The sequence below is a fragment of the Curtobacterium sp. NPDC092190 genome, assembly GCF_044755625.1.
In the GTDB taxonomy this organism is placed as follows: domain Bacteria; phylum Actinomycetota; class Actinomycetes; order Actinomycetales; family Microbacteriaceae; genus Curtobacterium.
This window is the reverse complement of record NZ_JBIVRJ010000002.1, coordinates 654,696-711,484: the sequence shown is the minus strand read 5'-3', so window position 1 is coordinate 711,484 and position 56,789 is coordinate 654,696. Positions and strand designations below refer to the sequence as shown.

Sequence of the window (56,789 nt, the reverse complement as noted above, 5' to 3'; positions counted from 1 at the left end):
CGCGACCGCTCGACTACAATCCGTCGAGGCCGATCATCGATCTGCCCCGTTCCGACCGCTGGCCGGTCCCGGCCAACTCTACGGAATCAGGAGAGCACGTGCGGCGACTCATCGCACAACTCGCACGCTTCGGCGTGGTCGGGGCGATCGGCTTCGTCGTCGACCTGGGGGTCTTCAACGTCCTCCGTGCCACGGTGCTCTCACCGGACGAGGTGCACAGCGGTCCGTTCTGGGCGAAGGTCGTCTCCACGACGGTCGCGATCTTCGTGAACTGGATCGGCAACCGGTACTGGACGTTCCGGCACCAGCGCCGCTCCGTCGCTGCGAAGGAGGGCTTCGAGTTCGTCGTCGTCTCCCTCGGCGGGATGGTCATCTCGCTCGGCTGCCTGGCGGTCTCCCACTACGCGCTCGGCTTCACCTCGGCACTCGCCGACAACATCTCCGGCAACGTGATCGGGCTGGGGCTCGGCACGATCTTCCGCTTCTGGCTCTACAAGGTGTGGGTGTACCACCCCGACCGGGTCGAGCAGGAGTCCGCCCGGCGCGCGGACGCGACGCCGGAGACGGTCCGCGTCCCCGAGGTCTGAGTCCAGCCGCTCCCGCGCCGTCCGTAGGATGGTCCGGTGAGGACGCCCGGACTCCGAGACAGCGCACCGCCCGTCGATCGTCGGGAGCGCGTGGCCGTCGCCGTGGTCACGGTCACGTTCGGGCTCTGGTTGCTCGTGTAGGCGCTGGTCGTCCCCGTGTTCCAGGCTCCTGACGAGACCGCGCACATCGACGCGACGGTGCACCTCGCGACGGGTGCCCCCTGGGTGGCTCCCGGGGAGATGCACGTGCTCAACGCGGTGCAGGCCGCGGCCGCGCAGCAGGCGACCCTGCCCAAGTCCGAGTGGTCGGACTTCGCGGAGCTGCTCGGGGGTGCTCCGGGCGAGTCGAGCACCGTCGACCAGATGACGCAGCACCCGCCCACCGCCTACCTGGTGGGGGCACTGGTCCTGAAGGCCGTCCACTTCGCCGGCCTCCGGTGGGACCACGCCGTCCTCGTGCTGCGCCTCGTCGACGTGGCGTCGGTCACCCTCCTCCCGCTCCTGACCTGGGCCTCGGTCCGGCGTCTGACCCGCTCACCTCGCGCGGGCCTGGTCGGGGCGCTGGCACTGTTCGGCGTCCCGCAGCTGGCCTCGATCGCGTCCTCGGTGTCGAACGACGCACCTGCGATGCTGTTCGCGGCCGTGGTCGCGTGGCTCAGGGTCCGCCTGCTGACCGGCGACCACCGCTGGCGGGCGACGCTCGCCCTCGGTGTCGTGCTCGGCGGCCTCGTGTGGATCAAGGGGACGGACTCCCCGCCGTCCCCTTCGCCGCGCTCGTCGTGCTCGTCGCCGGCAGCGGGGTGCTCCCGCTCCGCACCCGACTCGTCCGGACGGTCGTGACGATGGCCGTCACCGCGGGCATCGGCGCCTGGTGGTGGGTCCACAACGTCCTCGCGTACGGGCGGGTGCAGCCGAACGGGTACACCGCGATGCGTCCGCCCAAGGAGTTCCCTCCCGGCGAGCACCCGACGCTGTCGCACTTCCTCGACGTCAGCTGGGGGACGTTGGCCCGGACCTTCTGGGGCAGCCCCGGCATCAAGGCCCAGGTCTCGATCGGTGACGTGCTCACCAGCGTGCTCACCCTCGTCACGCTCGCCGTCGTCGTGGCATTCGCCTTCCGCAAGGGTCCGGACCGCCGCGCCGTCGTCGTGCTCGCGGTCTTCCCGGCACTGCTCACCGCGATCCAGACGTACACGAGTGCCCACGCCTACCTGACCACGACCGAGGTCGCCGCGACGCAGGGCCGCTACCACTTCCCCGCGATCGTCTGCCTGGTCGCCGTGAGCGCGATCGCGTGGCGGCGGATGGCCGGCGGACCGACTGCGCGGGCCCGGACCGCCGTCGGACTGTCGATCGCGCTGCCGGCGGTCGGGCTCTACGGACTCGGCGTGGTCTCCAGCTGGTTCTGGAACGCCGCGCGGTTCCCCGTCACACCCGCCGGTGTCGAGCGGTACGTGGCGCTCGGTCCGGTCCCGCCGTCGGTCGTCGCTGTCCTCGTCGCGCTCGTGCTCGTCGGTCTCGTCGCGACGGTGACCGCGGTGGTGCGCAGCGCAGCGCTGACGCGAGCACCCGGGGTGGTCACGACCGCCTGACCGCCGGCCGACGTCGGAGCCGGTCGACGGGCCGCCGACCTGCCGGTCAGCGCCCCGGAGCGGGCTCGACCCCGGCCGGGTCGGCCTGGTCCGGTCTCCCCCGCTTCGAGAACCACGTCGGCACAGCGGCGGTGAGCAGGAAGAGGCCGTCGACGGCCAGGCTCCAGACGCGGGTGACGACGACCACGACGAGCGCGATCGGTCCCGGCATCACGAGGCCGAGGAGGAGCGCCTGGACGCCCTCGCGCACACCGAGCCCGCCCGGGGCGAACACGGCGAGCATGCTGATCGCGGAGGCCATGCTGGCCGCCCCGATCACGAACGCCGCGTCCGCGGGACGCAGGGACGGGTAGACGGCGAGCGTGATGAAGTAGTACGCACTCCCCGAGAGCACGGCGCCGGCGACGTAGAGCCCGGCACCGCCGAGCACGGTGCCGAGGCTCGGCGCGACGTCGGCGTCGAGCGGCGGGCGGCGGAGGATCCGCAACGCCGTGCTGATGAGGAAGACGAACACCCTCGGCACGAGGCAGACCACGCAGCCGATGAAGGCGACGACCATGAGCGCGATGATCCAGGGGTCGAGCGTGTGCGTCCGCGGATCGATCAGCAGGAGCACGAGCGCCAGCGCCAACGTCGCGGCGATCTGCAGGGCGCCCTCGAGCAGCCCGCTCACCCCCAGCCGCGCGCGGGAGACGCCGTGCTTCGAGGCGAAGTAGACCTTGCCGATGATCCAGGTCGCGGCTCCCGGGATGTAGCGGCCCATCCACGACTTTGCGTAGACGAAGGTCAGCGCGACACCGCTCCCCCGCAGGCCGGTCGCGCCGAGGCGCCGGAGCAGGAAGAACCAGATGCCGACGCCCCAGTACCGGAAGCCGAGGCTGATGACCGTCGCCACGGCGACCCACCACCAGTTCCAACGGATACCGGCGAGCTGCCCCCAGTCGACGCTGCGGACGTAGAGGAAGAGGAACACCGCGAGCAGGACGTAGAAGGCGATGGGCACCGCCCGTCGCAGGACCCGCTTCGTCGTCGGGCTCACCGCACGCCCTCGGTTCCGCGGGCGAAGTCCGTGTGCAGGGCACCGGTCATGCGCTCCACACCGGCGGAGAGGTCCGCGACCACACGCTCACGGTGCTCGTCGAGGTCCTCGAGCGACGCGACGACGTCGGCGACGAAGGTCGGCTCCAGGGCGTCCTCGATCGGGCGGGCGTACCGCTGCTGGCCGATCTGCTCGAAGAAGAGCCGCCCCTTGTCGACGTAGTACAGCACCGTGGCCGGCACGCCCGCGATCGTCGCCACGATCGCCGAGTGGAGACGGCTCGCGATGAAGAGCCGACTCCGCGACATCAGACCGGCGTACTCGGCGGGCGAGAACTCGTCGGCCTCGACGACGTGCGCTCGGCCGCCGTGGCGCATCTGGGCGATGACCTCGCGCGCGAACGCGGCGTCGCCCTCGGAGGCCTCCATGTGCATGGGGTAGAAGACGACGTCGACGTCCCACCGTTCGACGACCGTGTCGACGAGCTCCGCGAGCGCCGCACGGTAGGTCACGAGGTCGGCGGACTCGACGTGCGACCGACGCAGCGCCTTCGGGATGAAGCGGAACGGGATCCAGCCGCTGCGCTTGTAGTGGAACCAGCGTCGGACGCCGATGCCGACCGACCCGTCGAGCTGCTCCGCCGACAGGCCGGTGGTCCGCTGGAGCCGCGCGAGCACGTCCGCGTCCGGTGCGGTCACGGTGCCGACCACCGCGGGGTCGAAGGAGGCGATGACGGGCGTCCGGACACCCCACGAACGCAGCTTCTCCCGCGACTCCTCGTCGCGGACGATGAAGACCTCGGTGAGGTCCACCGTCGCTCGGATCAGCCGCTTGCTGATACCGGCGGACGTCGGGCCGATGCCCTGGAACGCCCCGACGACGTGCCGGTTGACCGCACGGACGAGCACGAACTTCAGCAGCCAGTAGACCAGGCCGAGCTTGTTCGTGTAGTCCTTGAGGATCTCGCCTCCGCCCCAGAGGACGACGTCCGCGGTCCGGGCAGCCCGGAGCAGGCGGAAGAGGTCGCCGATCCCGGTGCTGTACGGCGACATCGGGAGGAACCGGATGCCGAACCAGGCTCCGTCGCGCTCGGGGTACTGCGACAGCGACACGATCTCGGCGCCCGGCCACCGCCGGCGGGCGAGCTCGATGTTCCCGGCGAGGATCGCCCGGTCCCCTCGGTTGTGGGGCGAATCGCTATTGTGGATGAGTACGCGCACGGGTCTCCTGCTCCGGTCCTGCCGGCCTGCGCAGCGGTCGCACCGCGGGCCCCGAGCAGCGTACCAACCCGCGCGGTGTCCCCGATCGAACGGGACCCGTCCGCCGAACGACCGTCCACCCGGAAGGCGCCCCCTTGCCCGCACCCGTCCACCCCAGCACCGGTCGTCCCCGCCTGCTCGTGCTCGCATCCACCTTCCCCGCCCACCCCGACGACGGCGTCCCCGCCTTCGTGCTGGACCTGGCACGGCAGGAAGCGGTCGAGTTCGACACCGCGGTGCTGACACCGCGGGTCGCCGGGGCCGCCCGCTCGGAGACGATCGACGGCGTCCGGGTGCGTCGGTTCGCCTACTTCCCGCGGCGGTTCGAGGACCTGGCGGACGGCGCGATCCTGGACAACCTCAAGGCCGACCGGAAGCGTCTGCTCCAGGTGCCGGCACTCCTCGCGGCGCAGTTCCTCGCGGTGCGTCGAGCCGTCCGTGCCGCACGTCCCGACGTGATCCACGCGCACTGGGCGATCCCGCAGGGGCTCGTCGCGGCACTGGCCGCGCCCGGGGTGCCCCTCGTCGTCACGACGCACGGCGGCGACGTCTACGCGCTCCGCGCCGCGCCGCTGGTCCGGCTGAAGCGCTGGGTGTTCGGGCGTTCGGCGCACGTGACCACCGTCAACGACGAGATGCGGGCCCGCCTGACGGAGTGGGGTGTCGACCCGGCGCGGTCGAGCGTCGTCCCGATGGGCGTCGACCTCGCGCCCGCGGTCGCGGCCAGGGAGACCACCGTCCGGCGGCCCGGGCACGTGGTGGCCGTCGGCCGGCTGGTGGAGAAGAAGGGCTTCGGGAACCTCGTCGAGGCACTCCGCGGTCTCGAGGGCGTCGACTGGTCGTTGACCGTCGTCGGCGACGGCCCGTGGCGCGAGCGCCTCGAACGACAGGCCGCGGGGCTGCCGGTCACCTTCGTCGGGCAGCGCGGCAAGAGCGAGGTGCTCGCCACCCTGGCGTCCGCCACCGTCGTGGCCCTGCCGTCCGTACCGGCCGCGAACGGCGACCAGGAGGGACTCCCGGTGACGCTCCTCGAGGCGGCGGCGGTCGGCGCGGCGATCGTGGCCAGCGACCTCCCCGGCATCCGGGACGTCGTCCGCGACGACGTCTCGGGTCTGCTCGTGGAGCCCGGCGACGTCGACGCGCTGCGCGCCGCCCTCGAGCGAGCGCTCACGGACGCCGATGCCCGGGAGCGCCACCAGGCCGGAGCGACGGCCGCTGCGGCCGAGTTCGCGACCGATCGCATCGGCTCCCGCTACCGGGACGTCCTCCGCGCGGCCGTCGAGCGCCGCACCCCGCACCGGGACTGAACGCCGCCGGCCGGGTCCTCCCCGTCCGGAGACGACCGACGGCCGCTCCCGGTGAGGGGAACGGCCGTCCGGAGACGGCTGACGGCCGCTCCCGGCGAGGGGAACGGCCGTCCGTCGTCAGCGGGGTCGGAGCGCTAGCGCCCCATGCCCCGGTAGGTGAAGCCCGCTGCGGTCCAGGCCTCGCGGTCGAGGCAGTTGCGCCCGTCGACCACGACCGGCGACGCGACGAGCGAGGCGACCTCGGCCGCGTCGAGCTCACGGAACACCGACCACTCGGTCAGCACGAGCACGATGTCCGCGCCGGTGACCGCCTCGGTCGGCGACCCGACGTACTCGAGCTCCGGGTGCAGCCGACGAGCGGTCTCGATCGCCTCCGGGTCGTACGCCGCCACCGACGCACCGAGCCCGAGCAGGCGTGCCGCGATGTCGAGCGCCGGGGAGTCGCGGACGTCGTCCGAGTTCGGTTTGAAGGCCAGGCCCAGCACGGCGACGCGCTTCCCGGTGATCGTCCCACCGAGCAGCTCCGTGGCGAGGTCGACCACGTGCGCGCGTCGACGGAGGTTGGTGGCGTCCACGTCGGCCAGGAAGGCGAGGGACTCTCCCACGCCCAGCTCGTCGGCGCGGGCCTGGAACGCGCGGATGTCCTTCGGCAGGCAGCCGCCACCGAAGCCGAGACCGGCGTTGAGGAACTTCCGACCGATCCGGTCGTCGTGCCCGATCGCGTCGGCGAGCGCCGTGACGTCGGCGCCGGCGACCTCGGCGATCTCGGCCATCGAGTTGATGAACGAGATCTTCGTCGCGAGGAACGCGTTCGCGCTGATCTTCACGAGCTCCGCCGTGGGCAGGTTCACCACGAGGCGGGGCGTCCCCGCGGCGAGCGCCTGCGCGTAGACCTCGTCGAGCGCCGCGACGGCACGCTCGCCGGCCTCGCCCTCCGGGACGCCGTAGACGAACCGGTCGGGCGAGATGGTGTCCTGCACGGCGAAGCCCTCGCGGAGGAACTCCGGGTTCCACACCAGGGTCGCGCCGGGGACCGCTGCCTCGACCTCGGTGGCCAGGCGCGCGGCGGTGCCGACCGGGACGGTCGACTTGCCCACGACGAACTCACCGGCCGACAGGTGCGGCGTGAGCGAGGCGACGGCGGCGTCGACGTACCGCATGTCCGCGGCACCGGTGGGTCCCTGCGGGGTCCCGACCGCGAGGAAGTGCACGGTGGACCCGGCGACCTCGGCCATGTCGGTGGTGAAGCGGATGCGACCGGACGCCAGGGCCTCGGTCAGGATCTCGGGCAGCCCGGGCTCGAAGAAGGGAGCCTCACCGGCGGCGAGCCGTTCGATCTTCGCGGGGTCGACGTCGACCGCGACGACCTCGTGTCCGAGCTTGGCCATTGAGGCGGCGTGCACGGCACCGAGGTACCCGCAGCCGATGACGGAGATACGCACGGCTCGACGCTACCGGCTAACGAGGAAGACTCCCAACCCGGACGTTCGGCACCTCACCGGCCGGCGTCACCCCAGGTCGGTCGCGAGGGTCCCCCGACGATCTCGTCCCAGTCCGGCTCGCGGTGCCGTCGGCGGGCTTCGTGCGCCTCGACCAGGTCGTGCAGCACGGCCACCACGAGGTCGGCGTGCGGGACGTCGGCGAGCACCACGGGCGTGTCCTCGCCGGGGAAGACGAGCACGTCACCGGACCGCCACACCCCCTGCAGGCCGCGGCGCCGCACCGTGACGTCGTACCCGCGGGAGTGCAGGAGCTCGCGACGGGTCCGGGTGCCGAGACCACGGACCACCACGAGCCGCCGGGTCGTCACCACGTACCGCTCGGACATCCACCGGAGCAGCGGGACGAGGCCGCCGAGCACGACGAGCAGGACCGTCAGTCCGGCGACGACCGCGTTCAGCCACGCGAGCTGTGCGCGGAACACGCCGAAGCCGAAGCCCCCTGCCAGTGCGACGACCACGACGAAGACGGCCGGACGGACGAGTCGGCGCGCGTGCGGCCGCAGCCGCGCGACCACGCGTTCGGGCGGCGGCTCGGCGGTCATGCCGTCATGCATAGCGCAGGTGGGTGAGGTCCCCCACCGCGACGCCCCTGGTTCGGCCGTCCCGATCCCGGATCGTGATGCGACCGTCGTCGTCGATGCCCGTGGCGTCGACCTCGTCGACAGTGCCGTCGGGCAGTTCCAGACGGACCCGGCGACCGATCGTGCCGCACGCTGCGCGGACGCGTGACCGGACGACCCCGGCGGCCGCACCTCCGTCCACCAGCGCACGCACCGCCTCCAGGACGGCCGTCGTCCAGGTGGACAGCACCGCGTCCGCCAGGCCGTCGGCGTCACCGGTCGCGCCGGCGACCGCCAACGACGTCGCGGTCGGCGTCGGCAGGGCGTCCTCCGGGATCGTCAGGTTCACGCCGGCGCCGACGACGACGCTGCCGTCGGCAGCGACCTGGCAGAGGATGCCGCACACCTTGCGTCCGTCGACCAGCACGTCGTTCGGCCACTTCACCAGGACACGCGGCTCCGGCACGGGCGTCGCGGCGTCGGCGTCGGCGGCCGGACGGGAGGCCCTGGTCACCGTGTCGGCGTCGCCCAGCACGGCGGACACCGCGTCGCGCATCGCGGCGCCGGCGACCAGGGGCAGCCACCCGCGGTCGCGGTCGGCCAGGTCGGCGCGGACGAGCAGGCTCACCGCGAGCGTCTGCCCGGTCGGCGCGCTCCATGACCGGTCGAGCCGCCCGCGCCCCGCCGTCTGGTCGAGCGTGACCACGGCGCTGCCGTGCGCCCGACCGGGCGCGACGTCCAGCAGGTCGGCGTTCGTGGAGCCGGTACGCCCGACGGCGTCGAACACCCCACCGGCGGCCTCGACGACGGCACGGGCGCGCGGCAGGACCGGCGGGACGGGTGTGGACATGCACGCAAATCTACGGGCAGGAACCGTGGGGGTCCTCCAACCGGCCCCGCCGTGCCCGCCGGTAGGGTGAGCGGGTGACCACAGGAGACACCCCCGACCTCTCGACCACGGCCGGTCGCCTCGCGGACCTGCGCGAGCGCTACCACGAGGCCGTGACCGCCGCGGGCGAGGCCGCCATCGCGAAGCAGCACGCGAAGGGCAAGGGCACCGCCCGCGAGCGCATCGAGCAGCTCCTCGACGAGAACTCGTTCGTCGAGTTCGACGAGTTCGTCCGCCACCGCACGACGTCGTTCGGCATGGACGCGAAGCGCCCCTACGGCGACGCCGTCGTGACCGGCGTCGGCACGATCCACGGCCGCAACGTCGCGGTCTACGCGCAGGACTTCACCGTCTTCGGTGGCTCCCTCGGCGAGGTCGCCGGCGAGAAGATCGTCAAGGTGATGCAGCACGCACTGAAGACGGGGGTGCCGATCATCGGCATCCTCGACTCGGGCGGTGCCCGGATCCAGGAGGGCGTGGTCGCCCTGGGCAAGTACGGCGAGATCTTCCGCCTGAACACCCAGGCCTCCGGGGTCATCCCGCAGATCTCCATCGTCATGGGTCCGGCAGCCGGTGGTGCGGTGTACTCCCCCGCGCTCACCGACTTCGTCATCATGGTGGACAAGACGAGCCACATGTTCGTCACCGGTCCGGACGTCATCAAGACCGTCACCGGCGAGGACGTCGGCTTCGAGGAGCTCGGCGGCGCACAGACGCACAACGCCGTCTCGGGCGTCGCGCACTACCTGGCCGAGGACGAGACCGACGCGCTCGACTACGCGCGTTCCCTCGTCGGCTTCCTGCCGGACAACAACCTGTCCGACCCGCCGGCCTACGACGTCGCCCCGGAGCTCGAGACGACCGACGCCGACCACGAGCTCGACGTCGTCATCCCCGACTCGACGAACCAGCCGTACGACGTCACCACGATCGTCGAGCACATCGTCGACGACGGTGAGTTCCTCGAGGTCCAGCCGCTCTTCGCCCCGAACATCATGGTCGGCTTCGGCCGCGTCGAGGGTCGCACCGTCGGCATCATCGCGAACCAGCCGCAGGCGATGGCCGGGACGCTGAACATCGACGCCGGCGAGAAGGCGGCCCGCTTCGTGCGGTTCTGCGACGCGTTCGGCATCCCGATCCTGACCCTCGTCGACGTCCCCGGCTACCTGCCCGGCACCGACCAGGAGTGGACCGGCGTGATCCGCCGCGGCGCGAAGCTGCTGTACGCGTACGCCGAGGCGACCGTGCCGCTCGTCACCGTCATCACGCGGAAGGCCTACGGCGGCGCCTACATCGTGATGGGCTCGAAGCAGCTCGGTGCGGACATCAACCTGGCGTGGCCGACCGCCGAGATCGCGGTCATGGGCGGCCAGGGCGCGGTCAACATCCTGTACCGGGCCGAGATCAAGCGCGCGGAGGAGGCGGGCGAGGACGTCGCCGCGGTGCGCACCAGGCTCGCGAACGAGTACACCTACAACGTGGCGTCGCCGTACCTGGCGGCCGAGCGCGGCGAGCTCGACGGCATCATCCAGCCGCACGCGACCCGGGTCTCGGTGATCAAGGCGCTGCGGGCACTGCGCGGGAAGCGCGCGTCGCTGCCGCCGAAGAAGCACGGGAACATCCCGCTCTGATGGGACGACACGCAGCACACCTCCCGGCGGACGCCACGATGCCGGCCGCAGCGGACAGCCCGGTCGGCGCAGACACCACGGTCGGGCCGGACACCACGGTCGGGGCCGACGTCCGGGTCGTCGCGGGCGACCCATCGCCGGAGGAACTGGCGGCCGTCGTCGCCGTGCTCCAGCGGCAGGCCGACGAGGTCGCCGCCACCGGTCGCGCCGAGGTCACCGAGTCGCCACGGACCGGGTGGGACGCGTCCGCCCGTGGCCTCCGCCGGCCGCTCGAGCACGGCTCCGGCGCCTGGGGCCGCTCGTTGCGCTGACCGACGGTCTGCGAGCGGCACGCCGCACGTCCCTCCACGGACCCCCGCCGTTCCCCGGCGGGGGCCTTGCGCATCCGGGGGTACCGGCGGCACGATGTACCCCTCTCGCACCGCGCGACCCGGTCGTCCACCTCGGGTTGCGGGGTGCACTTCCCGGTCGGTCTCCCCTCGGCCGGGGGACACGGCGACCGCGGAACCACCGGGAAGGCGTGGTTTGTCCCCCATAATGACGACTGACACGGCTTCGGGCAGCGGGCATAGTTGTCTGTGTTCGGTGTCCTTCCCAGAAGAACATCGTTGGTCGGTGGCCGACTAGGGTACGACGCCTCCGACCAGCTGCGAGCCAGGGCGACATTCGGGTTGTCGCTCAGGCTCGGGTCGTGAACGGGCCGGCCCCTCGGGACCGGCCCGTTCCCCGTTCCCCGTTCCCGGGTGGCCTTGCGCGCGCGTCTCGCTGCACGGCGGCCGCCGGTGCCTCCTCAGACCGTCGCGCGGCGCGGGATCTCGGTCCAGAGCACCACCGACTCGTCCTCGTCGCCGTCGTCGTCCGATCCGACGCCGAGCGCCGCGGACTCGCTCGCCGCGGTGTCCAGTCGCAGCCCGACGATGGTGACCGCCGCCTCCGACCCCTCGGCCACCGTCCGGACGATGACGTTGTCCGCCTCCCGGGCTCGGCGCAGCGCACCGGCGATCTCGGCGTGCACCCGGCGGAGCTCGTCGATCTCCAGGTCGTCGAGGCCACCGTCGTCGTGCAGCTGCACCGTGGCTCCCCGTCGCCGCAGGCGCATGACCTCGTCACGGACGTCGTCGGACAGCAGCGACCGACCGCGGATCTCGTCGCGGATCGCCTGCTCGAGGTGCAGGCACTCGGCCCGCTCGGCGTCGGTCAGGTCCCCGCCCCGGTCGATCACCTGCTGCAGCATCGGCAGCGCCATCCGGGTGGTCTGGCTCAGGCGGAACTGCCGTTCGAACACGTGGGCGTCCTGCGCGGCCTGCCAGTCCGCGGTCTCCTGCTCGGCACGGATGAAGTCGCGCGTGGTGCGGGTCGCCCGGTCCATCGCGACGGTGAAGCCGGTGGCGACGGCGACCCACGTCAGGTTGCCGACCAGTCCGAGCGCGCCGAAGGCACCCGGTCCTGCCCAGACCACACCGAAGACCGTGACGAAGCCGACGCCGACCCACGCGAAGGCGCGGCGGCCCCGCACGACGAGCACGACCATGAGCGTGCCGACCGCGGCGACCCACCAGGTGATCGAGTCGTCCTTCACCGTCGGGTCGACGACGGGGGCGGCGATGACCGGCATGACCAGCGCGGTGGCGAGTGAGAAGCACGCCGCCCAGACCGGGAGGGTCCGACCGGGCAGGAAGATCGCGACGGCGCTCGCGGCGGCGTAGAGCGCCATGCACGTGAGCACCGGACCGACGTCACGGACGAACGGGAACGACGCCACGCCCAGCACGAGGTGGAAGACGGAGAACAGCGCGGCGAGCCCGATGGCGATCCTCGCCGGCAGCGACACCCTCATGCGGACACCTCCGGGTGCCACTCGAGGCGGACCCGCGTACCCGCCCCGGGGTTGCTCGCGACCACCGCCGTGCCGCCCACGGCCTGCACCCGTTCGATGATCGAGCGGCGGACGCCGAGCCGCGCGGCAGGGACGGCAGCGAGGTCGAACCCGGCGCCGTCGTCACCGACCTCGACGTGCACGGCGCCACCACGCTGCTCGACACGGACCCACCGCTCGACCCCTGCCCCGCCGGCGTGCTGCACGCTGTTGACGCACGCCTGCAACGCCGCGGATGCGAGCGCGTCCGCGATCGTCGCCGGGATGCGCAGCCCGCCGACCGGGGCGTCCCGCAGCCGGACGGGAGCGGCGAGCGCTCCGACGGCGTCGGTGATGCGGACGCGGAGGTCGTGCACCGTCACGGGCGGGGCCGCCCCCGGCAGGTCGGCCGCAGCGGCGCCGAGGTGGTCGATGGCGTTGCGCGCCATGCGGGCGGCGAGGGCCTCCGCCTCGGGCGTGTCCGCGCGTGCGGCCGAGAGCAGCGTGGTCAGGACGCTGTCGTGGACGATCGCGTCGACCTGCACCCGCTCGACCTCGGTCGCGTGCTCGCGGATCGCGAGCGAGTAGCGCCGCACCGCGGTGGCCTGTGCGGCGTCCACCGCAGCGGCGGCCCGACGGAGGAGCACGGCGATGACGAGGACCGCTCCGCTGAGGAGCGCCGAGTACACGCCCTGGAGCACCGCGCTGGCCCCGGCGTCGCCACCGAGCGGCGTGAGGCGCACGACGACGTAGACGGCGGGCACGAGCGCGGTGTAGACGGTCGCACGCCACGGAGCGAAGCCCATCGCCGCCGCCGTCGACCCCACGGTGAGGAACCACCACGGCCAGGGGTACTGACTGTCCGGGATCGGCTCGCGGACGGTGAGCGGCCACGTGACGAGCACGACGAGGAACAGCAGCGCGCACACGATCTGGGCGACCTGCGCGAACCGCTGCGCGAACGCGGACACCCCGACCGCGACGAACGACGCGCCGAGGACCGCCGCGGCGACCGGGCCCCACACGGGATCGAGCCACGGCAGCTGCCGCACGACGGCGGGCGCGTAGACCGCGCCGTACCCGACCGCGGCGACCGCGATGAGGATCGCGAAGAGTCGTTCGACCGATGCCTGCGTCAGCGCGGGTCGCACACCGCGCAGAGGGTCGACGCCGAACGGTGCCGCCTCGGTCGGCGCGACGTCGTCCGTCGCGGAGCCCGACCCGTCGGGCGCCCCGGCCGGCACACCTGCCGACCGTGCCGGTCCGGCCGTGGTGGCCATCGAGGTCAGCGGCCGTCGGCGTCGGGGTCGATGCCCGAGTCGAGCCCGGGCAGGATGCCGTCCTCGACCGCGCGGCGCAGCAGGTCGACCTTCGTCGGCGCCGGACGCCCCACCTCGACGTACTTCACACGGATGCGGTCGAGGTACTCGCGCGCCGTCGAGTACCCGATGCCGAGCTGCTGCGCCGCGAGCTTGAGCGGCAGCCCGGAGGCGTAGAGGTGCAGGATCTCGCGCTCGCGGCGTCCGAGCTGCGCCTTGGCGAAGTCGCGGTCGGCGTCGATGGCGCTCGCCCACTCGAGGTTGTTGAGCACGTCGCCGCGGGCGACGGTCGCCACGGCCGCCATCACGGTCTTGGTCGCGGACGACTTGGGGATGACGCCGGCCGCCCCTGCGGCCAGTGCCTCGCGCACGCTCGCGACGCGGTCGGCGATCGAGTGGACGAGCACCGCGGAGCCGGTGCCCTGCACACCCTTGACGTTCGCGGTCACGGTCGAGCCGTCGCCGAGCGACAGGTCGAGCACGACGACGTCGACCTCACGCCCGCCGAGCTGGGCGACGTACTCGGGCACGCTCGCGGCGGTGAGCACCACCTCGAACCCCTCGTTCTGGCACGCCGCCTGGATGCCGAGCCGCACGGACTCGTGGTCGTCGACGATCGCGACGCGGACGGGCCTGGTGGCCAGTCCGGTCGTCCCGCTGCTGGTGTTCGTGTCTGCTGCCACGGTGACCTCTCGTTCCGATGCGCGCCCGGCCCCTGTCGCCGGGAGCGATCACCGACCAAGGATACCCAGGTCGGACCCAGGCTCCGAGTTGTGGGACACCGCGTCACACTGCGGACCCGGGGTCAGGCGATCGGGACCAGCCGCGCGACCGCCTCGAGGTGGTGGGTGTGCGGGAACAGGTCGAACGCACGCAGCGCCTCGAGCCGGTACCCGAGGTCGGCGAAGGTCGCGACGTCGCGCGCCAGGGCGACCGGGTCGCAGGCGACGTAGACGACCTGCGCGGGCTGGAGCGCGGCGACCTGCACGACGACCTCGCGGCCCGCGCCGGACCGCGGCGGGTCGAGCACGACGGTGCCGGCACGGAAGCGCTGCAGCTCCGGTCGGGACGCGTCGGCGGCCGTCCGGGCGAGCCAACGGTCCACGCGGCCGGTCTCGGCTCGCGCGCCGATCCACTCCGCCAGGTTCTCCTGCGCGTGCTCGGTGGCCCGGGCCGCGCTCTCGACGCTCGTGATGCGGGCCTTCGGGCCGACGACGTCGCCGAGTGCCGCCGCGAGCAGTCCGACGCCGCCGTAGAGGTCGAGGTGCTGCCCCTCCGGGTCGAGCCGGTCACGGTCGACCAGGTCCTGCACGGCCGCGGTGAGCACGGCCGGCGCCTGGCGGTGGACCTGCCAGAAGCCGTTGTCGTCGACGGTGAACGAACGCTCCCCCACGACCTCGGTCACGACGGTGGGCTTCTGCTCGTCGATGACGAGCCTGGCCCCCTCGGCGCCGCTCGGCGCGAGGACGTCGACGACCGACGCGCCCGGCATCGCACCGCGCCCGAGCGGCGCACTCTCCTGCACACGCGCGGAGGCGAGCGGGAGCGAGGCCACCGGCACCACCGTGTGGGAGCGCGAGGCGAACGGGCCCGCTGTACCGTCCTCGTCGACGTGCAGCCGGACGCGCGTGCGCCAGCCGAGGCCGTTCGACTCCTCGTCACCGGGGGCGGCCTCGACGGTGACGTCGTGTCCGAGCACCTCGGTGAGGTCCGTGCGGGCGAACCGCGCGAAGGCGTCGACCAGGACGTCTCGCTTGAGGGTGCGCTGGTGCGGCAGGGCGATGTGCCCGAACTCCGCACCGCCGGCGCGCACGGCGGGGTCGCGGTCGAGGGCGGCCTCGGGCCAGACGTGGTCGACCCGGTGCTCGCTCGGCGTCAGGACGGACACGGTGTCGGCACGCCAGAACGACTTCTTGCGGTCCTCGGTCACGCGCGCGACGACGCGCTCGCCCGGCACCGCGTCCGAGACGAAGACCACACGCCCCTCGTGCCGTGCCACCGAGATGCCGCCGTGGGCGATCCCGGTGACGTCGAGTTCGAGCAGCGTTCCGACGGATTCACCCATGGTTCGATGTTCCCATGCGTCTGTACCTCGCGAGTACCTCCCCCGCCCGCCGTGCGCTCCTGGCGCAGACTGGCATCGAGCCGGTACTCGTCGCGCCGGGCGTGGACGAGGACGCCGCCGTCGCCGCCGCGCGGGCCGCGCTCGGCCGAGAGCTCACCGGTCCGGAGCTCGTCGGGCTCCTCGCGGTCGCCAAGGCGGACGCCGTCGCGGACGCCCGCGTCGCCGGGTCCGCCGTGGACGGCTTCGTGTTCGGCGGCGACTCCGCCTTCGAGGTGGACGGCGTCCTGCACGGCAAGCCCCACGACCCGGAGGTCGCGAAGGAGCGGTGGCGGCAGATGCTCGCCGCGGGCGGCGGCACCCTGTGGAGCGGCCACTGCGTCGTGGACCGGCGCCTCGACCGCGGTCTCGACACGGCCCCGGACGCGACCGGGGACCGGCCTGGAGGCGCGGGGCGGACCGGCACCGTGCCTCCTGTCCGACGGGTGGATGCGGCAGACGGCGGGCCGCTGGGCATCGCCGGTCACCTCGGTGACGTCGCGCCGGGCGGGTCCACGCTGGTCGCCGCCGGCGACCACGTCGTCGCCGTGGACAGCGCCGTGCTGACCTTCGCCGAGGACGTGTCGATCGAGGAGATCGACGCGTACGTGGCGACGGGTGAGCCACTCGAGGTCGCGGGGGCCTTCACGATCGACGGACGGGCCGCGGCGTACATCACGCGCATCGACGGAGCACCGTCGGCCGTGGTCGGGCTGTCGCTGCCGGTCCTGCGGTCGATGCTGCTCCATGGCTTCGGCGTCGCCTGGCACGATCTGTGGGCGCTGTAGACATCCACACTGCTGGACGCCGTTTCTTTGTACGTGCCGGTCAAAACCGGCCGCCGCTGCACGAATACGCTGACGTACCATGCCCCGTATCAGCAAGGTCCTCATCGCGAACCGCGGCGAGATCGCCGTCCGCATCATCCGCGCGGCCCGCGACGCTGGCAAGGCCTCGGTCGCGGTGTACGCCGACCAGGACCGCGACGCCCTCCACGCCCGCCTCGCCGACGAGGCCTACGCGCTGAACGGCACCACGAGCGCGGACACCTACCTCGTGATCGACAAGATCATCTCGGTGGCCCGCCGGTCCGGCGCCGACGCCGTGCACCCCGGGTACGGGTTCCTCGCCGAGAACGCCGACTTCGCCCGTGCCGTCATCGACGCCGGGCTCACCTGGATCGGCCCGTCGCCGGAGTCGATCGAGCAGCTCGGGGACAAGGTCTCCGCGCGCCACGTGGCCGAGAAGGTCGGCGCGCCGCTCGCGCCGGGCACCATCGAGCCCGTCGCGGACGCTGCCGAGGTCATCGCGTTCGCGGACGAGGTCGGTCTGCCGGTCGCCATCAAGGCGGCCTTCGGCGGCGGCGGCCGTGGCCTGAAGGTCGCACGCACGCGCGACGAGGTCGCCTCGCAGTTCGAATCGGCGACGCGCGAGGCCATCGCCGCGTTCGGTCGCGGTGAGTGCTTCGTCGAGAAGTACCTCGACAAGCCGCGCCACGTCGAGACCCAGTGCCTGGCCGACGAGCACGGCAACGTCGTCATCGTCTCCACCCGCGACTGCTCGCTGCAGCGTCGGCACCAGAAGCTCGTCGAGGAGGCCCCGGCGCCGTACCTGACGCCCGAGCAGCAGACGCGCCTGTACGAGTCGTCGAAGGCGATCCTCCGCGAGGTCGGCTACGTCGGTGCCGGCACCTGCGAGTTCCTCATCGGCGCCGACGGCACCGTGTCCTTCCTCGAGGTGAACACGCGCCTGCAGGTCGAGCACTGCGTCTCCGAGGAGGTCACGGGCATCGACCTCGTCCGCGAGCAGTTCCGCATCGCCGAGGGCGGCACGCTGGACTACGCGGACCCGGCACCCCGCGGTCACTCGTTCGAGTTCCGCATCAACGGCGAGGACCCGGGACGGAACTTCTTCCCGGCCCCCGGTCCCGTGCACGCGTTCACCGCACCGTCGGGCCCCGGCGTCCGCGTCGACTCCGGTGTGGTCTCCGGCGACGTCGTCTCCGGCTCGTTCGACTCCATGCTCGCGAAGCTCATCGTCACCGGCGCCACCCGCGAAGAGGCGCTCGAGCGGTCGCGCCGCGCCCTGGCCGAGTTCGAGGTCACCGGACTGCCGACCGTGCTGCCCTTCCACCGTGCGGTCGTGTCGGACCCGGCGTTCGCGACGGACGACGAGACGCCGTTCAGCGTGTACACGCAGTGGATCGAGACGGACTTCCAGAACGACATCCCGGCCTGGAGCGGTTCCCCCGAGGAGCTCCCCGCACCGGCCGCCCGTGAGAGCGTCGTCGTCGAGGTCCAGGGCAAGCGCATCGAGGTCACCATGCCCTCGATCGTCGGCGGTGGCGCTGCCGGCGCCGCCGGTCGGCGTCCGGCCGGTCCCTCCGCTCCCCCGAAGCGCCGGTCGTCCGGCGTGAAGGGCGGGCTCGTGTCCTCGGGCTCGGTGACGTCCCCGATGCAGGCAACCGTCGTGAAGCTCGCGGTCGCCGAGGGTGACACCGTCGTGAAGGGCGACCTGCTCGTCGTCCTCGAGGCCATGAAGATGGAGCAGCCCGTCCAGGCTCCGCGCGACGGGGTCGTGACCGGCTTGAACGCCCCCGTCGGCCGGACGATCTCGTCCGGCCACGTGCTGCTCGAGCTCGCGTAGCGCGCCGCAGGCCGGGCGCCGCGGCCGCGCGCCGCGCGGCGCCCGCCGGCCCCGCACCGCACAACCGAAAGCACCTCGTGCCACGCAGTTCCGTGGCGCGAGGTGCTTTCGGTTGTTTCCGGGCACGTCGCGCCGGCTGCCGTCCGCAGGAGGATCGCTCACCGGACGGTCGTGAAGTGGCCGCGCGCCGTCGGCACCCCGACGCAGCGCAGCACCGAGCGCAGCCGATCCGTGTCGTCGGTCTCGACGACGCTGATCCGGCCGAGCGCTCGGACGTCAGGGTGGCGACGAAGCCGGTCCTCGCGCCGCTTCTCCGCGACGAGCACGTCCTCGGCCGACATGCCCGCGGCACGCATGGACGGGTCGGCGTACTTCACTCGACCGTCGAACTCGAGGACCACGCCCTGGTCGGCGAACCAGAAGTCGACGACGCCGATCGGCCCCGAGCCGTCACGGAACTCCTGCTGCAGCATCGGCCTCGGCGCCCCGACCTCGTCGAGCGCCACGCGGGCGACGGACTCGCCCGGCGACCCGGAGCGCGCGTCTGCGAGATCCAGAGCCCGCTCCGCCCTCGCTCGGAACTGTACGGCGGTGCTCTCGTCCAGTGTCGCGCGGAGTTCATCGAGGCTGGATCCGCGGGCGAGCGCACGGTCCACCGCAGGCACGCTCGTCCGCAGCGGGTACGCCACGGCGAGGTCGACCACCGTGCTCGCCAGGTCGGTCAGGGCTCGCCCGTTCGCCACCATGTACGACGTCCGGAGTGTGCGCCCCGCGCCGGCCCGCTTGTGCACGGAGCGCAGCGACTGAACGGTGGATCGCAGCGGATCGATCACCTCGATCGGGACCGGGAACTCGCCGGGCCAGGGCAGCCCGTGCAACGCCGCGGCTGAGGCGTGCGAGACGACCAGTCGCGGGGCGAGCCGATCGTGCAACGCCTTGATCCGAGCGATGTGCCGCTCCCCCGGGGTCGCCCGTCGCCAGTCGTCCGCGACGACGAACCGGCCCGGGGCCAGTCGTACGAGCTCTCCCCGCAGCGCGCGATCGCGGTGGTCCCGCCCGCGCCGCCCGGTCTCGTCCGCGCCGCCACCGACCAGGATCTCCAACGTCGCCATGTCCTGAGCGTGGCGCGCGCGCAGACCGGTCACGCGCCTCCCGGCCGTGCCTGTGAGCAGCGAGCGCTCGTCCCCGCTCTGTGCAGGAGGACCGGCCGCCCTACGAGGTCCGCACTCGTCCTCGGTCCCGTGGTGCCCGGATGCCTATCGGTGGTGTCAGCTGCTCGTGCACAACGGAAAGCACCTCGCGCCACGTGATTGCGTGGCGTGAGGTGCTTTCGGTTGTGCAGGCAGCGGCGGCATCCGCACAGCGGCGCGGGCGGCGCCGCCAGCGGCGGCGGCGCGGCGGACCAGCGCCGTGCCGCTACGACACGCGGGGCCGCACGTCGGCGGCGAGGGCGTCGACGAGCGCTTGCGCCTCGGCCGGCGAAGCCGCCACCGTGTCGATGTAGACCTTCACCTTGGGCTCGGTGCCGCTCGGGCGGACGATGACCCGCGCGCCGCCCTCGAGGTCGTAGCGCAGGATGTCGGACGGCGGGAAGCCCTCCACGCCGTCCGAGTAGTCCGTCACCCCGGTGACCGTACGGCCGCCGAGCGACGAGGGCGCCGATGACCGCAGCGACGTCATGATCTCCCCGATCCGCGACCGGTCGTCCACGCGGGTCGACACCTGCCCGGAGGCGAACGCCCCGAACTCTGCCGCGAAGGCGTCGAGCTGGTCGGCGACGGTCCTGCCCTCGGCTGCGAACGAGACGGCGAGGTCGAGCATCGCCAGGGCCGCCGAGATGCCGTCCTTGTCGCGGACGACGCCGGGGTCGACGAGGTAGCCGAGCGCCTCCTCGTACCCGAACACCAGGTCGGGCACGCGGGAGACCCACTTGAACCCCGTCAGGGTGTCCCGGTACCCGAGCCCGTACCGCTCCGCGACACGGGCGAGCGCGGGCGAGGACACGATCGACGCCGCGAGCACACCCGTCCCGTCCGACGAGCCCGCGGCCTGCGCCCGCGCCGCCGCACGCCAGCCGAGCAGCCAGCCGACCTCGTTGCCGGACAGGCGACGGAACGAGCCGGCACCGTCGGGGATCGCCAGGGCGAGGCGATCGGCGTCGGGGTCGTTCGCGATGACCAGGTCGGCCCCGACCGCGACACCGCGCGCGATCGACAGGTCCATCGCACCCGGCTCCTCCGGGTTCGGGAACGACACCGTCGGGAATGCGCCGTCCGGCTCGATCTGCTCCGGCACGACGGCGGGCTCGGCGAACCCCGCCGCGGCGAACACGGCTCGCGCGGTCTCCCACCCGACGCCGTGCATCGCCGTGTAGACGACCTTCGGTTGCGCGTCGACCGGGAGGGCCGGGGCCGGCACCGTCGCGGCGGTCGCGTCGACGTAGGCCCGGGCGAGCTCCGGACCGGCGACCGTGTAGTCGGTGGCGCGCGTGAGGTCGCGGACGTCCCCCGCGGCGACCGCGTCGATCGCCGCGGCGATCTCGCCGTCGACCGGCGGGACGATCTGCGAGCCGTCGTCCTCGCCCCCGAGGTACACCTTGTAGCCGTTGTCCCGCGGCGGGTTGTGGCTCGCGGTCACCATGACGCCCGCGCCGACACCGAGGTGGCGCACCGCGAACGCGAGCACCGGCGTCGGGAGCGCGGACGGCAGGAGGGTGACCTCGAGCCCGAGGCCACGCATGACCTCGGCGGAGTCGCGGGCGAAGACGTCGGAGTTGACCCGGCCGTCGTAGCCGATCACGACGCTGCGGTCACGACCGGTGTCGATCAGGAAGCGCGCGAGCCCCGCCGCGGCCTGCGTGACGACGACGCGGTTCATGCGCTGCGGCCCGGCGCCGAGCTCGGCGCGGAGGCCGGCGGTGCCGAACTGCAGGCGACCGGCGAACCGCGAGGCGAGCTCCTCGGCGTCGCCGCGGTCGATCAGCTGCTGGAGTTCCGCACGGGTCTCGTCGTCCGGGTCCTGCTCCACCCACGCGCGGGCGCGGGACAGGACGTCCTCGTCCACGGCGGCGAGGGCACCGCCGTCACCGAGGTCGCCGTCCGCGATGGCGCCGTCCGAGGCGCCCTCGTGCCGGGTCACAGCGCCGCCACCACGCGGGCGAGGAGGTCCGCGATGACCGGCTCGGCCTCGCGCCCGGCCTCGAGCACCTCGGCGTGCGAGAGCGGGGTCTTCTGGATGCCCGCGGCGAGGTTCGTGATGAGCGAGAAGCCGAGGACCTCCATGCCCGCCTGACGGGCGGCGATCGCCTCGAGCGCGGTCGACATGCCGACGATGTGCCCGCCGATGGTCTTCGCCATCTGCACCTCGGCCGGGGTCTCGTAGTGCGGGCCGCGGAACTGCGTGTAGACGCCCTCGTCGAGGGTGGGGTCGATCGACTTCGCGACCTCGCGCAGCCGTGCCGAGTACAGGTCGGTCAGGTCGACGAACGTGGCGCCCTCGAGCGGGCTGTCCGCCGTCAGGTTGATGTGGTCGCTGATGAGGACCGGAGTGCCGGGCGTCCAGTGCTCCTTGATGCCGCCGGCGCCGTTGGTCAGCACCATGACCGACGCCCCGGTCGCCGCGGCGGTGCGGACGCTGTGCACCACGCGACGGACGCCGTGGTTCTCGTAGTAGTGGGTCCGTGCACCGATGACGAGTGCGTGCCGGCCGTCCTGCAGGCGGATCGACCGGACCGTGCCGGAGTGTCCGGGCACCGCAGAGGCGCTGAAGCCGGGGACCTCGGCCGCGGGGATCTCGGACACCGTCTCGCCGATGATGTCGGCGGCCTTGCCCCAGCCGGAGCCCAGGGTCAGGGCGATGTCGTGCCGCTCGATGCCGGACCGGTCGGCGATGACGGCGGCGGCGTCGCGGGCGACCTCGAACGGGTCGGCGGCGGGGTCGTTCAGCGGGTTCTCCGTGCTCATGCCCCAACTCTAGAGGCAGCGTCGGGAGCTGCTCAGTGCTCCCCGAGCGCCCGGTCGACCGCGGCCGTGATCTCGCCCTGGTCGAAGTGGTTCCGGATCACGATGACCTCGGCGTAGGTCTCCCCGATCGCCTCGACGAACTCCTGGCTGGTCAGGATCACGTTGGCGTCCTCGGCCACGGCGCGCACCGAGGCGACGTCCGCCGCGACGACCGACGCCGAGAGCCCGAGCGTGCCGAGGGCCTTCTCCGCGTTCACCTTGAGGATCCCGCTGGACCCGATCCCCGCACCGCAGATCGTCACGATCTTCACACCGACACCCCCATGATCGTCCGGACCTCGTCCGCCGAGCCCGCCGCTGCGAGCCGCGCGGTCACCGTGGCGTCGTTGAACGTGTTCGCGATGTCGCCGATCGACTCGAGGTGCGTCCCGACCTCGGCGACCGCGAGCCCGAGGACGACCGACACCGGGTCGTTGTGCGGGTGCCCGAACGACACCGGTTCGCGCAGGGTCACGACGGCCAGCCCGTCCCGCAGCACCGCCGGTCCCGGCCGGGCGTGCGCGAACGCGAGTCCGGGCGAGATGACGATGTACGGGCCGTGCTCCTCGACCAGCTCGATCATCGCGTCGGTGTACGGCGGCGTCGCCGACCCCGAGGTGACGAGCGCGGCACCGGCGAGCCGGAGCGCGTCGCGCCACGAGGACGCGCTCGCTCCGAGCACGACGGCGTCGTCCGGCAGCGGCGGCAGGGACATCGCTAGGCCTCCTGGTGTCCGGCCGTGATGGTCGCGATGATCTCCTCGCGGTCCTCGAGCGGCAGGAACGAGCCGAGCGCGGCGTTGATCTGGAACGCGGCGAGGTCGTCGAGGTCGTAGCCGAAGGTGCCGGCGAGCAGGGCGAGCTCGCGCGACAGCGACGTGCCGCTCATCAGGCGGTTGTCGGTGTTCACCGTCACGCGGAAGCCGAGCTGGTACAGCACGTCGAACGGGTGGTCGGCGAGGTCGTCGCCCCACGCGGCGATCGCACCGGTCTGCAGGTTGGACTGCGGCGCGACCTCGAGGGGGATCTCGCGGTCGCGGACCCACGACGCGATCTCGCCCAGCGACGCCAGCGTGGAGCCGTCACCGGCGTCCGACAGGGTGATGTCCTCGAAGATCCGGACGCCGTGGCCGAGGCGGAGCGCCCGACCGTCCACCAGCGCGGAGCGGATCGACGCCAGCCCGTCGGCCTCGCCGGCGTGGACCGTCACCGGGAACAGCTCGGATGCCAGGTACTCGAACGCCGCACGGTGGTTCGCGGGCGGGAAGCCTGCCTCGGCCCCCGCGATGTCGAAGCCGACCACGCCGCGGTCCCGGTGCCGGACGGCGAGCTCGGCGATCTCGAGCGACCGGTCCGCATGACGCATCGCGGTGACCAGCTGGCCGATCCGGATCGCGCCACCGGCGGCGTCGACCGCTTCCTCGATGCCGGCCTGCACCGCCTCGACCGTCTCGTCGAGCGTCAGCCCACCCCGCAGGTGCTGCTCCGGTGCCCACCTGATCTCGCCGTAGACGACCCCGTCGGCCACGAGGTCCTCGACGAACTCCTTCGCCACACGGTGCAGCTGCGGCGCGGTCTGCATCACCGACGTCGTGACGTCGAAGGTCTGCAGGTACTCGACGAGCGAGCCGCTGTTCGACTGCTCGGCGAACCACGCGCCGAGTGCCTCGGGGTCGGTCGTCGGCAGCTCGATGCCCGCCTCGTCCGCCAGGTCGACGATGGTCGCCGGGCGCAGACCCCCGTCGAGGTGGTCGTGCAGCGAGACCTTGGGCAGGTCGTCGATGACCGCTCCGGCGTCGGGCAGGCGGTGGGTCGGGGCGTCGGCGCTCATGCTCCCAGGCTAGCGGTGGTCGCCGACGCCGCGTCGGCACCTGTGCACAACAGACGGACGGACCGACTGGAGGCTCCCCACAGACGAGTGGGGAGCCTCCGGTCGGTGTGGCCGGGCCGCGGCGCTCAGCCGGTGATGCGCTCCCGCACGATGGGGCCGCGCTCGGGCGCGGACGACCCGATCGCCCACGCACCCTCGAGCGACTCCAGCGCGCGGTCGAAGCGCGCCGGCTCGTCGGTGTGGAGCGTCCAGAGCGGCTGGCCCGCGGTGACGGTGTCGCCGGGCTTGACGTGCAGCTCGATGCCGGCTCCCGCCTGCACCGGGTCCTGCGCGCGGGCCCGGCCGGCGCCGAGACGCCACGCGGCGATGCCGAACGGCAGGGCGTCCTGCTGGACGAGCACACCCGACTCCGTCGCCGTGACCACGTGCTGCTCGCGGGCGACCGGCAGGTCCGCAGCGGGGTCGCCGCCCTGTGCCTCGATCATCCGGCGCCACGTGTCCATCGCGCGACCGTCGGCCAGCGCTGCCGCGGGATCGGCGTCCGGCAGCCCGGCGAGCCGCAGCATCTCCGACGCGAGCTCGACCGTCAGCGAGACCACGTCGGACGGGCCGCCGCCGGCCAGGACCTCGACCGACTCCCGGACCTCGAGCGCGTTGCCGATCGTCAGGCCGAGCGGGACCTCCATGTCGGTGAGCAGCGCCGAGGTCGCCACGCCCGCGTCGTTGCCGAGGTCGACCATCGTCTGCGCCAGCTCCTTCGACGCCTCGTACGTCGGCATGAACGCACCGGAGCCGAACTTGACGTCGAGCACGAGCGCACCCGTGCCCTCGGCGATCTTCTTCGACATGATGCTCGACGCGATGAGCGGGATGCACTCGACGGTGCCGGTGATGTCACGGAGCGCGTAGAGCTTCTTGTCCGCCGGTGCCAGTCCCGAGCCGGCCGCGCAGATGACCGCCCCGACGTCGCGGAGCACCTCCATCATGCGGTCGTTCGAGATCGACGCCTGCCATCCGGCGATCGACTCGAGCTTGTCGAGCGTGCCGCCGGTGTGGCCGAGCCCGCGGCCGGAGAGCTGGGGCACCGCCACCCCGAACGACGCGACGAGCGGCGCGAGCGGCAGCGTGATCTTGTCCCCGACGCCTCCGGTGGAGTGCTTGTCCACCGTGGTCTTGCCGAGGGCGTCGAACGACATCCGCTCCCCCGACGCGATCATCGCGAGCGTCAGGTCCTTGATCTCCCGCCGTTCCATGCCGTTGAGGAAGATCGCCATCGCCAGGGCCGCCATCTGTGGGTCCTCGACGTACCCGCGCGTGTACGCGTCGACGAGCCAGTCGATCTCGGCGGTGGCCAGGGCCTCGCCGGAGCGCTTGGTGCGGATGAGGTCGACGGTGTCGAAGGGCTCGACTGCCATGTCAGTGCTCCTGCTGGTAGGTCGCGAGGGTGCGGGGCCCGAACGCGTCGGGGAGCACCTGGTCGATCGTGCGGATGCCCGAGACCGTCTCGAGGAGCATGCCCTCGGTCGAGTGCTCGAACAGCAGCTGCCGGCACCGGCCGCACGGCATGAGCGTCGCACCGTCGCCGTCCACGCAGGTGAACGCGACGAGCTTGCCGCCGCCGGTCATGTGCAGCTGCGAGACGAGCGAGCACTCGGCGCACAGGGTGACCCCGTACGACGCGTTCTCGATGTTGCAGCCCGAGACGATCCGTCCGTCGTCGGTGAGCGCAGCAGCGCCGACCGGGAACGACGAGTACGGCGCGTAGGCCCGCCGCATCGCGGCGGTCGCAGCGTCCCGCAGGGCGCCCCAGTCGACGTCGACGCTCGCGTCGATCACGGTGTCCGGGTCGGACGGGAGGCTCGTGGCCGGGTCCGTCCAGGACGGCTCGCCGGTCGCGGGGCCGATGGTGACGCTCCCCACCGGCACGGCCGGACCGCCGCTGGCGCGTCGCTCCGGTACCGGCGGCGTGGGCCCACCGTCTACAGCGTTCGTGTCGGTCATGTGCCGCGCCTCCAGGCCGTCAGCTCTTGGTGTACGGCTTGCCGGCGGCAGCCGGTCCGCGCGACTGCCCGACCAGGCCGGCGACCGCGAAGATCGTGACCACGTAGGGCAGCATGAGCAGGAACTCGCTCGGCACCGGGGAGTCGATCGCGCCGAGGATGTTCTGCAGGTTCGACGCGAAGCCGAACAGCAGCGCCGCGAGCGTCGCCCGGATCGGGTCCCAGCGACCGAAGATGACGGCGGCCAGGGCGATGTAGCCCGCGCCCGCGGTCATGTCCTTCGTGAACGGGCCGACCGCGTCGAGCGTGAAGTACGCGCCGCCGAGACCGGCGATCGCGCCGGCGAGCGAGACGTTCCAGAAGCGCGTCCGCGCGACGTTGATGCCGACCGTGTCGGCGGCCTGCGGGTGCTCGCCGACCGCGCGGAGGCGCAGGCCCCAGCGGGTCTTGAACAGCGCGAAGGTGACGACCGCGACCGCGACGTAGGCGAGGTAGACGACGACCGTCTGCTCGAAGAACACCGGGCCGATGACCGGGATCTGGTGCAGGACCGGGATCTCGAGCTTCGGGAAGCGCACGCCGATGTTGAGCGTCTGCTCGTTCGGCGAGAGCACCTGCGAGTAGAGGAAGCCCGTCAGGCCCGAGATGAACGCGTTGATGACGACACCGACGATGACCTGGTCGACCAGGTACTTGATGCTGAACGCCGCCAGGAGGAACGAGACGAGCACGCCCGCGACGAGCGCACCGACGAGGCCGACCCACGCGGAACCGGTCAACGATGCGATCATCGCCGAGGTGAACGCGCCGGCGAGGAACTGGCCCTCGATGGCGATGTTCACGACGCCGACACGCTCCGAGATGACGCCGCCCAGGGCACCGAACACGAGCGGGACGCTGAGGCCCAGGGCGCCCAGGAGCAGGCCCGGCACGGGGATGGTGTCACCGGCGGCCGACCAGGCGAGGAAGCCGACGACGAAGACGACCGCGAAGACCGCGGTCAGCCAGAGCGGGATCCGGCGGTTCGCGCGGACCTCGACGACGGCGTACACGGTGGCGAGTGCCAGCAGGACGATGACGACGATGCCGGTGCCGGTCGCGGGGAGCGGCACGTTCGGCAGCGCGAAGAAGTCGCCGCCGTTCGCGAGCCGGAACGTGGTGTCGCCCGCACGGTGGAGCACGCCGAAGAACAGCAGCGCGAGCAGGGTGAAGACGCCGAAGCCGATCGGGGCCTTCCAGCTCCGGGTCGTCTCGATCGGGCGGTCGGACAGCGCCGGTGCGGGCGCCGCGGTGGTGGTGGTGCTCATGCGGCGACCGCCTTCCGGGAGTTCTTCGCGGCACGACCGCGACGACGCGCACCCGGCTGCGGGATGCGGAAGATCGCGCGGACGAGCGGCGGTGCGGCGATGAACAGGACGATGAGCGCCTGGATCACGCCGACGATGTCGATCGGGATGTCGTTCGCGGCCTGCATGGCGTAGCCGCCGTTCTTGAGGACGCCGAACAGGATCGCGGCCCAGAACACGCCCCACGGCTTCGAACGGCCGAGGAGGGCGACCGTGATCGCGTCGAAGCCGATGCCGGCGTCGATGCCCGAGGTGAAGCCCGAGGTCACGGCGCCCTGCACCTGGTAGGCGCCGGCGATGCCGACGAGCGCACCGGAGATGACCATCACCCAGATGGTGAGCGCGGGGACGCTCATGCCGGCGACGCGGGCGGCGCGCGGGTTCTCACCGATCGTGCGGAAGCGGAAGCCGAGCGACGACTTGTTGACGAGCCACCACACCACGACCACGGCGATGAGCGCGACCACGAAGCCGAGGTCGATGCCGTACCGGGGACCGAACAGCGCCGGGAAGACCGCGCTCTCCTTCGTGGCGGGCGAGATCGGGTTCGAGCTGCCCGGCGCCTGCAGCAGCCCCGGCGTGCGGAGCAGGTAGCTGACGAGGTAGAGCGCGACGTAGTTGAGCATGATCGTCAGGACGACCTCGTTGGCACCGGTGCGGGCCTTGAGGACCCCGACCAGGCCACCCCAGACCGCACCGCCGACGATGCCGGCGACGACGGTGAGCGGGATGTGGATCGCGGCGGGGCCGTCGAACGAGAAGCCGACCCAGCCGGCGGCTGCGGCACCGATGAGGATCTGACCCTGGCCGCCGATGTTGAAGAGGCCGGCCCGGAAGGACAGCGCGATGCCGAGGCCCGCGGCGATCAGCGGCACGGCGTAGTCGACCGAGCGCGTGATCGGCGCGATGGCCTGCGCGAAGGAGCTCGCGCCGAAGTTCACGACCGAGCCCTGGAAGAGCGACCGGTACGCGCCACCGACCGCGGTGCCGACGGCCTGGAAGGTGTCGGCGGGGCGGGCGAAGAAGTACCCGGCCGCCGCGCGGACGTTCTCGTCGGTGACGGCGATCAGGATTCCGCAGGCGACGAGGGCGAGGACGACGGCGAGGACGGTCACGAGCACGGAGCCGTTGACGATGCTCTGCAGCGCCGTGCTCCAGCGGTCACCGCCGGCAGCCCGACGCTCGGTGTCGTCCGCCGAGTCCGTCATGAGGTGCGGGGTGCCCTCGACGTCCTGCATGCGGTCGTCGGTGGGTGCCTCGGCCGGGGTCGCCGGCTGCGTGTTGTCTGGCGTGGGGGTGCTCACGCTGCCAGCTCCGTTCCTTCTGGGATCTCCCCGGCCATCATGAGGCCGAGGACGTCGCGCGGGGTGTCCGCGGGGACGATGCCGACGATGCCGCCGCGGTACATGACCGCGATCCGGTCGGCGAGCGCCACGACCTCGTCGAGCTCCGTGGAGACGACGATGACCGGGACGCCGGTGTCGCGGGTGGCGACGATGCGCTTGTGCACGAACTCGATCGAGCCGACGTCGATGCCGCGCGTGGGCTGCGCGGCCACGAACAGCCGCAGCTCGCGGCTCAGCTCGCGGGCGAGGACGATCTTCTGCTGGTTGCCGCCCGACAGCCGACCGGCCGCCGTGGTGCGGGACGGCGTGCGGATGTCGAACTCCGCGATCTTCTCGTCGGCGAACGCGTCGCGCTCGGCGGCGCGGATCGTGCCGGCCCGCACGAACTCGTCGTGGTCGGCGCGGTCGAGCATGAGGTTCTCGGCGATCGTGAACTCCCCGACCAGGCCGTCCTCCTTGCGGTCCTCGGGCACGAAGCCCACCCCCGCGTCGAGGACCTGCTTCACCGTGCGACCGGTGAGCTCCTTGCCGTCGAGCGTGATGCGACCCGCGTGCACGGGCTCGAGGCCGATGATCGCCTCGGTCAGCTCGGTCTGCCCGTTGCCCTGCACACCGGCGATGGCGAGGACCTCGCCGCGGCGGACGGTGAACGAGACGTCGTCGACGAGCACGACGCCCGACGGGTCGGTGACGGTCACGCCCTCGACCACGAGGGCGTCCTCGCCGCCGGACGCGGGCGTCTTGTCGACGACGAGCGAGACGGCCCGGCCGACCATGAGCGCAGCGAGCTCGTTGTTCGTCGCGGTCGGCGAGGCCTCGCCGACGACCTTGCCGAGGCGGATCACCGTGATCCGGTCGGCGACCTCGCGAACCTCGCGCAGCTTGTGCGTGATGAAGACGATCGCGGTGCCGGCCTCGCGGAGCTGGCGCATGATGCCCATCAGCTCGTCGGTCTCCTGCGGCGTCAGGACCGCCGTCGGCTCGTCGAAGACGAGGACCTTCGCGTCGCGGGACAGCGCCTTGATGATCTCGACGCGCTGCTGCACGCCGACGGGCAGGTCCTCGATGCGGGCGTCGGGGTCGACGTCGAACCCGAAGCGGTCGCTGATCTCGCGCACGCGCTTGCGGGCGCCGGCGAGGTCGAGACGACCGCCGAAGGTCGTCTGCTCCTGACCGAGCATGACGTTCTCGGCGACGGTGAACACCGGCACGAGCATGAAGTGCTGGTGCACCATGCCGATGCCGGAGCGCATGGCGTCACCGGGGCCGTCGAAGTCCTGGACGACGTCGTCCAGCAGGATCTCGCCCTCGTCCGCCTGGTACAGGCCGTAGAGCACGTTCATCAGGGTGGACTTGCCCGCACCGTTCTCGCCCAGGAGGCAGTGCACCTCACCGGGTTCGACCGTGAGGGAGATGTGGTCGTTCGCGACCAGGGGGCCGAACCGCTTGGTGATTCCGCGGAGCTCGAGCTTCATGTTGTCTACTGCGTTCCTGTTGGTCAGCGCGTCACCCGTCGGTGGACGCGCGGAAACGCGGGCGGAGGATCGATCCCCCGCCCGCGTTCACCCGACTACTTGTCCGACTGCGTCTCGACCGTGATCGAGCCGTCGATGATGCCCGACTTGATCTTGTCGAGCTCGTCCTGCAGACCCGAGTCCACCTTGGACTCGTAGTCGTGGAACGGCGCGATGCCGACGCCGTCGTTCTTCAGGGTGCCGACGTACGGCTCCTTCGAGAACTTGTCGTCCGCCGCCTGCTCGACGACGTCCTTGACCGCCGGGCGCATGCCCTTCATCACCGAGGTGAAGGCGATGTCCTTGTAGCGGGGGTCGGCCTCGTAGAGGTCGCTGTCCGCACCGATCAGGACGGAACCGTTGTTCGCGTCCTTGATCGCCTCGGCGGCCGACTGGTAGATCGGGCCGCCGACGGGCAGGATCACGTCGGCGTCCTGGTCGAGCAGGGTCTGCGCGACCGACTTGGCCTGCGTGCCCGCCTCGAAGCCACCGGTGAAGGAGCCCTTGCCGGTCTCGACGTTCCAGCCGACGACCTTGACGTCCTTCTTCTTCTGCTCGTTGTAGTACTTCACGCCGTCGGCGAAGCCGTCCATGAAGATGGTGACGGTCGGGATCTGCATGCCGCCGAAGGTGCCGACGACGCCGGTCTTCGAGTAGGACGCCGCCGCGTAGCCGGCCAGGAAGGCGGCCTGCGAGGTGTCGAACGTGATCGGCTTGACGTTCTTCGCGTCGATCGAGTTGTCGTCGATGATCGCGAACTCGGTGTCGGGGTTCGCAGCTGCCTGCTTCTTCGTGGCGTCTGCGAGGTTGAAGCCGACCGTGATGATCATGTTGCAGTTCTGGTTGACGAGCTGCTCGATGTTCGAGTCGTAGACCGTGGCGTCCTTGGACTCGGCCTTGTTGTAGTCGGCGCCGAGCTCCTTCGCCGCGTCGACCATGCCGTCGAAGCCGAGCTGGTTGAAGGACTTGTCGTCGAAGCCACCGGCGTCGGAGACCATGCAGGGGCGGAAGTCGGTCTTCTTCGCCGAGGTGGTGTCGGACGGGGCAGCCGAGCAGCCGGCCAGGACGGCCATGGTGCCGGCGAGCGCGAGGCCGCTGAGCAGGACCTTGCGGGTACGAGATGTCACGGGTTGGTTCCTCCGGGGGGCGGTGCCCGGACCACGTGCGTTCCGGGCGATCGTGGCGACAGTACACGACCGTCGGGCCGGTACAGAACGCCCCTGAGGGACTCCTGGGATCAGTTACGGGATCGCGACCCCGCCGAAACGCGCCCGTAACGCCGACGTCCCCCGTCGCCGCGCTCCCGGGGGACGATCCTGGCATTTCGTGGTGGAGCGCTACAGCAGGCGGGACCCGCCGTCGATCGTGCACGGAAGCACCAGTCGACGGTCGCGCATCACTCGTCGGCCTGCTGCTCCGCGATGCGGTCGGCGTCGCCGGGGAAGCACAGCGAGACAGCCTGGACGGTGGAGCTGCCGGGGACCGCGGAGAAGCTGATGGACGCGATGTCCCCTCCTCCCCCGCCGAAGACCACCGGCCCGGTGCTCGTGTCGCGCGCAGTCACGCGCATGCCCTGTGCACGCCAGTGGTCGGCCATCGCCGTGCGTTCCTCCTCCGGCCGCCCCTCGATCGGGGCTGCACCGCGCTGGCCGGCACAGCCGACGGTCGTGACCACAGACAGCAGCAGCAGCGCCGTGACCGTGGTGATGCGACAGGCAGGACGTCTCGCCCGTATCTGCCCCAGCATCCGTCGGGCCAGCTCAGGACCCGCTGCTCTGCTCCTCTTCGATCTCATCGGCACTCCCCGGGAAGCAGAGCGATTCGGCCTCCAAGGTGTACTTGCCAGGGAACGCGTACAGATCGATCAACGCGGTCGACGCTCCACCTCGTCCGACGACGACCGGGCCGTCAGGATCCGCGACTCGTTCGACGGTCATGCCCGCGGACTGCCAGGTACTCGTGACCGTCGCAGCGTCGTTGTCCGGACTGCCACCTTCGTCCGTCCTGGTGATCAGGTAGACCCAGTTGGCTCCTTCTCCACCGTCGGGAAGCGTGCAGCTGTCGACGTAATCCGGACCCTGCGTGGTGACCCACTCGCCCCCGAGCTCCGACGCGGTCCTGTCGACGAGCTCGGTCATCTTCCGCTGAGCAGTCTCGGGGTCCATCTGGGCCGTCCTTCCGTCTCCGGATGGCGTCTCGCCGACCGAAGGATGTCGAGCGCAACCGCTGATGAAGATCAGCAGGGCAAGGGGTGTGAGGGCAACGCTCGTCAGGCGCCGCACGGTCAGCTGGGCAGACATTCGTCTCCTCTCGAGGCTCTCCGGCCTTTCATCCTGATGACGCCGGTGTGAGCTCGGCATCGCGGCCCGTGGTCGCGAGTCCCACGTTGCGCAGGCTCTCGGTACCTCGGTCGAGGTACCCCCGAAGGTCACTCCTCAACGGATCGTGATGGAGAACCGGTGCGAGGTCCGTCCCGTCCGCAGCCGTCGCGCCGTCCACTCCGAACACGTCCACGCCGAAGATGTCGCGTGTCGGGTCCACGTGGTGCGCGTAACTCTGTTCACGGCCGAACTCGGCCCATTCGTCCCCCAGACCTTCCTTGCCGGTCGGCGCGTCCTTCGCCCGTGCTGCGTAGACGTGGTCGGCGTGGATGTCGGTGATCGAGCGCAGGTGATCCGGAAGCCCGGCCGAGCCCAGAGCGACGAAGCGATCGACGTGGACACCCTGCTCTGCGAGGGCGACGGCCGCGGTCGTCGTGCCGTACGAGTGCGCCACGACGTTCGTCTCAGGCATCTGGCCCGCACGGACCGCGTCGAGTCCCCGGAGCGCGTCAGCCAACTGTCCGCCGCCCTTCTTCGCCTTGCCCATGAACAGCACGTCCTTCTCGTCTGGGGTCTCGTAGCCGACCCACGCGACGACCGCGTGCGACGGCGATCCCGGGCGACGGGCTTGCTCCTGGTAGATGTTCTGGGCGCCTCTCGACCACATCGTCATGTCCGCGGACGTCGTGTTCATGCCTGGGACAGCCCAGGTCACCGAATCAGCACGATCGAGATCGCCGATCGAGACAGCAGCGAGCGGCGGTCGATCGTCGGTGAGTGCGATGAGGAAGCGCTTGCCGTCGGAACCCTTCTTCGTCAAGGCAGCATTGACGTTCCGGAGGGCCTTGCGGTCCGCGTACAGCGCCGTCAGTTCCCGCGCCAACACCCGTGAGCCGTCACCCGCCGATGCGACCGTCCGCTCCAGCTGCTCGATCTGGCGCTCCACGTCGACCAGTCGCTGGTTCAGCACGAGGGCGTTCGCCGTACTCCGCGCCCAGTACGGGACACCCTCGAGGTTCCCGAGTCGCGCGAGCACGTCCGTCGGGAAACCGTCGAACACGCTGGCGTCGGCCGTCGTCAGCCCGAGCGCAGCCCAACGCTCCGCGACCGCCGTCGGCGTCAGGTGCTCCGCGAACAGCCGTTGGAGGGCAGGCGCCGCCTGTCCGGTCGCCGCGATGTCGAGAGCCGCGTTCGACAGCGACCCACTGCCGCCGGCGGCCTCGAAGGCGTCGGCGATCCTGCCGATCCAGCTCCGGTCCTCGTCGTTCTCGCGCACGTAGCGCGCGAAACCCGCCGGCATGCTCGCGCGGTCGACCGTGACCCAGGCGCAGGAGGACCGGAAGGAGGACCACGCCGATCGCACGCGCTCGGACTCGGCCGACGCGGTCGTGTCCAGTCCCGAGGTCGTCGTCACGAAGGCCCGGAGCGCGCTCGGATCGGCAGAACTCCTGCCACGGCTCGCTCCGTCGCCGTAGCGCGCACGCTCCCGACCGCGGAACTCGGCGTCGACCTCCGGCCTCGGCTCGGGTTCGGTCGCCGGCTCGGGATCGGTGAAGCGCTCCAGTGCGTCGACGACCGATCGTCCTGCGGAACCGGCGAAGGCCTCGGCCACGGACGCCGCCCGTTTCCGCTCGGCGTCACGCGCCTTCCAGTCGGCGTGGTCACGCTGGCGCTCCCGTTCGCGCTCCGCAGCAGCGACCGCGGCGTCGATCTGGTCGGCGAGGTCGACCAGCACGCCCGCCAGTCGTGCCCGGTCCTCGGCCTCGACCACGGCCGCCTCACGGAACCGGTCGGCGTACGAGCCAGCAGCGTCGTCGAGCGCGGATGCGACGGCGCCCGACCGCGGACCGGCCTGCCCTCGCAACGTGTCAGCGGCTCGTCGCGCGACACGTGCGAGCGCACTCGCATCCGAAGTCTCGAACTGGATGTCCCCCATCAGCACTCCCCCGAGTCAGCCCGGCCCCCGCGACCGGAACATCACCGTACACCAGGTCGGCGGACCGTCAGAGCACGTCCCCCCGACCGCTCAGCTTCAGTGCGTCCACCACGCCCTTGACCCGCTGCGCGTTCGCGCTCGTGGTGACGAGCAGCGCGTCCGGGGTGTCGACGACGACGATGTCCTCGACCCCGATGAGCGAGATGAGCCGCTGGCTGTGCGCCACGACGATGCCGCTCGACGAGTCGGCGAGGATCCGCGCGCCGTCGCCGAGCACGGCGAGGTTGTTCGCCCGCCCGCCGGACTGCAGCTTCGCGAGCGAGGCGAAGTCGCCGACGTCGTCCCAGTCGAAGTCGCCGGGCACGACGGCCATGCGCCCCGCGGCGGCGGCGGGCTCGGCCACGGTGTAGTCGATGGCGATCTTCTCGAGCCCCGGCCAGATCGCGTCGACGACCGCGCCGCGCGAGGAGGTGTCCCACGCCGCGGCGAGCTCCTCGATGCCGGCGAGCAGCTCGGGCTTCGTGCGACCGATCTCGGCGAGCAGCACGTCGGCCCGCGCGATGAACATGCCGGCGTTCCAGAGGTACGAGCCGTCCTCCAGGTACCCGCGGGCGGTGTCGAGGTCGGGCTTCTCGACGAACGACTTCACCGCGTGCACCGTCGACGCACCCTCGACCGGGAGCGCGGCGCCGTCGGCGTGGATGTAGCCGAAGCCGATCGCCGGCTCGGTCGGGGTGATGCCGATGGTCGTCACGTACCCGGCGCGTGCGGCGGCGACGGCTTCGCGCACCGAGCGGCGGAAGCCCCGGGCGTCACCGATGACGTGGTCAGCCGCGAACGAGCCGATGACCACGTCCGGCTCACGGCGGCGCAGGATGGCGGCGGCGAGCCCGATGGCCGCGGTCGAGTCCTTCGGCTCGCTCTCGAGCACGACGTTGTGGTCGGCCACGCCGGGCAGCTGCGCCTCGACGGCTGCTCGGTGCGCCCGCCCGGTCACGACCATGATCCGCTGCTCTCCGGCGAGCGGTGCGAGCCGGTCCCAGGTCTGCCGCAGGAGCGACGCGCCGGAGCCGGTCAGGTCGTGCAGGAACTTGGGCGCGTCGGCGCGCGAGAGCGGCCAGAGGCGGGAACCGATGCCGCCGGCCGGGATGATCGCGTAGAAGTCCTCGAGTGCGTCTGCCACCCGCTCACCGTACCGGTGTCGCCGGACGTGACCTGGACGCCACCCGGACGACCATCGCACCGCTCCTGCGGGTGCCCGCAGCGGCCGCTCGCACCGGGACGGGCCGCCGCCGACGGGACGGCCGTGCCCCGCGCCTCCCGACCGGCTCGCAGCGCAGCGCGAGTTCACCGGCTGCGCGCCGCCCGTTCACCCGCGCCGCCCCGGCCGGTCACGGCGCGCGCGGACCATGGACAGCACCATGAGCGCACGCAGCGTGGAGCGCGGCACGTCCCAGCGGACCGTCGCCGTCGTGACCGAGAGCTTCCTGCCCACCCTGAACGGCGTGACCACCAGCGTCCTGGCGGTCCTCGACCACCTGGAGCGCCGCGGCCACCGCGCGGTCGTCATCGCCCCGGACACGCCCGGTCTCGCCCGGTTCCGCTCGGGGACCCGGATCGAGCGCTACCGGTCATTCGACGTGCACCGGGTGCCCGCCGTGGCCTACCGGCAGTTCCCGGTCGCGCTCCCCCACCCCGTGCTCGACACGATCCTCGCCGCCTCCGGCGCCGACGTGCTGCACGCGGCGAGCCCGTTCCTGCTGGGCGGTCGCGCGATCACGGCGGCCGGGAGGCTCGGCATCCCCTCCGTCGCCGTCTTCCAGACCGACGTGGCCGGGTTCGCCCGCCGCAACGGCCTGACCGCGACCGTCCCGTTGGTCAGGAGGATCCTGGGCCGCATCCACGCGGGGGCGTCGCTGACGCTCGCCCCGTCCAGCGCGACCGCGGCGATGCTCGCCGAGGACGGCGTGCCCCGCGTCGCCCGCTGGGGCCGCGGTGTCGACACCGACCTGTTCAACCCGGACCGGCGACGCTCCGCGCACGTCCGTGCGGCGCGGCGGCGGATCGCGCCGGGTGGCGAGACCATCGTCGGCTACGTCGGTCGGCTCGCACCCGAGAAGGAGGTCGAGCGGCTCGCCGAGCTCGGCGGCGTCCCGGGCATCCGGCTGGTCGTCGCCGGCGGCGGGCCGTCGCGTGCGTCCCTCGAGCGTCGGCTGCGACACCTCGACGTCACGTTCACGGGACCCCTGCGCGGCGACGCCCTGGCCGACGCCTACGCGATGCTCGACGTCTTCGTGCACACGGGGCCGGCCGAGACCTTCGGGCAGACCCTGCAGGAGGCCCACGCGAGCGGCCTGCCGGTCGTCGCGCCGGCGTCCGGGGGCCCGATCGACCTCGTCGCGCCCGGCCTCGACGGCGAGCTGTACGACCCGGACGTGCCCCAGGCGCTCCGTCACGCCGTGCTCGGGCTCGTGACGGACCCGGCGGCGGCCGCACGGATGGGCTCGGCCGGGCGTCTCCGGGTCGAGGGCACCACGTGGGAGGCCGTCGGCGACCAGCTCCTCGCACACCACGACACCGCCCGCACGATCGGGGCTCCGCCGACCCTGTCCCGGACCCTCCGTGTCGGGTGGGACGAGAGTGTCAGCGCACGCGCATAGGATGGGACGTGTTCCACACGAACACGAACGGCAAGGGCTCGCCGATCGGACGAGCCCGTCCTATGGGAGGACTCGCTCATGGCCGAGCAGACCGCAGGCGGGACGACGATCGTCGAACCGAGAGTGACGATCGAGGCGCCCCGTGCGTCCCGGAAGCTCGAAGGAACGCTGTACCGCGGGTCCACGGGGATGTGGTCCTGGGTGCTGCACCGCATCACCGGTGTCGCGATCTACTTCTTCCTGCTCGTGCACATCCTCGACACCGCGCTGGTGCGCCTGTCCCCCGAGGCGTACAACGCCGTGATCGGCACCTACAAGACGCCGATTATGAACATCGGTGAGATCGCGCTCGTGATGGCGATCGTCTTCCACGCGCTGAACGGGCTGCGGATCATCCTGGTCGACTTCTGGTCGAAGGGGCCGAAGTACCAGCGCGCCATGTTCTGGATCGTCCTGGTCGTGTGGGCCGTCCTGATCGCGGGCTTCCTGCCCCGTCAGCTCATGAACCTCGTCGCGGACTTCCAGTAGGCGAAGGGACCCACGGACATGACCACGCAGATCGTCGAGCCGCCTCGTTCGGCCGCAGCCGCCCGCCGCACCACCAACTGGGAGAAGTGGGGGTGGATCTACATGCGCGCTTCGGGCGTCCTGCTCGTCGTGCTGATCTTCGGCCACCTCTTCGTCAACATGGTCGCCGGCGAGGGCGTGAAGCAGATCGACTTCGCCTTCGTCGCCGGCAAGTGGGCGAACCCCTTCTGGCAGGTCTGGGACTCCCTGATGCTCGTCCTCGCCCTCGTGCACGGCTCGAACGGCATGCGGACGATCATCAACGACTACGTCGCGAAGCCCGGCATCCGGAAGACCCTGCTGCTCGCGGTGCTCATCGCGTGCGTCGCGCTGGTCGTGCTCGGCCTGCTCGTCTGCTGGACGTTCGACCCGTGCCCGGCGGGCGCCGCCGCTGCCGACCTGCCGTCGTTCTGCCCCGCGCAGTAGCAGCACGGCTCGGCCACGAGCACCGCGCCGTAGACCCACGCGCACGCCGCGACCTCCCCGCCGGCGCGCTGACCCACCCCGAAAGGCCCCAGTGAGCGAGACCACCGTCCACCACCACCAGCACGACATCGTCATCATCGGCGCGGGCGGTGCCGGCATGCGTGCCGCCATCGAAGCCGGCCCGAAGGCGAAGACGGCCGTCATCTCGAAGCTCTACCCGACGCGCTCGCACACCGGTGCGGCCCAGGGCGGCATGGCTGCGGCCCTGGCCAACGTCGAGGAGGACTCGTGGGAGTGGCACACCTTCGACACGATCAAGGGCGGTGACTACCTGGTCGACCAGGACGCCGCCGAGATCCTGGCGAAGGAGGCGATCGACGCCGTCATCGACCTCGAGAACATGGGCCTGCCGTTCAACCGCACGCCCGAGGGCAAGATCGACCAGCGGCGCTTCGGTGGGCACACGCGTGACCACGGCAAGGCCCCCGTCCGCCGGGCCTGCTACGCGGCCGACCGCACGGGCCACATGATCCTGCAGACGCTGTTCCAGAACTGCGTCAAGCTCGGCGTCGAGTTCCACAACGAGTTCTACGCGCTGGACCTCGTCATGGTCGACGTCGTCGGCGACGACGGGGTCACCCGCCAGCAGCCCGCCGGCGTCGTCGCCTTCGAGCTCGCGACCGGTGAACTGCACGTCTTCCACGCCAAGGCCGTGATCTTCGCGACCGGCGGCTTCGGCAAGATGTACAAGACGACCTCGAACGCCCACACCCTGACCGGTGACGGCGTCGGCATCGTCTGGCGCCAGGGTCTGCCGCTCGAGGACATGGAGTTCTTCCAGTTCCACCCGACCGGCCTCGCCGGCCTCGGCATCCTGCTCACCGAGGGTGCCCGCGGCGAGGGCGCGATCCTCCGCAACGCCTCGGGCGAGCGCTTCATGGAGCGGTACGCCCCGACCATCAAGGACCTCGCGCCCCGCGACATCGTCGCCCGGTGCATGGTGCAGGAAGTGGCCGAGGGGCGCGGTGCCGGTCCGAACAAGGACTACGTCCTCCTCGACTGCACCCACCTCGGTGCCGAGGTGCTCGAGACGAAGCTGCCGGACATCACCGAGTTCGCCCGCACCTACCTCGGTGTCGACCCGGTCGTCGAGCCGGTGCCCGTGATGCCGACCGCGCACTACGCGATGGGCGGCATCCCGACGAACACCAACGCCGAGGTGCTCTACGACAACACCACGGTCGTGCCCGGCCTGTACGCCGCCGGCGAGTGCGCCTGCGTGTCCGTGCACGGCTCGAACCGCCTCGGCACCAACTCGCTGCTCGACATCAACGTCTTCGGCAAGCGCTCGGGCAACAACGCGGCCGAGTGGGTGCAGACCGCCGAGTTCCTCCCCCTGCCCGAGGACCCGGCCGCCGGCGTCCGCGGGATGCTCGACCAGCTCCGCGCCTCGACCGGGACCGAGCGCATCGCCGTCCTCCGCAAGGAACTGCAGGACGAGATGGACAAGAACGCGCAGGTGTTCCGCACCGACGAGTCGCTCGGCAAGATGACCGAGACGATCCACCAGCTCCGCGAGCGGTACCTGAACATCGCCGTGCAGGACAAGGGCAAGCGCTTCAACACCGACCTGCTCGAAGCCGTCGAACTCGGGTTCCTGCTCGACCTGGCCGAGGTGGTCGTGTTCTCCGCGCGGAACCGCAAGGAGAGCCGCGGCGGCCACATGCGCGACGACTACCCGAAGCGCGACGACGAGAACTACATGCAGCACACCATGGCGTACCTGACGGGCGACCCGCACTCGTCACTCGCCGACGACCACATCACACTCGACTGGAAGCCCGTCGTCGTGACGCGGTACGAGCCGATGGAGAGGAAGTACTGATGACCGACACCCTGGTCTCCGACAGCCCGCGCACCGACACCGTGCAGAGCGCTCCTCCCGGATCGTTCCCCGTCACGATCATCGTCCGCCGGTTCGACCCGGACGTCGACGACGAGCCGCGCTGGCAGGACTTCGACGTGATGATGCTGCCCACGGACCGCATCCTCGACGCCCTGCACCAGATCAAGTGGGAGCAGGACGGCTCGCTCACGTTCCGTCGGTCCTGCGCGCACGGCGTGTGCGGCTCGGACGCGATGCGCATCAACGGGCGCAACCGGCTCGCGTGCAAGACCCTGATCAAGGACCTCGACGTGTCGAAGCCCATCTACGTCGAGGCGATCAAGGGCCTGCCCCTCGAGAAGGACCTGGTCGTGGACATGGAGCCGTTCTTCCAGTCCTACCGCGAGGTCCAGCCGTTCCTGCAGGCCTCGAGCAAGCCGGAGAAGGGCAAGGAGCGCGTGCAGTCCGTCGCCGACCGCGCCCGGTTCGACGACACCACGAAGTGCATCCTCTGCGCCGCGTGCACCTCGTCGTGCCCCGTGTTCTGGACCGACGGGCAGTACTTCGGCCCGGCGGCGATCGTCAACGCACACCGCTTCATCTTCGACTCGCGCGACGACTCGGCGAACGTGCGCCTCGACATCCTCAACGACAAGGAGGGCGTGTGGCGGTGCCGCACCACCTTCAACTGCACCGACGCCTGCCCGCGCGGCATCCAGGTGACCAAGGCGATCTCCGAGGTCAAGCAGGCGATCATGCGCGGCGGCGTGTGAGACGTCGACCCACCGGGGCCACGGCGGAGTCTCGGCGAACGGCATGGAACCGGCCGGTAGGCTCGCGCCCATGACGTTCGCGGAGACCCGCCCCATCCTGGACCAGCTCGGCTACACGATCCGCTACGTGCAGCTCCCCGGTGAGACGCTCGGCGAGCCCCCGGTCGAGGGTGCCCTCCGGGTCGTCCCGGCCGAGGCGCACGGCGACTTCGCGCTCGAGGTCGTCGACTACGGCACCGCTCGCCGACTCGCCACCGCACGTGGTGAGGACGACGCCGTCGAGATGCTCCGCCGCTTCCTGAACCGCGCCTTCCCGACACCGCGGGACATCCCCCGGCACGAGCTCGACGGGCTGCGTGACCGTGCTGCGTCGACGTACCCGCAGCTCGCGCAGCAGGTCGGCCAGGCCGGCCCGCAGGGGCTCACCATCCAGATCCCGGCCGGCGTCCCCGTCGACCGCGTCGGCGGCCCCGACGGCTACCTGCTGCACCCGCTCGACACCCCGCTCCCCCAGCGGTCGCTGCCCCCGCACGTCGCGGCGGCACCCGAGGTGCACCGCTACGTCGTCGACCGCCCCTTCATGGTCACGGTCACGTTCGTGCAGCCCTGGTTCGACCAGCCGGGAGGCGCGCTCCGGTTCGCGACGGCCGACCCGTCCGTCACGGTGCGCGACCTCGTCGTGGACGGTTCGCTGGTCCGTCTCCGGGTGGTCTGACCCTCTGCCCACCCCCCTGACGTGACGAAGCGGCCCACCCCTGCCGGGGTGGGCCGCTTCGTCGTGTCCGGGCGCTCAGACCTGCGGGCCGGGCGCCTCCGGTCGGTCGTACTGCGCACCGGCGGGGCTCGACTCCAGGCACCCGAACACGATGCCGGCGACCCCGGCCGCGAAGGAGACCAGCCAGAAGGGGCCGGCGAGACCGGCGTCGTGCACGCGGCGCCAGCCGAGCGCGAGGGACGGGACGAACGTCGCGAGTCCCCACAGCCCGAGCAGCCCGGCGAACAGGAGCGCGACCGCCGGGAAGCCGCCGGTCGAGGTCGTGGTGCCGTACTCGTCCGTCGTGGTGGCACCGGCCGCCCAGACGAGGATCGAGGCGATGTACGCGCTGAACAGGACCGTCACCACGATCGCGTTCGCCAGGTACCACCACCAGAACTCACTGCGGCTCGCGCGTCCGTCGAACCGGGCGTACTTCTTCCAGAACCGGACGAAGGCGTCGAGGAACCCGGCGCCGTACCAGGGCGCCCAGAGCGGCGGGGCGCCACTGGCGTCCGTCGGGATCGGCGCCTGCTGCTGGTACTGCGGGTACGGCTGGCCGTACGGCTGCTGCTGGTGTTGGGGGTAGGGCTGGCCGTACGGCTGCTGCTGGCCGTACGGCTGCGGCTGGCCGTACGGCTGCTGCGGCTGCTGCGGCTGCGGCTGCGGCTGCGGCTGCGGCTGCTCAGGGTTCCGGTCGTGCTGCTCGCCGTTCGTCACCGCGATCCCTCCGGTCGGTCGAAGCGGGCGCCTGCGGGCTTGGAGTCGAGCAGGGTGAAGACGAGGAGCGCGATCCCGCCGAAGAACGGGACCAGGCCGAGGAAGAAGAACGGGCCCGCCAGGTTCGCGTCGTGCAGGCGTCGCCACGCCAGGGCGATCGAGGGCAGGACGATCACGAGCATCCACAGGGTCCCCACGTACCCCATGATGAAGAACAGCGCGGACGGCTCGCTGACGACCGTCTCGACCCCGGACGGCGTCACGTACGTCTCGCGGCCGGACTGCGCGAACCCGATGCCCCAGATCGCGCCCAGCACGACGGAGATCGCGACGTTCCAGAGGTACACCCACCAGAACTCGCTGCGGCTCGCACGCCCGTCGAAGCGGACGTACTTCCTCCAGTAGCGCGCGTACGCCTGGACGAAGCCGATGCCGTACCAGGGTGCCCAGAGCGGAGGGCGCCCGTCCGGTCCCACCGGCGCCGAACGCTCGAACAGCGCCTGGCCCTGCGGTCGGAACTGCGGCGGCTGGTCGTACTGCGTCTGCTGGTACTGCGGCTGCTGGTACTGCGGTTCCGCCGGTGGGCCCGTCGGTCCCGGTCGATCGGTCGGTCGTTGGTCGCTCACGTGATCCCCCTCGTGGTGTTCGGTCGTGCGACGTACCCGTCGAGTCAACCAGACCCGAGTGCGCTCACGGGATCAGCGCGAGCTTGCCGCCCGGGTGCTGCGACTCGAGCAGCTCCGCCGCGGCCTTCGCCTCGGCCAGCGGGAAGGTCCGGGCCACCGGCACCTCGAGCTCCCCCGCCGCGGCGAGGTCGATCAGCCGCTGCCGCACGGAGTCCCGGAAGGCCTGGCTCTCCGGCTGCGAGCCGCCCACCGCGGGGAAGCCGTCCTGCTGCGCGCGGCCGAAGGCCGCGATGGTCACGATGCGGGAGCGGTCGGCGACGAGTGCCAGCGACACGTCGACCGCCTCGTCCGTCCCGACGCAGTCCAGCGCCACGTCGACACCGGAGGGTGCGAGGCCCCGGACGCGCGCCTCCAGGCCGTCACCGTACGCGACCCACTCGCCCCCGAAGCGGCGGACGGTCTCGGCGTTGCGTTCCGAGGCGGTGCCGATGACGCGCGTGCCGAGCTGGCGGAGGAGCTGCAGGACGGCGACCCCGACCGCACCGGAGGCGCCGTGCACCAGGACCGTGTCGCGCCCCTCGGCACGGGTGACCCGGATCATGTCGGCGGCGGTGGTCCCGGCGAGCAGCAGGTTCGCGGCCTGCGGGTGGTCGAGCGACGCGGGCTTGGCGAAGACGTCCGCGGCCGGGACGGTGATGCGCTCGGCCCAGCCGCCCTCGACCCGGAAGGCGAGGACCTCGTCGCCGACCGCTCCCCCGCCCGAGGCGATCTCGGTGCCGGGGCCGACCGCGCTGATCACGCCGGACACCTCGTACCCGACCGCGATCGGCAGGTCGGACCGGTCACCCTGCCGGGTGTGCTTCGTGTCGGCGGGGTTCATGCCGGCGGCACGGACGTCGATCGTGACCTCGCCGGTGCCGGGGGCGGGCACCTCGACGTCGACGTACTCGAGGACCTCGCTGCCGCCGAACTCGGGGGTGACCCAGTGCTTCGTCATGGGGTGGACGCTACGCTCCGGGACCGGCCTGCCCTCAGGTCCGGGCGCCGCCACAGCGTGACGGCGGCGTCTCGCGGGCGGCGCGGCCGTCGGACGCGCGGCGTCTCGCGGGGAGGCGGTCGCTGGACGCACGGGAGGCGCGATGCCAGCCGGCACCGCGCCTCCAGAGCGTCGTGTCGTCGTGTCAGCCGCGCGCCGACCGCACCCGGTCGGTGAACGCCGCGTGCAGCGGGTGCTGCGCGTCGAGCCCGGTGATCTCCGTCGCCACGTCGGCGTCCGAGCGGTCCGAACGCAGCAGCTGCTGCAGCTCGACGCTCTGCTCGTCGTCGGCGACGTCGAAGCGCAGCGCGGCGCCCATCGCGTCGAGCAGCGCGGTCGGCTCGGTACCGTCCTCGGCGAGGGCGGCCGCGGGCGAGACGAAGCGCTCGTCACGCGACAGCTTGCGGAGCGGCTGCCGACCGACGCGGGTGACCGTGTCGGGCAGGTGCGGGTTCTCGAAGCGGCCGATGATCGCCTGCACGTACGAGCGGTGCACCTCGGGGTCGAGCTCGTGACGACGCACCAGCAGGTCGCTCGTCTCGGCGAGCACCGACTCGAGCTCCGACCGCACGGCCGGGATCGCGATCGCGTCCGAGATCTTGTCGGCGCCGGCGAGGAAGCCGTGGTACGCGACCGTGGCGTGTCCGGTGTTCACCGTGAAGAGCTTGCGCTCGATCGACGCGGCGAGCCCGTCGACGTAGTGCGCACCGGGGATCTCCGGCTCGTTCCCGCCGAAGGGCGTTCGGTCGATGGCCCACTCGAAGTACGTCTCGACCGTCACGTCGAGGCCGGCGCCCTCGGGCTGGGCCGGGACGATCCGGTCGACGGCGGTGTTCGCGAACACGGCCTTGGCCAGGGCCTCGTCGCGCGACTCGGCCGGGAGCGCCTCGACGATGAACTCGCGCAGGCGGTCGGTCGCGTTGATCGCGTTCTCGCACGCCATGACGGCGAGGGGCGCGGCACCGGCGTCGCGCTGCTGGAGCGCCTTCGCGATGACCGGGGCGATGAACTTCAGGACGGTCGGCCCGACGGCGCAGGTCACGATGTCGGCGGCGGCGACCTCGGCGACCACGCCGGCCTCGTCCTGCGCGCTGTTCACGGCACGGAAGCCGGTGACCTCGTGGTCCTGTGCGCCCTGGCCGACCTCGTGCACGGTGTACGAGTCGGCGGCGGCGAGGGCGTCGATGAGCGGCGCGGCGACGTCCGCGAAGACGACCTCGTAGCCAGCTTCGTGGAGCAGGAGCCCGACGAAGCCGCGCCCGATGTTGCCGGCGCCGAAGTGGACGGCGGTCCCGGTCACTCGTTGACCTCACCGAGGATCGACAGGATCGCGGCGGTGTCCGGCGCGTCGGTGAGCTTCTGGACCTCGTCCTCGTCCGAGAACACGATCGCGATCTTCGACAGGATGTCGAGGTGCTCGTTGTTCACGCCGGCGATGCCGACGACGAAGCGCACGGGGTTGCCGTCCCAGTCGATCGGGGTGGCGTAGCGGATGAACGACAGGGCCGAGGACTTGATGGCGTCCTTGGCGTCGTTCGTGCCGTGCGGGATGGCGAGGAAGTTCCCCATGTACGTCGAGACGCTCTTCTCACGCTCGAGCATCGCCGGGTAGTAGTCCGCCGTGACCGCGCCCGCAGCCTCGAGGATCTCGGCCGCCTCCTTCATCGCCTCCGACTTGGTCGGGGCGGTGTCCTCGGTGTGGATGCGGATCTGGCTCTCCTGCAGGACGGGCATCGGGGTTCTCCTTGTTCTCGACGGACGTGGTGGAGGGGACGGGTTCGCACCCGTCCCCTCCGATTCTGCACTTCGTTACTGGTTCTTGAGCTGGTCGACGACCTGGTCGTACTGCGGCGCGTTCATGAAGTTGCCGACCGACACGTGCTGTGCGTTCGGGTTCTTCTGCTTCGCACGGTCGGTCAGTTCCTCCTGCGTGATGATCAGGTCCTCGGTGCCGTCGAGGTTCGCGATCGCCTTGTTGACGACCGTGACGCCCTCGATGCCCGCCTTCTTGACCTTGTTGCGCAGGACGCTGGCGCCCATGGCGCTCGAGCCCATGCCCGCATCGCAGGCGAACACGACGCTCTCGACCCGGGTCGCCGTCGCGGTGGACGCCGAACCGACGCCACCGAGCGCGGCCTCGGCCTCCTCGTCGTTGGCCGGCGCGTTGTTGCCGAGCAGGCCCGAGGTCGCGGCGTTGACGTCGCGGCCCTTGTTGGCCTGGAGCTTCGCCATCGCGGCGCTCATGTCGCCACCGTTGTTCGCCAGGTCACGCTTGCGGCTGGCGAGCAGGAAGAACGAGGCCACCGCGAACGAGACCGCCGCGGACAGGATCACCGAGAGGATGACGCCGACGTAGCTGTCCTTCGCCGTGGCGGTGAGGACGGCGATGATCGAACCGGGCGAAGCCGGGGCGACCAGGCCGGACTGGAACGCGACGTTGGTCGCGACACCGGTCGCACCGCCGAGGATGACGGCGAGGAACAGGACCGGCTTCTGCAGCACGTACGGGAAGTAGATCTCGTGGATGCCGCCGAAGAACTGGATGAGGATCGCACCGGGAGCGGTCGAGCGGGCGATGCCGACACCGAAGAAGGTGAAGGCGAGCAGGATGCCGAGACCCGGGCCGGGGTTCGCCTCGAGCAGGAACAGGATGCTCTTGCCCGACTCCTGGACCTGCTGCGCACCGAGCTGGTCGAGCACGCCGTGGTTGATCGCGTTGTTGAGGAAGAAGACCTTGGCGGGCTCGATGATGACGCTGGCGAGCGGCAGGAGCGAGCTGTCGACCAGGAACTTCACCGCGGCACCGAGGCCCTCGGCGATGAGCTTGAACAGCGGCGCGAGCCAGAAGAAGCCGACGAGCGCGAGCACGAAGCCGAGGATGCCGGCCGCGTAGTTGTTCACGAGCATCTCGAAGCCGGGCTTGATCTTGCCGTCCCAGATCTTGTCGATCTGCTTGATGAGCCACGCGCCGAGCGGGCCGCAGATCATCGCGCCGAGGATCATGATCGTGCCGTTGGCGCCGATGATGACACCCATCGCCATGATCGAGCCGACGACGGCGCCGCGGGTCTCGTAGATCATCCGGCCGCCCTGGAAGGCGATCGCGAGCGGGATGAGGTAGGTCAGGATCGGGCCGACGAGACCGATGTTGGCCACGCCGTCGGTCTCACCGAAACCGCCGAGGACGCCCACGGGCGTCCACCCGGTCTCGATGAAGAAGGCGGTGATGAGGCCCCACGCGATGAAGATCGCGATGTTCGGCATCACCATGCCGGAGAGGAACGTGCCGAACTTCTGGACGGCGACGCGTGCGCCGCCCCGCGACTTCGCGGGTGCGTCGGGCGCTGCAACGGACGACGTTGTCATGTGCCTGGCTTTCTGTGATGGGTGCTGCTGCGGTGTGAAGGGGTGCTGGGTGGTGCTGGTGCTGCGGTGGTGCTGGTGCTGCGGTGGTGCGGGTGCTGCGTGGGGTGGAGCTGGTCGGGTCAGACGGCGTGCGCGGCAGCCGCGGCGGACTTGGCCGCCGCCGCGGTGCTCGCGGCGAGTGCCGCCTTCGCCATCTCGCGGGCCTGCTCGAGCGAGTGCTTGCCGAGTTCGGCGCGCACGTCGGCCAGGGCCGCGGGGGTCATGGACAGGGTGGTGGCGCCGAGGCCGACGAGCACGACGGCGAGCAGCGGGTCGGCCGCGGCCTCGCCGCAGATGCCCACGGCCTTGCCCGCGTCGGCGCCGGCCGCACCGAGCTGTGCGACGAGGCGCAGCACGGCGGGGTGCCACGGGTCCTGGTAGGACGCGACGGTGCCGAGCATGCGGTCGGCGGCCATCGTGTACTGGGTCAGGTCGTTCGTGCCGATCGACACGAAGTCGGCGTTCGTGAAGACCTGCTCGGCCATGAGTGCGAGCGAGGGCACCTCGGCCATGACACCGGCGGTGCGGATGCCGAGCTCGCGGGCCAGGTCGACGAAGTACTCGGTCTCCTCGGCGTCGGCGACCATCGGTGCCATCACCCAGAGGTCGGCCTCGGTCGCCGCGTCGGCCTGGGCGAGCGCGGTGAGCTGGTCGCGGAGGACCTCCTCGTGGTTCCGCAGCGCGCGCAGTCCGCGACGGCCGAGTGCCGGGTTCTCCTCGTCCTTGTCGGTGAGGAAGGGCAGCGGCTTGTCCGCGCCGGCGTCGAGCGCGCGGACGACGACCTTCTTGCCGGGGAACGCCTCGAGCAGCTGGCGGTAGGACTCGGTCTGCTGCTCGACGGTCGGCGCCTTCGGCGAGTCGAGGAAGAGGAACTCGGTGCGGAAGAGCCCCACGCCCTCCGCACCGAGAGCAACGGCGCCGGCGGCGTCGGCGGGGCTGCCGAGGTTCGCGAGCAGCGGGACGGTGTGGCCGTCGGCGAGTGCACCGGCGGTCAGCGGTGCGGCGGCGGCGGCGAGGCGGTCCGCGATGCGCTGGTCGACGTCGGCCACGAGCTCGGTGGACGGGTCGGTGACGACGGTGCCGGCCGCGGCGTCCACGACGACGTGGGTGCCGTCGGACAGGTCGTCGGCGCCGGTGACGCCGACGATCGCGGTGATGCCCTTGGCACGGGCGAGGATCGCGGTGTGGGAGGTCGGGCCGCCGTCACGGGTGACGAGGGCGAGCACCTTGTCGAGGTCGAGCAGCGCGGTGTCGGCCGGCGCCAGGTCACGGGCGACGAGGACGAAGGGGGTGTCCGACTCGGGGACGCCCGGGGCGGGGACACCGCGGAGCTTTGCGATGATGCGCTGCGCCACGTCGTCGAGGTCGGCCGCGCGCTCCCCCATGTAGCCGCCCATGCCGACGAGGAGGTCACGGAACTGGCCGAACGCCTCGAACACCGCACGCTCGGCATTGGTGCCGCCGTCGATGCGGGCGTGCACGTCGTCGAGGAGCGTCGGGTCCTGCGCCATGAGCGCCTGCGCCTCGAGCACGGCCTGGGCGTCGCCGCCGGCGAGCTGTCCGCGCTTGTTGAGGTCCTCGGCCACGGCCGCGAGCGCCTCGGCGACGGCGTGCTTCGCGTCGTCCGCCGTGCCGGCCAGCGCGTCCTTCGAGGGTTCGCCGAGCGGGTCCGCCATGCGGAGCACGGGGCCGTGGGCGACGCCACGGCCGACGCCGGTGCCGAGCAGTTCGGACATTCGAGACTCCTTCATCTCCACGCGCTCACGGTGGGGGTGGTTCGTTCGGTGCGCAGCGACACGAACGGACCACGCCCGTGCGGCTTGGCAGCACACTACCCCGATCCGCGTTGACAAACAAACACATCCGGGGATAAAAATGCAGAAACAGATGCCCGTTTGCGTCTGGCGGACGAAGCGATCCGGACGGATCCGGCGCCGATCTGCCCGAGCATGCCCGTTCTGTTCCGAGCAGGCCGATCGACCGAGACGACGAGGTCCATGTACGCACCAGAGCGCCACCAGCGCATCGTCGAGCGCGCCAGGTCGCAGGGACGGGTCGACGTGAAGGACCTCGCCGAGCTGCTCGAGGTCACGCCCGAGACCATCCGTCGTGACCTCACCAGCCTGGAGCGCCGTGGGCTCGTCCGTCGTGCACACGGTGGCGCGATCCCCGTCGAGCGGATCACCCTGCACCCGGGCGTCGGCGACCGCGGCGGCATCAACCAGGCCGAGAAGATGGTCATCGCCGAGGCGGCCCTCGCCGAGCTGCCGGAGAACGGCTCGGTGATGATCGACGCCGGGACCTCGACGATCTGCCTGGCCGAGATGCTCCCCACCGACCGCGGGCTCACCGTCGTGACCCACTCGCTGCCGGTCGCCATGGCCGTCGCGAACCGGTCCGGCATCGACCTGCACCTGCTCGGTGGCAACATCCGCAGCGACTCGCTCGCCGGCGTCGGCACGTGGACGCACCAGCTCATCGGCATGGTCAGCGTCGACGTCGCCTTCATCAGCATCAACGGCATCACGCCCGAGCGCGGGCTGACGACCCACAACATGGCCGAGGCCGCCGTGAAGAGCGCGATGATCAAGTCCGCCCGCCGGAGCATCCTGCTCGCGGACCACACCAAGTTCGGCCGCGAGGAGTTCGGTCGCGTCGCGCCGCTCGCCGCGATCGACACGATCATCACCGACCCCGGCGTGAACGCCGACCTCGTGCGCGAGGTCGAGGCCGCCGGCACCGAGGTCCTCTGGCCCGGTCGCGACTGACCGGCGCCGGTCCCCGGGACCGCCCACCACGCGCTCGCTAGCATGAGCGCACCACCCGTCGACAGGAGTCCATCGATGTCCGAAGCCACCCGCACCGTCACCGTCGCCAGCGCGTCCGGCCTGCACGCCCGCCCCGCGTCCCTCTTCGTCCAGACCGTCACCGCGTCCGGTCACCAGGTGACGATCGCCAAGGGCGACAAGTCCGGCAACGCGGGCAGCATCCTCGCGCTCCTCGGCCTGGGCATCGAGAACGGCGACGAGGTCACCCTCACGGTGACCGGCGACGACGCCGAGACGACGGCCGACAGCCTGGTCGAGTTCCTGCAGACGGACCACGACGCGGCCTGAGCAGGTCGGTCGCGCGACGCGACCACGTGACGGACGGGAGGCACGGTGCCAGCTGGCACCGTGCCTCCCGTCCGTCTGTCGCGACCCACGGCGACGGGCTGCGACGGAGCCGTCGGCCCGCGTCGGTAGGGTGGTCGGCATGACACGCCTGCGCCTCGCATCCGTCAACGTGAACGGCGTCCGCGCCGCGTTCCGGAAGGGCATGGGCGACTGGCTCGCCACCCGCGACGTCGACGTGCTCGCCCTGCAGGAGGTCCGTGCCTCGACCGACGACCTGGCGGGGCTGCTCGGCGACGAGTGGGACATCGTGCACGACCCCGCGACGGCGAAGGGCCGCGCGGGGGTGGCGATCGCCTCGCGGCACCGGGCGCACGTCCACCGCGTCGAGCTCGGGCCGTCCGACTTCGACTCCGCCGGGCGCTGGATCGAGGCCGACTACGAGCTCGACGGCACCACGGTCACGGTGGTGTCCTGCTACGTCCACTCGGGCGAGGTCGACACCCCCAAGCAGGACGAGAAGTGGAAGTTCCTCGACGGGATGACCGAGCGGCTCCCCGCGCTGCGCGAGCACAACCCGCTCGCGGTCGTCGTCGGCGACCTCAACGTCGGGCACGACCAGCGCGACATCAAGAACTGGAAGGGCAACGTCAAGCGCGCCGGCTTCCTGCCGCGGGAGCGCGCCTACTTCTCGCGGTTCTTCGGCGCCGAGGGCGAGCAGGTCGAGGGCGCCGACGGGTCCACCGCGCCGGGTCTCGGCTGGGTCGACGTCGGCCGTGAGCAGGCCGGCGACGTCGACGGTCCCTACACGTGGTGGTCGTGGCGCGGGCAGGCGTTCGACAACGACTCCGGATGGCGCATCGACTACCAGGTGGCCACCCCCGACCTCGCCGCGAAGGTCACGAGCTCCACGGTCGACCGCGCTGCGGCGTACGACCAGCGATGGTCCGACCACGCACCCGTGGTCGTCGACTACGAGCTCTGACCCCCTCCCCTCCACGCAGTACAGGAACACCCTCATGACCAAGACGCGCATCTTCTCGGGCATCCAGCCGTCGGCCGGATCCCTCCACCTCGGCAACTACGTCGGGGCGCTCATGCAGTGGCGCGACCTGCAGGACGACCACGACGCCATCTACTGCGTGGTCGACATGCACGCGATCACCTCCCCGCAGGACCCCGCGGAGCTCCGTGCGAGCACCCGGGCGACCGCGGCGCAGTACATCGCCTCCGGCATCGACCCGACGAAGTCGACCCTGTTCGTGCAGTCGCACGTGCCGGCGCACGCCGAACTCGCCTGGGTGCTGAACACCCTGACGGGGTTCGGCGAGGCGAGCCGGATGACCCAGTTCAAGGACAAGTCGGCACGGCAGGGCACCGAAGCGGCCTCGGTCGGGCTCTTCACGTACCCCATCCTCATGGCGGCGGACATCCTGCTCTACGACACCGCCGTCGTGCCGGTCGGCGACGACCAGCGGCAGCACGTCGAGCTGACGCGGGACCTGGCGACCCGGTTCAACTCCCGCTTCGGCGACACCTTCGTCGTCCCGAAGGCGCAGATCGGCACCGAGACCGCACGCATCTACGACCTGCAGGACCCGACGAGCAAGATGAGCAAGTCCGCCGCGTCGGACAACGGCCTCATCCGCCTGCTCGACGACCCGAAGCGCACCGCGAAGAAGATCCGCTCCGCCGTCACCGACACCGAGCGCGAGATCCGGGCCGACCGCCAGGAGAAGCCCGGCGTGACCAACCTGCTCGCGATCCTGTCGGCGTTCACGCGGACCCCGGTCGCGTCGCTCGAGGAACAGTTCGTCGGCAAGGGCTACGGCGACCTCAAGGGTGCCGTGGCCGACGCCGTCGTCGCCGAGCTCGAGCCCGTGCGCGCCCGGACGCTCGAACTGCTCGACGACCCTGCGGAGCTCGACCGGCTGCTCGCCGTCGGCGCCGAGCGTGCCGAGTCCATCGCGCAGGCCACGCTCGCCCGCGTGTACGACCGCATCGGCTTCGTGCCCCGCTCGCGCGGCTGACGATGCTCCCCGTGACGCTGTCGTCGGACCGGGTGCACCTCACGGTGCCGACCCGGTCCGACACCGCGGCCATCACGCGGGGCTGCCAGGACCCGTCGGTCGTGCGGTGGACGACCGTCCCGACGCCGTACACGGACCGCGACGCGCAGACCTTCGTCGACGCGCTGGTCGGTCCGGGGTGGGCGTCCGACCGCGAGTACACCTGGGGCATCCGGCGCCCGGGGTCGACGTGGCTCGAGGGTGTGGTGTCGTTCCGCACCGAGCACCGCGACCTCGGCTTCTGGCTCGCACCGACGGCCCGTGGCGAGGGGCTGATGCACGCGGCGGTGGAGCTCGTCGTCGCGTGGGCGTTCTCCCAGGGGGCGCCCGACGTGTACTGGGAGTGCTACGAGGGCAACGTCGGCTCCGCCTCGGTGGCCCGCGCCGGCGGCTTCTCGTTCACCGGCACCGGGACCGCCCGGATCCCGGACCGGGACGGCGGGCCGACGACCGCGTGGACCGGCCTCCGTCGCGCGGACGGCGTCCCTGCGTCCGACCTGCCCTGGCCCGCGGCGTCGTTCGCTGACAGGGGACAGCAAGGTGACGCGTCATCGACGCCTCGTCGGTAGTGTCGGAGCGTGATGTCGCCGTCCGACCCGCGCGCCCGCCCCGAGGAACTCCGGGCGATGCGCCGCGCCCTCGAGCTCGCCGCGCTCGGACCGGTCGTCGGTGACCACGCCCGCGTCGGTGCCGTGCTCCTCTCCCCCGCCGGGGACGTCCTCGCCGAGGGCTGGCACAAGGGCGCGGGGACCCCGCACGCCGAGGTCGACGCGATGGCGAAGGTGCCCGCCGAACAGCTGCGGGGCGCCACCGCCGTCGTGACGCTCGAGCCGTGCAACCACGTCGGTCGCACCGGCCCCTGCGCGCTCGCCCTGATCGAGGCCGGCGTCGGCCGCGTCGTCTACGCCGTCGACGACCCGGGTGAGCAGGCGAGCGGCGGGGCCGAGCGACTGCGGACGTCCGGCGTCGAGGTCGTCAGCGGCGTCCTCGCCGACGAGGCCGAGGCGTTCCTCGAGCGCTGGCTGCTGTCCGTCCGCACCGGGCGCCCGTGGGTGACCGTGAAGTGGGCGTCGAGCCTCGACGGTCGCGCGGCCGCCGCCGACGGCACGAGCAAGTGGATCACCGGCGCGGCAGCCCGACAGCACGTGCACGAGCAGCGTGCCGCCCACGACGCGATCCTGGTCGGCACCGGCACCGTGCTCGCCGACGACCCGAGCCTCACCGCACGCGGCGACGCCGGCGAACTGCTCGCCGACCAGCCGCTCCCCGTCGTCGTCGGCGACCGCCCGGTACCCGACGACGCGGCCGTCCGACGCCACCCACGCGGCCTGCTCGCCCTGCCGGGGCACGACCTCGCCGCCGCGCTGCGCACCCTGCGTGACCACGGCGTGCACAGCGTCCTCGTCGAGGGCGGTCCCACCGTGGCCTCGGCGCTCGTCGCCGCGGGCCTCGTCGACGAGCTGCTCGTGTACCTCGCGCCCGTGCTGCTCGGTGGCCCGCGCGTCGCGATCGGTGACGTCGGCGTGGGAAGCATCGGCGACCGCCACCCGTTGGACATCACATCGACCACCAGCCTGGGACCCGACCTCCTGGTCCGCGCTCGACCCCACCGCGCCCGGACCGCCCGTGCCGACGACGCGACGTCGACGGCCGCGACGACCAGGACCGCCGACCAGGCACAGAACGACCGGAGCACCCCATGACCGACGCCCTCACCTCCCCCACCCCGGGCAGCCCGGTGCAGTTCGAGGTCGCGACCACCGTCCCGACCACCCACGGCACGTTCGAGATGCGGGCCTACCGCGACCTCGTCACGAGCGCCGAGCACGTCGCGATCATCGCCGCGCTGCCCGACGGATCGGCCCCCGGGGACGACGCCCTGGTCCGCGTGCACTCGGAGTGCCTGACCGGCGAGGCGTTCGGGTCGCTGAAGTGCGAGTGCGGGCCGCAGCTCGACGCCGCGCTCGACACCATCGCCACCGAGGGCGGGGTCGTGATCTACCTGCGCGGGCAGGAGGGACGCGGCATCGGGCTGATCAACAAGCTCAAGGCCTACCGCCTGCAGGAGGACGGTCTCGACACGCTCGACGCGAACCTCGCGCTCGGACTGCCGGCCGACTCCCGCGAGTACGGCGGTGCGGCGGGCATCCTCACCGACCTCGGCATCGCCCGCGTCCGACTGCTCTCGAACAACCCCGAGAAGCGTCGGCAGCTCGAGGAGCACGGCATCGCGGTGTCGTCGCTGGTCCCGCTCGTGGTCGGCGTCGTCGCGCAGAACGCCGCGTACCTCGACACCAAGCGCGACCGCATGGGCCACCAGCTTCCCGCGCACCTGGAGACCGGCGCGACCAGCTGACGGGGATGGCCGGCTGACGGCGGTGGCCGGCTGACGGACGCTCCGCGGCGCGCGGACGCTGCCACGGGCCTCCCGGCCGATTTCCAGCTGCGCGACGGGTGTCGTAAGGTGAGGGTTCCGTCACGAGCGGTCCACCACCCACCGAACGCACCCGGTCCGAGCCCGCGCCACCCCGCGCGACCGACCGGTGTCCGCAGCCTCGGTACACCGCCGCGCTCCTCGTGAGTGCTCCCCTCGGAGTCCCCGTACATGACCGCCCCGGCACCCGCCGCCACGACCGACACGAAGGCCACCGGCAACCCGCGCTCCCGCGTGATCATCGCCAGCCTCGTCGGAACCTCCATCGAGTTCTACGACTTCTACGTCTACGCGACCGCCGCCGTCCTCGTCTTCCCCACGCTGTTCTTCCCCAACGAGGACCCGACGGCCTCGCAGCTGTCGTCCTTCGTCACGTTCGCCCTGGCGTTCTTCGCCCGCCCGGTGGGGTCGATCGTCTTCGGCCACTTCGGCGACCGTGTCGGTCGCAAGGCCACCCTCGTCGCGTCGTTGCTCGTGATGGGGACGGCGACGTTCCTGATCGGCTGCCTGCCGACCTTCGCGTCGATCGGCATCTGGGCACCGGTCCTGCTCGCCGTGATGCGCTTCGCCCAGGGCGTCGGGCTCGGCGGCGAGTGGTCCGGCGCGGCGCTGCTCGCGACCGAGAACGCGCCGAAGGGCAAGCGCGGCGTGTTCGGGTCGATGCCGCAGCTCGGCGCCCCGATCGGCTTCCTGCTCGCGAACGGCCTGTTCATCGCCATCAACGCCGCGATGCCCGCCGGTGCGGACGGCACCCCGAACGCCGACTTCCAGGCGTGGGGCTGGCGCATCCCGTTCCTGCTCTCGGCCGTCCTCGTGATCGTCGGCCTCTACGTCCGGTTCAAGCTCGTCGAGTCCACGGTGTTCCGCGGCGTGCAGGAGTCCGGCTCGGTCGCCAAGGTGCCGCTCGGACGGGTGTTCCGCACCTCGTGGAAGGCCCTGATCGTCGGCACCTTCGGCATGGTCGCGACCTACGTGCTCTTCTACTTCATGACGACGTTCACGCTGTCCTACGGCACCACCGCCGCCGAGGCCGGCCCGCTGGTGCCGAAGGTCGGCCTCGGGTACAGCCGGGGCGAGTTCCTCACGCTGCTCATGATCGGCGTCGTGTTCTTCGGCGTCTTCACCCCGATCGCCGGGTGGCTCGCCGACAGGTACGGCCGCCGACGCACGCTGATCCCCACCACGATCGGCATCGCCCTGTTCGGCCTGACGTTCCAGTTCTGGTTCGCCGCGTCGACCGGGCCGATCACCGTCGTCACGTTCCTGGTCGTGGGGCTCTCGCTCATGGGCCTGACGTTCGGTCCGATGGGGGCCCTGCTGCCGGAGCTCTTCCCGACGAACGTCCGCTACACCGGGTCGGCGATCGCCTACAACGTGGCGTCGATCCTCGGGGCGTCGCTCGCACCGACGATCGCCCTGGCGCTGTGGCAGCCGGACGGCACGATCGTCTGGGTCGGGCTCTACCTGACGCTCGCCGCCGTGGTGACCGTGGTCGCGCTGTTCTTCGTCCGTGAGACGAAGGGTGCGGGGCTCGACGAAGCCGACGCAGCCGGTTCGCCGGACGCTGCTCCGGCAGACGTGCGGGCATGACCGGCGCGTCCTGACGCGACCACCCGACGGACGGGAGGCGCGGGGGCGGGGCCGGCCCCCCCCCCCCCCCCCCCCCCCCCCCGGGCGCCCCCCCCCCCCCCCCCCGCCGCGGCCGCGGGGGGGCGGCCCCCCCCCCCGCCGCCCCCACCC

53 protein-coding genes and 1 pseudogene are annotated in these 56,789 nt (G+C 71.8%); 22 read left to right on the top strand and 32 right to left on the bottom strand.

What is annotated here, in order from left to right; all coding sequences use genetic code 11:
• The first annotated feature begins 98 nt into the window (after positions 1-98).
• The 3 genes from ACIQFY_RS07570 (at position 99) to ACIQFY_RS07560 (ending at position 2,179) form a co-directional block, all read left to right on the top strand.
• Positions 99-587, top strand: coding sequence for a GtrA family protein (locus tag ACIQFY_RS07570; protein WP_066655053.1), 489 nt, complete (start codon positions 99-101; stop codon positions 585-587).
• 156 nt (positions 588-743) lie between these two features.
• Positions 744-1,427 carry a glycosyltransferase family 39 protein gene (locus ACIQFY_RS07565; protein ID WP_400339133.1) on the top strand — a complete coding sequence of 228 codons (684 nt, stop codon included), beginning with the start codon at positions 744-746 and terminating at the stop codon, positions 1,425-1,427.
• Complete coding sequence (locus tag ACIQFY_RS07560; RefSeq protein WP_400339130.1) at positions 1,319-2,179, top strand: hypothetical protein; 861 nt, start codon at positions 1,319-1,321, stop codon at positions 2,177-2,179. The genes ACIQFY_RS07565 and ACIQFY_RS07560 overlap by 109 nt, the downstream gene beginning before the upstream one ends.
• A 46-nt stretch (positions 2,180-2,225) precedes the next feature.
• On the opposite strand, the gene ACIQFY_RS07555 is transcribed toward ACIQFY_RS07560, so the two are convergent.
• Positions 2,226-3,218: a lysylphosphatidylglycerol synthase domain-containing protein gene (locus ACIQFY_RS07555; RefSeq protein ID WP_066655056.1), complete on the bottom strand. Its 993-nt coding sequence runs from the start codon at positions 3,216-3,218 to the stop codon at positions 2,226-2,228.
• Positions 3,215-4,438 carry a polysaccharide pyruvyl transferase family protein gene (locus ACIQFY_RS07550; RefSeq protein WP_400339127.1) on the bottom strand — a complete coding sequence of 408 codons (1,224 nt, stop codon included), beginning with the start codon at positions 4,436-4,438 and terminating at the stop codon, positions 3,215-3,217. The genes ACIQFY_RS07555 and ACIQFY_RS07550 overlap by 4 nt, the downstream gene beginning before the upstream one ends.
• Positions 4,439-4,572: 134 nt before the next feature.
• On the opposite strand from ACIQFY_RS07550, the gene ACIQFY_RS07545 reads away from it, so the two are divergent.
• Positions 4,573-5,784 (top strand): glycosyltransferase, encoded by a 1,212-nt coding sequence (locus ACIQFY_RS07545; RefSeq protein ID WP_400339124.1) that lies wholly within the window; start codon positions 4,573-4,575, stop codon positions 5,782-5,784.
• 134 nt (positions 5,785-5,918) lie between these two features.
• On the opposite strand, the gene ACIQFY_RS07540 is transcribed toward ACIQFY_RS07545, so the two are convergent.
• Genes ACIQFY_RS07540 through ACIQFY_RS07530 form a run of 3 tightly spaced genes read right to left on the bottom strand, consistent with a single transcriptional unit; the run spans position 5,919 to position 8,696 of the window.
• Positions 5,919-7,226, bottom strand: coding sequence for a UDP-glucose dehydrogenase family protein (locus tag ACIQFY_RS07540; protein ID WP_400339121.1), 1,308 nt, complete (start codon positions 7,224-7,226; stop codon positions 5,919-5,921).
• Positions 7,227-7,279: 53 nt separating this feature from the next.
• Positions 7,280-7,828, bottom strand: coding sequence for a PH domain-containing protein (locus ACIQFY_RS07535; RefSeq protein WP_400339118.1), 549 nt, complete (start codon positions 7,826-7,828; stop codon positions 7,280-7,282).
• 4 nt (positions 7,829-7,832) lie between these two features.
• The gene (locus tag ACIQFY_RS07530; protein WP_400339115.1) at positions 7,833-8,696 is read right to left on the bottom strand and encodes a biotin--[acetyl-CoA-carboxylase] ligase; all 864 of its coding nucleotides are present in this window, start codon (positions 8,694-8,696) and stop codon (positions 7,833-7,835) included.
• A 74-nt stretch (positions 8,697-8,770) separates the two neighbouring features.
• Between ACIQFY_RS07530 and ACIQFY_RS07525 the strand changes: the two genes are divergently transcribed.
• A complete protein-coding gene (locus ACIQFY_RS07525; protein WP_326495509.1) occupies positions 8,771-10,366 on the top strand; it encodes an acyl-CoA carboxylase subunit beta in 1,596 nt (531 codons plus the stop codon).
• On the top strand, positions 10,366-10,677 hold the full coding sequence (locus ACIQFY_RS07520; protein WP_400339112.1) for an acyl-CoA carboxylase subunit epsilon: 312 nt from the start codon (positions 10,366-10,368) through the stop codon (positions 10,675-10,677). Before ACIQFY_RS07525 ends, ACIQFY_RS07520 begins: the two co-directional genes overlap by 1 nt.
• A gap of 479 nt (positions 10,678-11,156) precedes the next feature.
• Here the strand turns inward: ACIQFY_RS07520 and ACIQFY_RS07515 are convergent, their stop codons facing one another.
• The 4 genes from ACIQFY_RS07515 to ACIQFY_RS07500 all read right to left on the bottom strand — a co-directional run bounded on the left by ACIQFY_RS07515 (position 11,157) and on the right by ACIQFY_RS07500 (position 15,605).
• Positions 11,157-12,203: a hypothetical protein gene (locus ACIQFY_RS07515; RefSeq protein ID WP_400339110.1), complete on the bottom strand. Its 1,047-nt coding sequence runs from the start codon at positions 12,201-12,203 to the stop codon at positions 11,157-11,159.
• The gene (locus ACIQFY_RS07510; RefSeq protein WP_326495506.1) at positions 12,200-13,501 is read right to left on the bottom strand and encodes an ATP-binding protein; all 1,302 of its coding nucleotides are present in this window, start codon (positions 13,499-13,501) and stop codon (positions 12,200-12,202) included. The genes ACIQFY_RS07515 and ACIQFY_RS07510 overlap by 4 nt, the downstream gene beginning before the upstream one ends.
• Positions 13,502-13,506: 5 nt before the next feature.
• Complete coding sequence (locus ACIQFY_RS07505) at positions 13,507-14,223, bottom strand: response regulator transcription factor (RefSeq protein WP_251155536.1); 717 nt, start codon at positions 14,221-14,223, stop codon at positions 13,507-13,509.
• Positions 14,224-14,345: 122 nt separating this feature from the next.
• Complete coding sequence (locus tag ACIQFY_RS07500; RefSeq protein WP_400339106.1) at positions 14,346-15,605, bottom strand: class I SAM-dependent RNA methyltransferase; 1,260 nt, start codon at positions 15,603-15,605, stop codon at positions 14,346-14,348.
• Between the two features lie 14 nt (positions 15,606-15,619).
• On the opposite strand from ACIQFY_RS07500, the gene ACIQFY_RS07495 reads away from it, so the two are divergent.
• On the top strand, positions 15,620-16,429 hold the full coding sequence (locus ACIQFY_RS07495; protein ID WP_326495504.1) for a Maf family protein: 810 nt from the start codon (positions 15,620-15,622) through the stop codon (positions 16,427-16,429).
• Between the two features lie 79 nt (positions 16,430-16,508).
• On the top strand, positions 16,509-18,287 hold the full coding sequence (locus ACIQFY_RS07490) for an acetyl/propionyl/methylcrotonyl-CoA carboxylase subunit alpha (RefSeq protein ID WP_400339103.1): 1,779 nt from the start codon (positions 16,509-16,511) through the stop codon (positions 18,285-18,287).
• Between the two features lie 158 nt (positions 18,288-18,445).
• Here the strand turns inward: ACIQFY_RS07490 and ACIQFY_RS07485 are convergent, their stop codons facing one another.
• From ACIQFY_RS07485 to ACIQFY_RS07410, 16 genes are all read right to left on the bottom strand, one after another.
• Complete coding sequence (locus ACIQFY_RS07485) at positions 18,446-19,399, bottom strand: hypothetical protein (protein ID WP_400339100.1); 954 nt, start codon at positions 19,397-19,399, stop codon at positions 18,446-18,448.
• A 304-nt stretch (positions 19,400-19,703) separates the two neighbouring features.
• Positions 19,704-21,350 (bottom strand): phospho-sugar mutase, encoded by a 1,647-nt coding sequence (locus ACIQFY_RS07480; protein ID WP_400339256.1) that lies wholly within the window; start codon positions 21,348-21,350, stop codon positions 19,704-19,706.
• 71 nt (positions 21,351-21,421) lie between these two features.
• Positions 21,422-22,249 (bottom strand): purine-nucleoside phosphorylase, encoded by an 828-nt coding sequence (locus ACIQFY_RS07475; RefSeq protein WP_066655080.1) that lies wholly within the window; start codon positions 22,247-22,249, stop codon positions 21,422-21,424.
• A 32-nt stretch (positions 22,250-22,281) separates the two neighbouring features.
• A complete protein-coding gene (locus ACIQFY_RS07470; protein ID WP_209685140.1) occupies positions 22,282-22,560 on the bottom strand; it encodes a PTS sugar transporter subunit IIB in 279 nt (92 codons plus the stop codon).
• Positions 22,557-23,003 (bottom strand): PTS sugar transporter subunit IIA, encoded by a 447-nt coding sequence (locus ACIQFY_RS07465; protein ID WP_400339097.1) that lies wholly within the window; start codon positions 23,001-23,003, stop codon positions 22,557-22,559. Before ACIQFY_RS07465 ends, ACIQFY_RS07470 begins: the two co-directional genes overlap by 4 nt.
• Before the next feature lie 2 nt (positions 23,004-23,005).
• The gene (locus ACIQFY_RS07460; RefSeq protein ID WP_400339095.1) at positions 23,006-24,118 is read right to left on the bottom strand and encodes an adenosine deaminase; all 1,113 of its coding nucleotides are present in this window, start codon (positions 24,116-24,118) and stop codon (positions 23,006-23,008) included.
• Between the two features lie 125 nt (positions 24,119-24,243).
• Positions 24,244-25,533 (bottom strand): thymidine phosphorylase, encoded by a 1,290-nt coding sequence (locus ACIQFY_RS07455; protein WP_209685137.1) that lies wholly within the window; start codon positions 25,531-25,533, stop codon positions 24,244-24,246.
• 1 nt (position 25,534) lies between these two features.
• On the bottom strand, positions 25,535-25,954 hold the full coding sequence (locus ACIQFY_RS07450; protein ID WP_326495580.1) for a cytidine deaminase: 420 nt from the start codon (positions 25,952-25,954) through the stop codon (positions 25,535-25,537).
• A gap of 184 nt (positions 25,955-26,138) precedes the next feature.
• A complete protein-coding gene (locus ACIQFY_RS07445) occupies positions 26,139-27,425 on the bottom strand; it encodes an ABC transporter permease (RefSeq protein ID WP_066655089.1) in 1,287 nt (428 codons plus the stop codon).
• Positions 27,422-28,768 carry an ABC transporter permease gene (locus ACIQFY_RS07440; protein ID WP_251159538.1) on the bottom strand — a complete coding sequence of 449 codons (1,347 nt, stop codon included), beginning with the start codon at positions 28,766-28,768 and terminating at the stop codon, positions 27,422-27,424. The genes ACIQFY_RS07445 and ACIQFY_RS07440 overlap by 4 nt, the downstream gene beginning before the upstream one ends.
• Positions 28,765-30,285 (bottom strand): ABC transporter ATP-binding protein, encoded by a 1,521-nt coding sequence (locus ACIQFY_RS07435; RefSeq protein WP_066655091.1) that lies wholly within the window; start codon positions 30,283-30,285, stop codon positions 28,765-28,767. Before ACIQFY_RS07435 ends, ACIQFY_RS07440 begins: the two co-directional genes overlap by 4 nt.
• A gap of 95 nt (positions 30,286-30,380) precedes the next feature.
• A complete protein-coding gene (locus ACIQFY_RS07430; RefSeq protein WP_066655092.1) occupies positions 30,381-31,451 on the bottom strand; it encodes a BMP family protein in 1,071 nt (356 codons plus the stop codon).
• Positions 31,452-31,720: 269 nt separating this feature from the next.
• On the bottom strand, positions 31,721-31,921 hold the full coding sequence (locus ACIQFY_RS07425; RefSeq protein WP_326495499.1) for a hypothetical protein: 201 nt from the start codon (positions 31,919-31,921) through the stop codon (positions 31,721-31,723).
• Between the two features lie 163 nt (positions 31,922-32,084).
• A complete protein-coding gene (locus tag ACIQFY_RS07420; RefSeq protein WP_400339089.1) occupies positions 32,085-32,624 on the bottom strand; it encodes a hypothetical protein in 540 nt (179 codons plus the stop codon).
• A 28-nt stretch (positions 32,625-32,652) separates the two neighbouring features.
• Positions 32,653-34,581 (bottom strand): alpha/beta hydrolase, encoded by a 1,929-nt coding sequence (locus ACIQFY_RS07415; RefSeq protein WP_400339086.1) that lies wholly within the window; start codon positions 34,579-34,581, stop codon positions 32,653-32,655.
• Positions 34,582-34,648: 67 nt separating this feature from the next.
• On the bottom strand, positions 34,649-35,764 hold the full coding sequence (locus tag ACIQFY_RS07410) for a mannose-1-phosphate guanylyltransferase (protein ID WP_066655104.1): 1,116 nt from the start codon (positions 35,762-35,764) through the stop codon (positions 34,649-34,651).
• 238 nt (positions 35,765-36,002) lie between these two features.
• On the opposite strand from ACIQFY_RS07410, the gene ACIQFY_RS07405 reads away from it, so the two are divergent.
• The 6 genes from ACIQFY_RS07405 (at position 36,003) to ACIQFY_RS07380 (ending at position 41,607) form a co-directional block, all read left to right on the top strand.
• Complete coding sequence (locus tag ACIQFY_RS07405) at positions 36,003-37,241, top strand: glycosyltransferase family 4 protein (RefSeq protein WP_400339083.1); 1,239 nt, start codon at positions 36,003-36,005, stop codon at positions 37,239-37,241.
• Positions 37,242-37,319: 78 nt separating this feature from the next.
• Positions 37,320-37,769 (top strand): succinate dehydrogenase, cytochrome b556 subunit, encoded by a 450-nt coding sequence (sdhC, locus tag ACIQFY_RS07400; RefSeq protein WP_209685124.1) that lies wholly within the window; start codon positions 37,320-37,322, stop codon positions 37,767-37,769.
• Positions 37,770-37,787: 18 nt separating this feature from the next.
• On the top strand, positions 37,788-38,234 hold the full coding sequence (gene sdhD, locus ACIQFY_RS07395) for a succinate dehydrogenase, hydrophobic membrane anchor protein (RefSeq protein WP_066655106.1): 447 nt from the start codon (positions 37,788-37,790) through the stop codon (positions 38,232-38,234).
• A 91-nt stretch (positions 38,235-38,325) separates the two neighbouring features.
• Complete coding sequence (sdhA, locus tag ACIQFY_RS07390; RefSeq protein ID WP_066655109.1) at positions 38,326-40,119, top strand: succinate dehydrogenase flavoprotein subunit; 1,794 nt, start codon at positions 38,326-38,328, stop codon at positions 40,117-40,119.
• Entirely contained in the window at positions 40,119-40,892 is a 774-nt protein-coding gene (locus ACIQFY_RS07385; protein ID WP_066655113.1) for a succinate dehydrogenase iron-sulfur subunit, read from the top strand. The genes sdhA and ACIQFY_RS07385 overlap by 1 nt, the downstream gene beginning before the upstream one ends.
• A 70-nt stretch (positions 40,893-40,962) precedes the next feature.
• Positions 40,963-41,607 (top strand): glycohydrolase toxin TNT-related protein, encoded by a 645-nt coding sequence (locus tag ACIQFY_RS07380; RefSeq protein WP_400339079.1) that lies wholly within the window; start codon positions 40,963-40,965, stop codon positions 41,605-41,607.
• A gap of 75 nt (positions 41,608-41,682) precedes the next feature.
• On the opposite strand, the gene ACIQFY_RS07375 is transcribed toward ACIQFY_RS07380, so the two are convergent.
• From ACIQFY_RS07375 to ptsP, 7 genes are all read right to left on the bottom strand, one after another.
• Positions 41,683-42,366, bottom strand: coding sequence for a DUF805 domain-containing protein (locus ACIQFY_RS07375; protein ID WP_400339077.1), 684 nt, complete (start codon positions 42,364-42,366; stop codon positions 41,683-41,685).
• On the bottom strand, positions 42,363-42,992 hold the full coding sequence (locus ACIQFY_RS07370; RefSeq protein WP_400339074.1) for a DUF805 domain-containing protein: 630 nt from the start codon (positions 42,990-42,992) through the stop codon (positions 42,363-42,365). The genes ACIQFY_RS07375 and ACIQFY_RS07370 overlap by 4 nt, the downstream gene beginning before the upstream one ends.
• A gap of 64 nt (positions 42,993-43,056) precedes the next feature.
• Positions 43,057-43,989 (bottom strand): NADP-dependent oxidoreductase, encoded by a 933-nt coding sequence (locus ACIQFY_RS07365; RefSeq protein ID WP_400339072.1) that lies wholly within the window; start codon positions 43,987-43,989, stop codon positions 43,057-43,059.
• A gap of 184 nt (positions 43,990-44,173) precedes the next feature.
• Entirely contained in the window at positions 44,174-45,328 is a 1,155-nt protein-coding gene (locus ACIQFY_RS07360) for a mannitol-1-phosphate 5-dehydrogenase (RefSeq protein ID WP_251159547.1), read from the bottom strand.
• The gene (locus tag ACIQFY_RS07355) at positions 45,325-45,762 is read right to left on the bottom strand and encodes a PTS sugar transporter subunit IIA (protein ID WP_022907882.1); all 438 of its coding nucleotides are present in this window, start codon (positions 45,760-45,762) and stop codon (positions 45,325-45,327) included. The genes ACIQFY_RS07360 and ACIQFY_RS07355 overlap by 4 nt, the downstream gene beginning before the upstream one ends.
• Positions 45,763-45,837: 75 nt before the next feature.
• A complete protein-coding gene (locus ACIQFY_RS07350) occupies positions 45,838-47,394 on the bottom strand; it encodes a PTS mannitol transporter subunit IICB (RefSeq protein ID WP_066655119.1) in 1,557 nt (518 codons plus the stop codon).
• 119 nt (positions 47,395-47,513) lie between these two features.
• Positions 47,514-49,169 carry a phosphoenolpyruvate--protein phosphotransferase gene (ptsP, locus tag ACIQFY_RS07345; protein WP_400339069.1) on the bottom strand — a complete coding sequence of 552 codons (1,656 nt, stop codon included), beginning with the start codon at positions 49,167-49,169 and terminating at the stop codon, positions 47,514-47,516.
• A 261-nt stretch (positions 49,170-49,430) separates the two neighbouring features.
• On the opposite strand from ptsP, the gene ACIQFY_RS07340 reads away from it, so the two are divergent.
• The 8 genes and pseudogenes from ACIQFY_RS07340 (at position 49,431) to ACIQFY_RS07305 (ending at position 56,639) form a co-directional block, all read left to right on the top strand.
• Complete coding sequence (locus tag ACIQFY_RS07340) at positions 49,431-50,201, top strand: DeoR/GlpR family DNA-binding transcription regulator (RefSeq protein ID WP_058728882.1); 771 nt, start codon at positions 49,431-49,433, stop codon at positions 50,199-50,201.
• A gap of 75 nt (positions 50,202-50,276) precedes the next feature.
• A complete protein-coding gene (locus ACIQFY_RS07335; RefSeq protein ID WP_066655121.1) occupies positions 50,277-50,549 on the top strand; it encodes an HPr family phosphocarrier protein in 273 nt (90 codons plus the stop codon).
• A 139-nt stretch (positions 50,550-50,688) separates the two neighbouring features.
• Complete coding sequence (locus ACIQFY_RS07330) at positions 50,689-51,531, top strand: exodeoxyribonuclease III (RefSeq protein WP_209685117.1); 843 nt, start codon at positions 50,689-50,691, stop codon at positions 51,529-51,531.
• A 34-nt stretch (positions 51,532-51,565) separates the two neighbouring features.
• Positions 51,566-52,576: a tryptophan--tRNA ligase gene (gene trpS / locus ACIQFY_RS07325; protein ID WP_400339064.1), complete on the top strand. Its 1,011-nt coding sequence runs from the start codon at positions 51,566-51,568 to the stop codon at positions 52,574-52,576.
• Positions 52,577-52,587: 11 nt separating this feature from the next.
• Positions 52,588-53,184 carry a GNAT family N-acetyltransferase gene (locus ACIQFY_RS07320; protein WP_251155520.1) on the top strand — a complete coding sequence of 199 codons (597 nt, stop codon included), beginning with the start codon at positions 52,588-52,590 and terminating at the stop codon, positions 53,182-53,184.
• A 12-nt stretch (positions 53,185-53,196) separates the two neighbouring features.
• On the top strand, positions 53,197-54,318 hold the full coding sequence (gene ribD, locus ACIQFY_RS07315; protein WP_081984948.1) for a bifunctional diaminohydroxyphosphoribosylaminopyrimidine deaminase/5-amino-6-(5-phosphoribosylamino)uracil reductase RibD: 1,122 nt from the start codon (positions 53,197-53,199) through the stop codon (positions 54,316-54,318).
• A 29-nt stretch (positions 54,319-54,347) separates the two neighbouring features.
• A pseudogene (gene ribA, locus ACIQFY_RS07310) lies at positions 54,348-54,971 on the top strand (GTP cyclohydrolase II); the annotation flags it as partial.
• 249 nt (positions 54,972-55,220) lie between these two features.
• Positions 55,221-56,639, top strand: a complete 1,419-nt coding sequence (locus ACIQFY_RS07305; RefSeq protein ID WP_400339061.1) for an MFS transporter — start codon at positions 55,221-55,223, stop codon at positions 56,637-56,639.
• The last annotated feature ends 150 nt before the right edge of the window (positions 56,640-56,789 follow it).

Bases quoted from the DNA above. Each gene is read 5' to 3' on its own strand.
- ACIQFY_RS07435 (WP_066655091.1), bottom strand. From the start codon at position 30,285: ATGAAGCTCGAGCTCCGCGGAATCACCAAGCGGTTCGGCCCCCTGGTC.
- ACIQFY_RS07460 (WP_400339095.1), bottom strand. From the start codon at position 24,118: ATGAGCGCCGACGCCCCGACCCACCGCCTGCCCGACGCCGGAGCGGTC.
- sdhC (WP_209685124.1), top strand. From the start codon at position 37,320: ATGGCCGAGCAGACCGCAGGCGGGACGACGATCGTCGAACCGAGAGTG.
- ACIQFY_RS07475 (WP_066655080.1), bottom strand. From the start codon at position 22,249: ATGAGCACGGAGAACCCGCTGAACGACCCCGCCGCCGACCCGTTCGAG.
- ACIQFY_RS07340 (WP_058728882.1), top strand. From the start codon at position 49,431: ATGTACGCACCAGAGCGCCACCAGCGCATCGTCGAGCGCGCCAGGTCG.
- ACIQFY_RS07420 (WP_400339089.1), bottom strand. From the start codon at position 32,624: ATGTCTGCCCAGCTGACCGTGCGGCGCCTGACGAGCGTTGCCCTCACA.
- ACIQFY_RS07330 (WP_209685117.1), top strand. From the start codon at position 50,689: ATGACACGCCTGCGCCTCGCATCCGTCAACGTGAACGGCGTCCGCGCC.
- ACIQFY_RS07355 (WP_022907882.1), bottom strand. From the start codon at position 45,762: ATGCCCGTCCTGCAGGAGAGCCAGATCCGCATCCACACCGAGGACACC.
- ACIQFY_RS07485 (WP_400339100.1), bottom strand. From the start codon at position 19,399: ATGGCGACGTTGGAGATCCTGGTCGGTGGCGGCGCGGACGAGACCGGG.
- ACIQFY_RS07490 (WP_400339103.1), top strand. From the start codon at position 16,509: ATGCCCCGTATCAGCAAGGTCCTCATCGCGAACCGCGGCGAGATCGCC.
- trpS (WP_400339064.1), top strand. From the start codon at position 51,566: ATGACCAAGACGCGCATCTTCTCGGGCATCCAGCCGTCGGCCGGATCC.
- ACIQFY_RS07305 (WP_400339061.1), top strand. From the start codon at position 55,221: ATGACCGCCCCGGCACCCGCCGCCACGACCGACACGAAGGCCACCGGC.
- ACIQFY_RS07510 (WP_326495506.1), bottom strand. From the start codon at position 13,501: ATGGCCACCACGGCCGGACCGGCACGGTCGGCAGGTGTGCCGGCCGGG.
- ACIQFY_RS07350 (WP_066655119.1), bottom strand. From the start codon at position 47,394: ATGACAACGTCGTCCGTTGCAGCGCCCGACGCACCCGCGAAGTCGCGG.
- ACIQFY_RS07455 (WP_209685137.1), bottom strand. From the start codon at position 25,533: ATGGCAGTCGAGCCCTTCGACACCGTCGACCTCATCCGCACCAAGCGC.
- ACIQFY_RS07405 (WP_400339083.1), top strand. From the start codon at position 36,003: ATGAGCGCACGCAGCGTGGAGCGCGGCACGTCCCAGCGGACCGTCGCC.
- ACIQFY_RS07465 (WP_400339097.1), bottom strand. From the start codon at position 23,003: ATGTCCCTGCCGCCGCTGCCGGACGACGCCGTCGTGCTCGGAGCGAGC.
- ACIQFY_RS07335 (WP_066655121.1), top strand. From the start codon at position 50,277: ATGTCCGAAGCCACCCGCACCGTCACCGTCGCCAGCGCGTCCGGCCTG.
- ACIQFY_RS07425 (WP_326495499.1), bottom strand. From the start codon at position 31,921: ATGGCCGACCACTGGCGTGCACAGGGCATGCGCGTGACTGCGCGCGAC.
- ACIQFY_RS07385 (WP_066655113.1), top strand. From the start codon at position 40,119: ATGACCGACACCCTGGTCTCCGACAGCCCGCGCACCGACACCGTGCAG.
- ACIQFY_RS07365 (WP_400339072.1), bottom strand. From the start codon at position 43,989: ATGACGAAGCACTGGGTCACCCCCGAGTTCGGCGGCAGCGAGGTCCTC.
- ACIQFY_RS07520 (WP_400339112.1), top strand. From the start codon at position 10,366: ATGGGACGACACGCAGCACACCTCCCGGCGGACGCCACGATGCCGGCC.
- ACIQFY_RS07530 (WP_400339115.1), bottom strand. From the start codon at position 8,696: ATGTCCACACCCGTCCCGCCGGTCCTGCCGCGCGCCCGTGCCGTCGTC.
- ACIQFY_RS07380 (WP_400339079.1), top strand. From the start codon at position 40,963: ATGACGTTCGCGGAGACCCGCCCCATCCTGGACCAGCTCGGCTACACG.
- ACIQFY_RS07535 (WP_400339118.1), bottom strand. From the start codon at position 7,828: ATGACCGCCGAGCCGCCGCCCGAACGCGTGGTCGCGCGGCTGCGGCCG.
- sdhD (WP_066655106.1), top strand. From the start codon at position 37,788: ATGACCACGCAGATCGTCGAGCCGCCTCGTTCGGCCGCAGCCGCCCGC.
- ACIQFY_RS07495 (WP_326495504.1), top strand. From the start codon at position 15,620: ATGCGTCTGTACCTCGCGAGTACCTCCCCCGCCCGCCGTGCGCTCCTG.
- ribD (WP_081984948.1), top strand. From the start codon at position 53,197: ATGTCGCCGTCCGACCCGCGCGCCCGCCCCGAGGAACTCCGGGCGATG.
- ptsP (WP_400339069.1), bottom strand. From the start codon at position 49,169: ATGTCCGAACTGCTCGGCACCGGCGTCGGCCGTGGCGTCGCCCACGGC.
- ACIQFY_RS07515 (WP_400339110.1), bottom strand. From the start codon at position 12,203: ATGAGGGTGTCGCTGCCGGCGAGGATCGCCATCGGGCTCGCCGCGCTG.
- ACIQFY_RS07415 (WP_400339086.1), bottom strand. From the start codon at position 34,581: ATGGGGGACATCCAGTTCGAGACTTCGGATGCGAGTGCGCTCGCACGT.
- ACIQFY_RS07500 (WP_400339106.1), bottom strand. From the start codon at position 15,605: ATGGGTGAATCCGTCGGAACGCTGCTCGAACTCGACGTCACCGGGATC.
- ACIQFY_RS07445 (WP_066655089.1), bottom strand. From the start codon at position 27,425: ATGAGCACCACCACCACCGCGGCGCCCGCACCGGCGCTGTCCGACCGC.